39 protein-coding genes (2 of these 39 running past the window's edge) are annotated in these 57671 nt (G+C 60.2%); 18 read left to right on the top strand and 21 right to left on the bottom strand.

The window, feature by feature from the left end; genetic code table 11:
• Together M2394_RS01110 and M2394_RS01105 are read right to left on the bottom strand one after the other, a co-directional pair.
• On the bottom strand, positions 1-731 hold the 5' portion of the coding sequence (locus M2394_RS01110; protein ID WP_259171335.1) for an FAD-binding oxidoreductase. Its footprint begins 676 nt before the window's first position; the window shows 731 of its 1407 coding nt (coding positions 1-731); the start codon lies at positions 729-731; the stop codon falls past the left edge of the window.
• Positions 732-779: 48 nt separating this feature from the next.
• Positions 780-1589, bottom strand: a complete 810-nt coding sequence (locus tag M2394_RS01105) for an AraC family transcriptional regulator (protein ID WP_259171334.1) — start codon at positions 1587-1589, stop codon at positions 780-782.
• A 257-nt stretch (positions 1590-1846) separates the two neighbouring features.
• Here M2394_RS01105 and M2394_RS01100 point away from each other — a divergent pair, with 257 nt between their 5' ends.
• Positions 1847-2119: a DUF1652 domain-containing protein gene (locus tag M2394_RS01100; RefSeq protein ID WP_176998330.1), complete on the top strand. Its 273-nt coding sequence runs from the start codon at positions 1847-1849 to the stop codon at positions 2117-2119.
• Positions 2120-2200: 81 nt separating this feature from the next.
• On the opposite strand, the gene M2394_RS01095 is transcribed toward M2394_RS01100, so the two are convergent.
• Complete coding sequence (locus M2394_RS01095) at positions 2201-4648, bottom strand: UvrD-helicase domain-containing protein (protein WP_259171333.1); 2448 nt, start codon at positions 4646-4648, stop codon at positions 2201-2203.
• A gap of 219 nt (positions 4649-4867) precedes the next feature.
• Here M2394_RS01095 and M2394_RS01090 point away from each other — a divergent pair, with 219 nt between their 5' ends.
• Positions 4868-5563, top strand: a complete 696-nt coding sequence (locus M2394_RS01090; RefSeq protein ID WP_178923859.1) for a pirin family protein — start codon at positions 4868-4870, stop codon at positions 5561-5563.
• A 69-nt stretch (positions 5564-5632) separates the two neighbouring features.
• Here the strand turns inward: M2394_RS01090 and pgm are convergent, their stop codons facing one another.
• The 4 genes from pgm to M2394_RS01070 form a co-directional block, all read right to left on the bottom strand.
• Positions 5633-7276, bottom strand: coding sequence for a phosphoglucomutase (alpha-D-glucose-1,6-bisphosphate-dependent) (gene pgm / locus M2394_RS01085; protein WP_259171332.1), 1644 nt, complete (start codon positions 7274-7276; stop codon positions 5633-5635).
• Between the two features lie 105 nt (positions 7277-7381).
• On the bottom strand, positions 7382-8788 hold the full coding sequence (locus M2394_RS01080) for a PLP-dependent aminotransferase family protein (protein ID WP_259171331.1): 1407 nt from the start codon (positions 8786-8788) through the stop codon (positions 7382-7384).
• Positions 8785-10221, bottom strand: coding sequence for a hypothetical protein (locus M2394_RS01075; RefSeq protein WP_178923853.1), 1437 nt, complete (start codon positions 10219-10221; stop codon positions 8785-8787). Before M2394_RS01075 ends, M2394_RS01080 begins: the two co-directional genes overlap by 4 nt.
• Before the next feature lie 714 nt (positions 10222-10935).
• A complete protein-coding gene (locus M2394_RS01070) occupies positions 10936-11958 on the bottom strand; it encodes a zinc-dependent alcohol dehydrogenase family protein (RefSeq protein WP_071483319.1) in 1023 nt (340 codons plus the stop codon).
• Positions 11959-12226: 268 nt separating this feature from the next.
• Between M2394_RS01070 and M2394_RS01065 the strand changes: the two genes are divergently transcribed.
• The gene (locus M2394_RS01065; protein WP_105696920.1) at positions 12227-13141 is read left to right on the top strand and encodes a LysR substrate-binding domain-containing protein; all 915 of its coding nucleotides are present in this window, start codon (positions 12227-12229) and stop codon (positions 13139-13141) included.
• Between the two features lie 77 nt (positions 13142-13218).
• Here M2394_RS01065 and M2394_RS01060 read toward each other — a convergent pair whose 3' ends face one another.
• The 5 genes from M2394_RS01060 to M2394_RS01040 all read right to left on the bottom strand — a co-directional run bounded on the left by M2394_RS01060 (position 13219) and on the right by M2394_RS01040 (position 28377).
• Positions 13219-13827: a hypothetical protein gene (locus tag M2394_RS01060; RefSeq protein ID WP_178923851.1), complete on the bottom strand. Its 609-nt coding sequence runs from the start codon at positions 13825-13827 to the stop codon at positions 13219-13221.
• A 50-nt stretch (positions 13828-13877) separates the two neighbouring features.
• Positions 13878-14288, bottom strand: a complete 411-nt coding sequence (locus tag M2394_RS01055) for a hypothetical protein (RefSeq protein ID WP_178923849.1) — start codon at positions 14286-14288, stop codon at positions 13878-13880.
• Between the two features lie 2 nt (positions 14289-14290).
• The gene (locus tag M2394_RS01050) at positions 14291-26023 is read right to left on the bottom strand and encodes a filamentous hemagglutinin N-terminal domain-containing protein (protein ID WP_259171325.1); all 11733 of its coding nucleotides are present in this window, start codon (positions 26021-26023) and stop codon (positions 14291-14293) included.
• A gap of 33 nt (positions 26024-26056) precedes the next feature.
• On the bottom strand, positions 26057-27778 hold the full coding sequence (locus M2394_RS01045; RefSeq protein WP_259171323.1) for a ShlB/FhaC/HecB family hemolysin secretion/activation protein: 1722 nt from the start codon (positions 27776-27778) through the stop codon (positions 26057-26059).
• Between the two features lie 281 nt (positions 27779-28059).
• Positions 28060-28377 carry a hypothetical protein gene (locus M2394_RS01040; RefSeq protein WP_178923863.1) on the bottom strand — a complete coding sequence of 106 codons (318 nt, stop codon included), beginning with the start codon at positions 28375-28377 and terminating at the stop codon, positions 28060-28062.
• A gap of 379 nt (positions 28378-28756) precedes the next feature.
• On the opposite strand from M2394_RS01040, the gene M2394_RS01035 reads away from it, so the two are divergent.
• The 4 genes from M2394_RS01035 to M2394_RS01020 all read left to right on the top strand — a co-directional run bounded on the left by M2394_RS01035 (position 28757) and on the right by M2394_RS01020 (position 35381).
• On the top strand, positions 28757-29293 hold the full coding sequence (locus tag M2394_RS01035; protein ID WP_259171320.1) for a sterol desaturase family protein: 537 nt from the start codon (positions 28757-28759) through the stop codon (positions 29291-29293).
• A gap of 239 nt (positions 29294-29532) precedes the next feature.
• On the top strand, positions 29533-30774 hold the full coding sequence (gene mexE, locus M2394_RS01030) for a multidrug efflux RND transporter periplasmic adaptor subunit MexE (protein ID WP_178923828.1): 1242 nt from the start codon (positions 29533-29535) through the stop codon (positions 30772-30774).
• Between the two features lie 15 nt (positions 30775-30789).
• Entirely contained in the window at positions 30790-33969 is a 3180-nt protein-coding gene (locus tag M2394_RS01025) for an efflux RND transporter permease subunit (protein ID WP_178923826.1), read from the top strand.
• On the top strand, positions 33966-35381 hold the full coding sequence (locus M2394_RS01020) for an efflux transporter outer membrane subunit (protein WP_178923824.1): 1416 nt from the start codon (positions 33966-33968) through the stop codon (positions 35379-35381). The genes M2394_RS01025 and M2394_RS01020 overlap by 4 nt, the downstream gene beginning before the upstream one ends.
• 255 nt (positions 35382-35636) lie before the next feature.
• Here the strand turns inward: M2394_RS01020 and M2394_RS01015 are convergent, their stop codons facing one another.
• From M2394_RS01015 to M2394_RS01000, 4 genes are all read right to left on the bottom strand, one after another.
• On the bottom strand, positions 35637-35885 hold the full coding sequence (locus M2394_RS01015; protein ID WP_259171319.1) for a hypothetical protein: 249 nt from the start codon (positions 35883-35885) through the stop codon (positions 35637-35639).
• Positions 35886-35949: 64 nt separating this feature from the next.
• Positions 35950-38400 (bottom strand): hypothetical protein, encoded by a 2451-nt coding sequence (locus M2394_RS01010; RefSeq protein ID WP_259171318.1) that lies wholly within the window; start codon positions 38398-38400, stop codon positions 35950-35952.
• A gap of 44 nt (positions 38401-38444) precedes the next feature.
• Positions 38445-39146, bottom strand: coding sequence for a hypothetical protein (locus M2394_RS01005; protein ID WP_259171317.1), 702 nt, complete (start codon positions 39144-39146; stop codon positions 38445-38447).
• Positions 39147-39241: 95 nt separating this feature from the next.
• Positions 39242-40258: an AraC family transcriptional regulator gene (locus tag M2394_RS01000; RefSeq protein WP_178923816.1), complete on the bottom strand. Its 1017-nt coding sequence runs from the start codon at positions 40256-40258 to the stop codon at positions 39242-39244.
• Between the two features lie 220 nt (positions 40259-40478).
• Here M2394_RS01000 and efeU point away from each other — a divergent pair, with 220 nt between their 5' ends.
• From efeU to efeO (M2394_RS00980), 4 genes are read left to right on the top strand one after another with little or no spacing between them, the layout of a single operon-like run.
• Positions 40479-41324, top strand: a complete 846-nt coding sequence (efeU, locus tag M2394_RS00995; RefSeq protein WP_178923814.1) for an iron uptake transporter permease EfeU — start codon at positions 40479-40481, stop codon at positions 41322-41324.
• Positions 41325-41334: 10 nt separating this feature from the next.
• Positions 41335-42537: an iron uptake system protein EfeO gene (gene efeO / locus M2394_RS00990; protein WP_178923812.1), complete on the top strand. Its 1203-nt coding sequence runs from the start codon at positions 41335-41337 to the stop codon at positions 42535-42537.
• A 14-nt stretch (positions 42538-42551) separates the two neighbouring features.
• Positions 42552-43856 (top strand): iron uptake transporter deferrochelatase/peroxidase subunit, encoded by a 1305-nt coding sequence (efeB, locus tag M2394_RS00985; protein WP_178923810.1) that lies wholly within the window; start codon positions 42552-42554, stop codon positions 43854-43856.
• Between the two features lie 26 nt (positions 43857-43882).
• A complete protein-coding gene (gene efeO / locus M2394_RS00980; RefSeq protein ID WP_176998162.1) occupies positions 43883-44701 on the top strand; it encodes an iron uptake system protein EfeO in 819 nt (272 codons plus the stop codon).
• Positions 44702-44764: 63 nt separating this feature from the next.
• On the opposite strand, the gene pssA is transcribed toward efeO (M2394_RS00980), so the two are convergent.
• Positions 44765-46108 (bottom strand): CDP-diacylglycerol--serine O-phosphatidyltransferase, encoded by a 1344-nt coding sequence (gene pssA / locus M2394_RS00975; RefSeq protein WP_259171313.1) that lies wholly within the window; start codon positions 46106-46108, stop codon positions 44765-44767.
• 125 nt (positions 46109-46233) lie between these two features.
• Between pssA and M2394_RS00970 the strand changes: the two genes are divergently transcribed.
• Both M2394_RS00970 and M2394_RS00965 read left to right on the top strand, forming a co-directional pair.
• Positions 46234-46797: a TetR/AcrR family transcriptional regulator gene (locus tag M2394_RS00970; RefSeq protein ID WP_178923806.1), complete on the top strand. Its 564-nt coding sequence runs from the start codon at positions 46234-46236 to the stop codon at positions 46795-46797.
• Between the two features lie 54 nt (positions 46798-46851).
• On the top strand, positions 46852-47331 hold the full coding sequence (locus M2394_RS00965) for a nuclear transport factor 2 family protein (protein ID WP_259171309.1): 480 nt from the start codon (positions 46852-46854) through the stop codon (positions 47329-47331).
• A 30-nt stretch (positions 47332-47361) separates the two neighbouring features.
• Here the strand turns inward: M2394_RS00965 and M2394_RS00960 are convergent, their stop codons facing one another.
• Together M2394_RS00960 and M2394_RS00955 are read right to left on the bottom strand one after the other, a co-directional pair.
• Positions 47362-48519, bottom strand: coding sequence for a PQQ-dependent sugar dehydrogenase (locus M2394_RS00960; protein ID WP_259171308.1), 1158 nt, complete (start codon positions 48517-48519; stop codon positions 47362-47364).
• Positions 48520-48541: 22 nt separating this feature from the next.
• The gene (locus M2394_RS00955; protein ID WP_178925993.1) at positions 48542-48859 is read right to left on the bottom strand and encodes a hypothetical protein; all 318 of its coding nucleotides are present in this window, start codon (positions 48857-48859) and stop codon (positions 48542-48544) included.
• Positions 48860-49041: 182 nt separating this feature from the next.
• Here M2394_RS00955 and M2394_RS00950 point away from each other — a divergent pair, with 182 nt between their 5' ends.
• Both M2394_RS00950 and ligD read left to right on the top strand, forming a co-directional pair.
• Positions 49042-49875, top strand: coding sequence for a Ku protein (locus M2394_RS00950; RefSeq protein ID WP_259171306.1), 834 nt, complete (start codon positions 49042-49044; stop codon positions 49873-49875).
• A gap of 15 nt (positions 49876-49890) precedes the next feature.
• Positions 49891-52362: a DNA ligase D gene (gene ligD, locus M2394_RS00945; protein ID WP_259171305.1), complete on the top strand. Its 2472-nt coding sequence runs from the start codon at positions 49891-49893 to the stop codon at positions 52360-52362.
• Between the two features lie 18 nt (positions 52363-52380).
• Here the strand turns inward: ligD and lpxO are convergent, their stop codons facing one another.
• On the bottom strand, positions 52381-53280 hold the full coding sequence (lpxO, locus tag M2394_RS00940) for a lipid A hydroxylase LpxO (RefSeq protein WP_178925968.1): 900 nt from the start codon (positions 53278-53280) through the stop codon (positions 52381-52383).
• Between the two features lie 289 nt (positions 53281-53569).
• Here lpxO and M2394_RS00935 point away from each other — a divergent pair, with 289 nt between their 5' ends.
• On the top strand, positions 53570-53956 hold the full coding sequence (locus M2394_RS00935) for a TIGR03067 domain-containing protein (RefSeq protein WP_259171303.1): 387 nt from the start codon (positions 53570-53572) through the stop codon (positions 53954-53956).
• A 136-nt stretch (positions 53957-54092) separates the two neighbouring features.
• On the opposite strand, the gene M2394_RS00930 is transcribed toward M2394_RS00935, so the two are convergent.
• Positions 54093-54905, bottom strand: coding sequence for a bifunctional 2-polyprenyl-6-hydroxyphenol methylase/3-demethylubiquinol 3-O-methyltransferase UbiG (locus tag M2394_RS00930; RefSeq protein ID WP_259171302.1), 813 nt, complete (start codon positions 54903-54905; stop codon positions 54093-54095).
• A gap of 155 nt (positions 54906-55060) precedes the next feature.
• Between M2394_RS00930 and M2394_RS00925 the strand changes: the two genes are divergently transcribed.
• Entirely contained in the window at positions 55061-56299 is a 1239-nt protein-coding gene (locus M2394_RS00925) for an MFS transporter (protein WP_259171700.1), read from the top strand.
• Between the two features lie 142 nt (positions 56300-56441).
• A protein-coding gene (locus M2394_RS00920) for an ABC-F family ATPase (protein WP_259171301.1) crosses the window boundary here: on the top strand, positions 56442-57671 show its 5' portion. 357 nt of this gene lie beyond the right edge of the window; only the first 1230 of its 1587 coding nucleotides appear in the window; the start codon lies at positions 56442-56444; the stop codon falls past the right edge of the window.

The raw sequence follows: 57671 nt of genomic DNA, 5'->3' as shown, positions 1-57671 counted from the left end.
GTGTTTGCATACCCTTCGACGGCCGGCACCACCCACGCGGCGCGCACACTCGCCTTGGCGGTGCGCAGGCTGCCGGACTGCCAATGGGTCACCGGGCTGTTTTCGTAGATCGTTACGCCCAGGCGCTCCACCGCCCGCGCCAGGCCGCGCACCAGCTTGGCGGGGTGGATGGTGGCGACATGGGGTGCATAGATGCCGCCATAAGGCTTGGCGATGCGGATCTGTTCGGCCAATTGCTGCGGGCTGAGCCAGCGATAATCGTCCTCGGTGAGGCCTTGGGCGTGAAGCTTGTCCAGGTAACGGCGCAGGCTGCCTTCCTGCTCGGGGTAGCGCGCGGCGCAGTACAAGGCGCCGCCCTTGCGGTAGTCACACTCGATGCCCTCGCGGGCCAGCACCTGGGCCACCTCGTCGGGAATGCCGTGCAGCAGGTCAAACGAGGCGCGGCGCTGTTGCGGGGAAAGGCCAGCGAGCAGCCGATCCTCACCCAGCAAATTGCCCATCAGCCAGCCGCCGTTGCGCCCGGACGCGCCGAACCCGGCAGTCTGTGCCTCGATGATCGCAATCTTCAGTTCGGGAGCCTGGCGCTTCAGGTAATAGGCGGTCCACAGGCCGGTATAGCCGGCGCCGATAATGGCCACGTTGACATCCAGGTCCTGCTCAAGGGACGGCCGCGCCACCAGCGGGTCGTCCAGCTGGTCCATCCATAAACTGATATTGCGCCATGCCGGCATGCCAAGCTCCCCTACCTCGTTTCGATAGGGGGATGCTAGAGCGCGGTGTCAGGGGCTGTCTTGCGCGCGTGCACGCAAAGAAATTTGTTTGACGTAGGCCTTGGGCGACTGGCCCGTGTGCTGGCGAAAAGCACTGTAAAACGCCGACAGCGAATTGAAACCGGCTGCAAACGCCAGGTCATCGACCTTGATCGGTGGCGCGGCTTTATCCAGGGCGGCGAGCAAATGCTGGAGCCGAGCCTGGTTGACGTAGCGGTAGAAGCTCTGCCCCAGCACCTGGTTCAGCAGGTAGGAAATCTGATTGCGGCTGTAGCCACATTCCTTCGCCACCCGTTGCAGGTCCAGCTCCGGGTCCAGGTAGGGTTGCTGTTGCTGGAAATAGTGCTGCAGGTCATTGGCCATATGCCCCAATTGCTGGGGCGACAGGCCCAGGCGGCTGACCGTGGGGCGCATCGTCTGGGCGGGCTGTTCATGCACCAGGGACGCGTATTCGTTGACCCGCCAGATCAGGCCGTCGCGCACGGTGATGGCCTCGCTGGTACGAAACGACACCAGCCCCTGGCCGCCGCGCAAGGTGATGCGGTACTGGATAAACGCGGTATCGCCGTCGGCACGGATACGGTCGGTGTGCTCGATTGCTTCATCGACGCCACGGGGCATGCTGGCTTGCAGGTACTCGCGCAACTCGGCATACCCCACCACGCGGTTCTGGAAGAAATCGTGGTACTGGATGTCCGGGTGGTAATAGGACATCACCCCGTCCAGGTCACGATGGCGCCAGCAGAGGCTGTGGCGCAGCACCAGGTCGCCGGTGGCTTGGGTGTTCTGGCAATCATCGTCTGGGGCGATGTCGGGCATGGAAGGCTCGGCGGCGGGTAAACCCTGGAGATTGCCGAATTTTACCGGGGCCTTCAATGGCCAATTGGCACTTCTGACTAATGGCCTTTTGCCTAGCTTTGGGTAGGACATGACCCACGTCAATTTCATGGAAAAGAACCGCCGAACGGGGCGAAAAAAGTCACCGCAGTGTTGGGAACGAATGCTATTTTGAGGGTCTTCAACGCCACGACCAGTGAAGGTCATGGCCCCCTGCCGCGAGCTAAAGGAAGCGCTCAATGAACAAGGTGGGCAACATGAACAAAGTGACGTTTCCCAACGCCTGCCAACTGATGCGCTGGCATTTTCATCCGATGGGCTTCGAGGGGAGCATGGATGCCCCCGGCAGCATGGTTGCCCGTTTGTTCGACCGCGCCAGTGGCGAAACGCTGATCGCCATCGCCGGCATCCCCTGCGCCACCGTGATGAATGCGGCCGATGTGGAGCGCATCATCGAGGCAGTGGAGGATGAGCTGGAGTCGTTTATTCCGCCGCAGTCTCTGCGGGCGTGACTCAGACTTATCGGATGATTAATTTCTAAATGTGGGAGCGGGCTTGCTCGCTCCCACATTTTCAATCGCGTTAACAAAGCATTAGCTGCGTTGATCGTCGAAGAAGGCTTTTTTGCCGTCGACCCGCTCCGATGCACGGGGCACATTCACGCCCTGGCCTTCCGGCTTTTCTACATACCAATAGCAGTGGCTCACCGCCCGGGTAATGCCGACGTAGGCCAGGCGCAGCACTTCGTCTTTTTGCGCATTGTCGTAGGGTTCGCTGTCGCCGTCCTTGCCCAAGCCCGCCATGCGGTAGACCTGGTTCTTGTACGGCGAGCGGGTGACGTGCTGGCAATCGCCCAACAGGAACACCGCGTCCGCCTGCAGGCCCTTGGCACTGTGATAGGTCAACTGCTTGAGCCGACGAGACCCGGCCGGCAAGCTAGAATCCACATTAACTACAGCTTTAATATGATCTTCTATCAATGACTTATCGCTACTTTTCCGATACAGCATTAACACTGAATCGCCGCGCTCATAGTGCGCAAGCACCAGGCGCCCCAGCGCCGCATCATCCCGCTCAAGCACGGTAACCGGTACCAATGCCTTGGGTTCGCCACTGGCCTTGGCCTTTTTGCCGGGGATTGCCGACGCTGCCCGCACGATATGTTCGGCCGCATCGATGATGTGCTGATGGCTGCGGTAGTTTTCGCTCAACATCACGCGGGTGGTGCCTGGCGACGGGAATTCCTTGTTGAATTCCATGAAGTACTGGGGCGAGCTGCCACGCCAGCCGTAGATCGACTGCCAGTCGTCCCCCACGCACAGCAACGAAGAGCGTTGCGCCCCGCGCCCTACATGCATGGCCGGGCCCCGGCTGCGGATTTCCCGCAGGCTGGCGCGAATCCACGAGACGATCTGCGGGGACACGTCCTGGAACTCGTCGATCATCAGGTGCGACATCGGCCGCAACAGCGGATCGCTGAGCAGCTTGAGGTTTTCCGGGGTGTTCTCACCAAACAGCGAAAACATGCGGTTATAGGTCATGATCGGCGGCGACTGGTCGAGCAAGTGGTCTTCCAGGGCCTTCCAGAAAATGCTCAGGGCCTCGAAGAAGAACCGATCAGGGTCGTCCTTGGCAAAACTCATCTGGCCGACGGCGGTGGGGACGTCGAGGCCGAGGTTCTCGATAAAGCCTGCCGCCATCACAAAACTGTCCAGCAGCGGCGCCGAGGCCAGCTCGCCCTTGACCTTGTAATCAAAGCCAGGCCCCGCTGTGGCGTCACCGGCCAAGCTGTTTAATAACCGTTTTGATGACTCATAACTATCTAGCCATATCAACGGCTTACGACAGAAAGCTTGAAACAAGGTGCGTTTCACCGCCCACTCTGCACGCACCGACAGTTTCGAGTTGGGACGACTGATCTGGGCGTTTTCGCGGGGATCGAAACCCAGCACCACCCAGGCGTCCAGCTCAGGGATGTACCCGTGACAGTGGAACTGCGCGCCATTGATCTCGACGGTCTGACGATTGGGTTCAATGCCTTTGATTGGCCAGGCACCGGCCCTGAACCACAGGTCTTCGATCACATCACAGAGTTCTTCATCACGCTGGGCAGCCAGTTCGGTCACCGCCATGCGTTTTTGCACGTCGGGGTGGTCGCGCTCCAGCTCCTTGAGTTGCAAGCCATGTCGGGCCAGCGGCGCAATCAGCTCGCGAAAACGTGCATGCTGGCCATAGAGCCGGTGATAGCAGGCATTCATCTGTTGACGCTGGGCATCGCTGATACGCAGATCGAACGGATTGCTGTCGGCGTCTTCGAAACCGGCACTCAGGGTCTCGAAGGCCTGTAGCCGCTCGAAGCCCGGCAGGCTGCGCACCATGGGCAGAATCCGCGAGTGAAAGGTACGCACCACGGCCTGGGCTTCTTTCATGCCAAGGGGTTGCCCCCACAGGCTGAGAACTTCCATGAGCTTATTGATGAAATCCTTGCGTGACTCACGGGTGAAGGTCACCACGGTCATCGAACTCAGCTCAAACCCCAGGTAATGGGTCAGCAACAGGATGCGCAGCACCAGCGAGGTGGACTTGCCGGCACCCGCGCCTGCAATCACGGAGGTCGAGGGCGTGTCACTGAAGATCATCTTCCACTGCGCAGCACTGGGCTGGGCATGGGCCGGCAGCAGGCGCGCCACGTCAGCCTTGATACGTTTCTTGATCTCGGCGGTCAGGGGCAGGCGCCAGTCATCGAACAAGCTGTCGTCAACGCCGGGGGCGCGGTGCTCCTCGGGACGAAAGTCACGGATCAACAGGACCTGGCGCCCTTCCTCGATGCCATCGGCCTTGCCCTCGCGGTAACCATATTCCACGCCGGCTTCATGCCCACTGCGGAACCCATCCGCCTGCCCGTGCAGCCACGAAAAACGGTGCTGCGCCCGCAAGCGCGTCAGACCATGACCAAACAGGCGCGCGGCCAGCCGCTTGAGCAGGGGCATTTCGGCCAGTGGGCGCAGTTCAGGGGGCAGATCAGGCTGTTGTTGCGGCACGCGGACTCCTGCGATGAGCTTGGCTTTGAAGAGTGCGCCATGGTCGCCGGAAACCGCGCGCAGTTCCAGCCAATTGCTTTGCTGTCATGCAGTTAGGCGATGAAGTGAAAGTCAAAACGCCGGCAACTCATCGAGAGAACCGATAGGAACACGGAAGTTTTTACGCTTTTTATCGATCTAGGGCTGTTGGATCATAGATGCCATCAACTGGAGACGATCATGCTTGAACTTCGACCTTTCAACTCCCTGGGCGGCGCCCACCATGGCTGGCTTGACGCTCATCACCATTTTTCGTTCGCCGAATACCATGACCCCAAGCGTATGCACTGGGGCAACCTGCGGGTGTGGAACGACGACATCATCGCCCCCGGCACCGGCTTCCCGCAGCACCCGCATCGCGACATGGAAATCATCACCTACGTGCGCAAAGGCGCCATCAGCCATGCCGACAACCTGGGCAACAAAGGCCGCACCGAGGCCGGCGACGTACAGGTCATGAGCGCAGGCACCGGCATTGCCCACAGCGAATACAACCTGGAGGCCACGCCGACGGAGATCTTCCAGATCTGGATCATCCCGAATGAAGCCGGCCTGCCGCCTTCCTGGGGGGCCAAGCCGTTTCCAAAAGGTGATCGCGAAGGCTTTGTAACCTTGGCCAGTGGCAAGTCCGGGGACAGCGAAAGCCTGCGCATTCGCGCCGATGCACGCCTGGTAGCGGCCAACCTGAAGGCTGGGGAAAGTGCCGAGTATGTGCTGGATAGCGGGCGTCGGGCGTACCTGGTGCCGGCGACCGGTGTGATTGAAGTCAATGGCTTGCGTGCGCAAGCTCGAGACGGCGTGGCGATTGAGGATGAGCAGGTGTTGCGGGTGACGGCGATTGAGGACAGTGAGATCGTGCTGGTCGACTTGGCCTAACATTGTCCCAATGTGGGAGCGAGCAAGTCGAATCGTCGCACCGCCGCTCCCACAGGTTATGTTGCAGTGTTACTGGGAGATAGCACCGTCTACCAACACCTGCGCCTCTTCCACCAGTTGCTTGAGGTGGTCTTCGCCAATAAAGCTCTCGGCGTAGATCTTGTAGATGTCCTCGGTACCCGATGGCCGCGCGGCAAACCAGCCGTTTTCGGTCATCACTTTCAAGCCGCCGATCGCCTGGTTGTTGCCCGGCGCGTGGCTGAGGATCTGCTGGATGCTTTCCCCGGCCAGTTGCGTGGAGGTGACTTGCTCCGGCGACAGCTTGCCCAGCAGGGCTTTCTGCGCCGGTGTTGCCTTCGCATCGACACGAATGGCGAACGGCTCACCCAGAGCGTCGGTCAGGCCACGGTAGATCTGGCTCGGGTCCTGGCCTTTGCGCGAAGTCATCTCCGCCGCCAGCAACGCAGGAATCAGGCCGTCCTTGTCGGTGCTCCAGACGGTGCCGTCCTTGCGCAGGAACGAAGCGCCGGCGCTTTCTTCACCGCCAAAGCCCAGCGAGCCTTCAAACAGGCCATCGGCAAACCATTTGAAGCCCACCGGCACTTCATACAGGCGGCGGCCGATGCGTGCGGCCACGCGGTCGATCAGGCCGCTGCTGACCACGGTCTTGCCCACGGCGGCGTCAGCGCGCCAGTCAGGACGGTTCTGGAACAGGTAGTCGATGGACACCGCCAGGTAGTTGTTCGGTGCCAACAGGCCACCGGACGGGGTCACGATGCCATGGCGGTCGTGGTCCGGGTCGCAGGCGAAGGCCACGTCAAAGCGCTCCTTCAGGCCAATCAGGCCTTGCATGGCGTAGCTGGAGGAAGGGTCCATGCGGATCTGGCCGTCCCAGTCGACGCTCATGAAGCGAAAGGTCGAATCGACTTCAGTGTTCACCACGTCCAGGTTCAAGCGGTAATGTTCGGCAATCGCCGACCAGTAGCGCACCCCTGCTCCGCCCAGCGGGTCTACGCCCAGACGCAGGTCGGCACTGCGGATCGCGTCCATGTCGATCACGTTGACCAGGTCGGCCACGTAGCTGTTGAGGTAGTCATGGCGATGGGTGGTGTCGGCCTTGAGGGCCTGCGCGTGAGTGATGCGCTTGACGCCGGCGAGCTTGTTGGCCAGCAGTTCATTGGCTTTGGCTTCGATCCACTTGGTGACGTGGGTGTCAGCCGGCCCGCCATTGGGTGGGTTGTACTTGTAGCCGCCACTCTGCGGTGGGTTATGTGACGGCGTGATAACGATGCCGTCCGCCAGGCCAGTGGTGCGGCCGCGGTTGTAGCAGATGATGGCGTGGGAAATGGCCGGGGTCGGCGTGTACTCATCACCTTCGGCCAGCATTACGTGCACGCCGTTGGCGGCCAGCACTTCCAGGGCGCTGGCACCGGCAGGCGTAGACAGCGCGTGGGTGTCCAGGCCGACAAACAGCGGGCCGTTGATGCCCTGGGCTTCGCGGTACAGACAGATGGCCTGGCTGATGGCGAGCACATGCCATTCGTTGAAGCTCAGCTCGAACGAGCTGCCACGGTGCCCGGACGTGCCAAAGGCCACGCGTTGGGTGGAGATCGCTGCATCAGGCTGGCCCGTGTAATAGGCCGTGACCAGTCGCGGGATATCCACCAGCAACTGGGCTGGCGCCGGCTTGCCCGCAAAAGGACTGATTGTCATGCATAAACCTCAAGAAGAAGGATTCGGAAAAAGTGACAGTTTACTGAGAGTTGGACTACTGCGCGACGGTATCGATCCTACATCAACAAGAGAAATTTCACGCGCTCACCCCACCTGCGCATTCCGCAGGGCCTCGCCCAGGGCAGCCAGGGTCATGTCCAGGTTGGGATGCCCCTGGAAGGTATGGCTGATGCGCAACTGCTGGTGATGCAGGCCGCTGAGGCTGAACAGCTCGCCGGGCGCCACCACGACTTGCTGCGCGAGCATGCACTGGAACACCTGGCGCATATCCACGGCATGGGCTGCCCTCAACCAGAACGCTGCCCCGCCTGCCGGCATGCGATAGCTCACCTGCTGCCCGAGGTGCAGGTCCAAGCGCTGGCTGACCGCCTCGGCCTGTTCCTGTAACAACAGGCGCAAGCTGCGCACATGCTGGTCGATCCGCCCGCTGTGGTACAGGCGAGCGATCGCACGCTGGCGAATGGACGACAACCGGAACGCACGCAACAGGAACTGGCGTTGCAACTCGCTGCTCATGCGCCGGGACAGTACATAGCCGTAAGGCGCCTCTGGGCCGAGGACTTTCTCGAAGGATGAAAACACAACCAGCCGCTCCGGGTTGACCAGCTCACGCAGTGGCGCCTGAGCCGCTGTGAAGCTCAACTCGCCCTGCGTGTCATTCTCCAGCAACCAGCAACCGTACTGGTCCAGTAGCCGCGCGACGTCCAGCCGGTCGCGGGGATGCAGGGCCACCCCCGACGGCAGGCTGACGGCGGACGACAACAGCACCAGGTGCACCGGTTCTTCGCGCAGCAGCCCTTCCAGCAGCACCAGGTCGAGCCGCCCCTCAGCGGTCCACGGCAGCTCGATGACGCGCACCCCGGCATCCTGCAAGAGCCGCAGTATCAGCCAGTCGCACGGCGACTCGACCACCACCGTGGTGCCTCGCAAGCCCAGCACTTCGATGAGAATATCCAGCACACCGCGAAGGTCGGCGCCAATGTAGACGTCGTCGGCGTGCCAGCAGCGGGTCGGCGAGGTGGTGTAACGGGCCGCCAATGCCGCTCGCAGCTCCCATACACCACAAGGCTGGGACCAGGGCTGCAACTGGCGTGGGTACTGGCGTACCAGCTCACGTTCCAGTCGCAGCAGGGTTGCATCCAGTGATGCCAGCAGCGTGGGTTCATCGCCGCTGAGCACCACCATCCCCGGCCGACGAGTCGCCACGTACAGCCTTTCGAGCAAATCCCCCCCCGGCGATGTCGCCGGGCTGCCCGCCAGTGGCCAGGCGTAGTAACCGGACTTGGCCACGGAATAGACCCGCCCTTCCTTCTCAAGCAGCGAATACGCATATTGGATGGTGGAAATCGACACATTCAGGCGCTCGGACAACTGCCGCAGCGACGGCAGTTTCACCCGGGTATCGGTACTGACCTCATTGATCAGGTTGATCATGTAGCGATAGACCGCCTGATAGGCAAAGCCGGCCTGCCGCGTGCCGCGCGGAGTCATCGCCCGAACAGCTGGAAGGCCTGCGCTTGGCGTGGGGGCGTCGAGTGCGCCTGGCGATGGCTGCACGCGCCGTGGTCGGCGGCCAGCGGCGATGGCCGCTGGCGGTACAGGTGCTGAAGCAGCTGCAATGACAGCCCACTGGTGTCGACCACCCATTGCTGGAGCAGGTCGGCCGCGGGCTTGCCCTGGAGTATTTTGTGCAACTCAGGCAACGCCACCAGCATGCCCGGGTGACACTGGCGCAAGTAACCCTCCAGGCGCTCGCCGTGATGAATGAACGGCGAGAACAGCAGGCAGACCAGCGCCCCCTCCTCCACGCCGAAAAACTGCTGGGCATAGGCGGACGCCAACGCACGCCCCTCCCGCGTTGCAGCCTGGGCCAGCAGTTGTTCCGGAATCTGGCGATCGTGCAGGGCGTTGGCCGCTTGTATGACGAAGCTTTCAGCACCCGCTTCATAGTCCAACTCCCTCAGGCACTCCGCCTGCAGGCCCCGCAGGTGGGCCATCAACAACGGGTTGGCATACATCGGGTTACTGAAGTGAAAACCCAAGGGATCGGCCGCGTAAGCCATGAAGTCGTTGAGCAGGCTACTGTCAAGCGGCTCGATATTCTCCAGCAAGTCGGCAATACCGATGTAGGCCAGCTGACGATGCCCGCCCTTGCAGCGGTCATCACGCTCGACATAGTGCTCGCCGTACAGTTCACGGTAATAACCGTTGCTCCATTCGTCCATGCGCGCATACAGCCCATTAAGCGACGCAGGCTTGCCCTTGGGGATGACAAGGCCTGCGCTTTGCGCGGATTTTTTCAGCCAGGCCAGGAACTGGCTTTGCTTGCGTCCGGAGTCACCACTGACCACGGCGTGCACCCCGCCATTGTAGCTGGTGACACGCTGGTAGAAGTCACCCAGGGCCAGGTAGGTGTCATTGCACAGCGTGGCGCGTATGTCCCCGGACGTCAGGTGCCCTACCATCAGCCGGTTGCGCTGGCTGAGTTCAAGCCCGAGGGCGGATGCCGGGCGCTGATGGTTGAATGGCATCACTTCTTGATTGTCCACCATCAGCAGTTCGACCCTGGGATCGTCATGGAAGAACAGTCGGCCGTAGCCGCGTTGAAGTGTGTCCAGGCTGGCCTGGGTCATCCCGGCGTGGCGCAACGTGGCGACCCGCAGCTGGAACGTCCTGGGCGCGCGCCCGGCGATGGTCAATTGCGCGGCCCGCAACAAGGCCAGGGTGTAACTGCTGACTTCGCCGCCTCCATGGGCCACCAGCACCTTGTAGTCACCCACTTGTTCCATACCACCGGCAGCCACGACGATACGCTGGATCAACAGTTGAAGTGCGGTGCGTTCCGCACGGTTGAAGTGCCCGATCAAACGTTGCAGGACTTGCTGATAAACATAAGTCATGGCCTGTTCGTGAATAGCGCTCATCGTTCTAATACCTGAGTTTAAGTATAAGTTTCGAGCCACTGATAATCGTGTCTGCTCGACCTGTTACGGTTGTAAGAATGTCGCTCGACACAGGGGCCTTTCGATAAATAGACACTAGCACCCTGTAACAAGACGATCTGAACTGCATGCTTGACCCTCCAGAGGGCCTGCGCTGGCAAGGGCGCGGACACAGGGCCTCTTGGCGGCTCCTGGTAGCGCCTTAGGAGGATTCCGACAACTTCCTACACGCTCTTAACTCTGATTTAAAAGATCTATCCCACAAATAAATCACGCCAACCGTTTCTGTTTGCACGGTGACAATTTGAGATTTCACCCGAAAACACTCTTCACCCTGATGCCAGGTAAATGCAGAGCCATTAGTTGCAGGAAGTGCCTGCACTAGAATAGTTGATTCAATCATTGCTCAGTCCTTGAGATGACAGTGACAGCACAATTATCAAGGCTGGAATAATGATTAACAGACACAGAACCTGGCCAAAAACCAGTTCAGATAGACAACCGACAGCGCGCGCAAGACGCACACACAAAGACGCCGCGCTGGGATTCAGGGCGGCGTGAGGGAGAAAGGTATCGTTTACAGGACTTGGCGGCGGTCGCGCGCGTCATGCAACGCGCAGGTTACGCCTTCCCAAATGGCGTATTTGCCCCATACGCCACGGGGTTGAAAGACTCGTTTAAGAATATTCCTACGCTTCAAACAGCTTCGACTTGCAACGCAACTCGTTCGCGACATGGGCATTCGTCCATGTAGCGGTGCGCTTCCACGAACTGATTGAACGGGAACACGGTGGTCTTCAGCGGCACCAACACACGGTCTGCAGTCAGTTGGTTGATGTCACGCAAGGCCCGTTGCAAGGCAACCTGGTCCTGAATGATGCCCAACTCGGGCTTGCCCGTGAAGTTACCGATGCAGTGCACGAAGAACTGGATATTCTTCTGGAACGCCGCACACGCCGGGAAGGGTGTCTGGTTGCCGCCTTGCAATCCGTACAGCACCAAGCTGCCACGCGGGGCCAACACATCCCCCAGCAACGACATCTGCGGGCCGCCCAAGCCATCGAACACCACGTCGACACCGCGGTTGTCGGTGAACTTGTTGATCTGCATCAGCAAGTCCTGCTCCTCAGTCACGATGACTTTTTCGGCGCCCAGGGACAGCAGGTATTCACGCTCCGCACTGTCTTTGGTCGCGGCAATCACACGCACACCCAGGGCCTTGCCCAGCTGTACAAAAGACGGGCCGGCACAATGGCTGGCGTCGGTCACCAGGGCAAACTGGCCGGGCTTGACCCGCGCCAGGTCCACGTAGGCAAAGTAAGCAATCAGCAACGGCGTGTAGTGCACGCTGGCTTCAATCGGGCTCAACACATCCGGGTAACGGGTCAGGGCTGAACGCGGCAAAACAATCTGCTCGCCATACACCGGGTAATCATTGGGGCTCTCGGCCGGAAAACTGGCCACTTTATCGCCCACCGCCAAGTCATCCACGCCGTCGCCCAGGGCAACCACTACCCCGGCCATCTCATGGCCAAGCCCTGAAGGCAGGCGAGCGTGGGAGGACGCCAGGTTCTGGCGCCAGAGAATGTCGTACCAGCTGATGCCAATCGCGTCGACACGCACCTGCACTTCGCCCGGTGCGGGCTGCGCGGCTACATGCTCTTCGCACTTGAGCACCTCGGCCGGACCAAACTTGTGAAAACGGATCGTGCGGGACATCGCAAACCTCGTCAAAGTAACCTCTAATGCCATGAACTCTATCTGGGCTTTCCGGGTAAGACCACCGGTCGCCGTTAATAGTCGACATGCCTGTCATTGATTCCGCAACTGAGGAATCGACCTCAACAATCGTAGGAAAACTCAATTAGCCGGTGCAGAGTACCAGTCTTTACCCGTAAGATTCATGCCGGTCATGCTTCTAAATGGAATCTGAAGGGTTCCAGGATGGCCGCTCACGTCAAGTTTGCTGACTCTTCCAGGACACAAGATGAACCGTAACGACCTGCGTCGTGTCGACCTTAACCTCTTGATCGTATTCGAAACCTTGATGCATGAGCGCAGTGTGACCCGCGCTGCCGAGAAACTCTTCCTCGGCCAGCCGGCCATCAGCGCGGCCTTGTCACGCCTGCGCGGGCTGTTCGATGACCCGCTGTTTGTACGCACCGGCCGCAGCATGGAGCCATCGGCCCGCGCTGTGGAAATCTTCGCACTGCTCTCCCCGGCCCTGGACTCGATCTCCACCGCCGTCAGCCGCGCCGCCGAGTTCGACCCGGCCACCAGCACCGCCGTATTCCGCATCGGCCTGTCCGACGACGTCGAATTCGCCCTTCTGCCCCAACTGCTCAAACGCCTGCGTGCCGAAGCCCCGGGCATCGTGCTGGTGGTACGCCGCGTCAACTACATCCTGATGCCGGGCTTGCTCGCCTCCGGCGAAATCTCCATCGGCGTCAGCTACACCGCCGACCTGCCGGCCAACGCCAAGCGCAAAGTCCTGCGCCGCAGCCTGCCCAAACTGCTGCGCGCCGACAGCGTGCCAGGCTCCCTGAGCCTGGACGACTTCTGCGCCCGCCCTCATGCGCTGGTGTCGTTTGCCGGCGACCTGAGTGGGTTTATTGACGAAGAACTGGAGAAGCTCGAGCGCAAACGCCACGTGGTGTTGGCGGTGCCGCAGTTCAATGGATTGGGGACGTTGTTGGCGGGCACCGACATTCTGGCGACCGTGCCGGATTATGCGGCTGAGGCGTTGACGTCGGCGGGCGGGTTGCGGGCGGAAGATCCGCCGTTGCCGGTGCGCAGCTTTGAACTGCACATGGCGTGGCGTGGGTCGCAGGATAATGACCCGGGGGAGCGGTGGTTGCGGTCGCGGATTCAGATGTTTTTTGGGGATCCTGAGAGTCTTTAGGCGTTGTAGGGCAGGCTGTTTATCTGATCATTTATGCCTTTTCATAGACTATGGGGATCCATCCACCTCCAGTTACTTCAACCTTCGGGAATTCCCAAATAGGCAATAACTTTCCCGAATGGCGCACTCGCCATGCCGACCGGAACGATCATTCCGGTGTATCCCGGCACGGGGGCGTTCACAGTAAGCACCGTCGCGCCTGGCTTCTCATTATCTGCTGAGACAATCAGAAAATACCTACCGTCCGCAGGTGCGACGCCGGACCATTCAATTGACAGGGGATTCTGCCCCTCCAGATGGTCGGCAACGAGCTTACCCTGCGAATCGACTACCGTTACGCGTGGTTTCAGTATTGTTTTCGAAAAACCGAAACACATGTTATTGCACATCGAAATGACGTTGATGACGTAGGTTTGGCCCTTGCGCAGTTTGAAGTCGAACACTCGGTAGTTACCGGGCGCCTGACCAACCTCGAGTCGAGGGTCAGATGCGTCGATCTCCCAGCGTTCTGGAAATAGACCACGATCAACCGGCAACGGCGTTGCGCGAGCCAACTGGATGGCTTGCTCGAATGAATGTGCAATAGGTGTAGTGGACGAGCTGACGGTTTCTTGATTGATAGCTGAGTGGTTTGTACAGCCCATCAGAAATGAAAGGACAATGACAGGCAGCAGGGATTTCAACATTGATATTCCTTAGAGAAGTAGCCAGTTATTCGCAACCGTGTCGCCGCTATTTAGCGCATACCAATATACGGGTCTGATACGGAGTCACCAAACTCAGATAGCGCGAGTGAAATCTCATTAAAAACTTCCGGCGACACGTCTTTAGGCAAGCGTGAGGCCAGGAAAGTTTTTATCGCCTCAAGCCCTAAGCTCGCCATTATACTAATAACTTCTTCAGCCTGTTCCAGATCATGCCCATTCCATAAAGACAACAAGCAATGTTCAATTCGCTGTCTGAGGCTGTTGTCTAACACGCTATAGGTATGCCACTGCCTGTCACTCAGTTGCACCAATGACTTTATAAGCTGCGCGCTGTACTTTTTTTTTGATTCGAACTCATCCAACAACTCTGCAAACGCCGTTTCAAGCTCCTCCCTGGTCATGAAATCTGGCAGCGCCGCGTAATATTCAAGATTTTTCATGTTTAGAAATCCACAGGTATATGGGTTGTATTCGAAGGCTTCCGGTAAAGCACGCCGTCTTGGCCCAGCAGTTTATTTCCTATTTTTATTTGCGCGGTCCATCCAGCACCCGAGTTCGAACCTACATGATTTATGGCAGCGTTCGCATCTGGAGCATGCCACTTTATCTCGACCCGCTGGCCATTCAACGTGTACTGGAACTTGCTACCGTCGGTGATAGTAGCTGAAGGTTTGAATAGATCTGGCGTGCCAGGCGGAACCAATTTTTGTAAATCTGCGGCGCTAATCCTACCATTATTAATGAAACTCTTAGCTGAAGCTTGAGCATCAAAAAAGGCCGCTGGCTTAATTGGTTCCGGTTGGTTTAAGTAGCCAAAGTCACCATCGGCTTGCGACGCAGGGGAACCCGGTTTTGAGGCCGGCGGAACAGCGGGCCCACCCCTGTCAACTGTAGTACCACCGGTGCCGTTTGGACCATCCAAGCCTTTTGCGCTGCCACTACTTTTTGCCGTATTAAACGCCGCAACAGCCAATCTGACTGCAACGACAAGCGCTGCAGCACGCTCCGGAGACATACCAAGCTTGGAGGCCAAAAGCTCGGTAACGGTGCCGGATGTAACGCCTGCCAAGTCATTCTGAAAACCGTAATTTTCGGCAATCAGCCTATTAAGCATGTTCGCAACGGCAGGAGGAGCACTGGCAGCCATGTCCTTGAATTTGGCCGAGTCCACCTCCGCTTCGTTCACGAGTTTCGAGATACGTGCGCAGGCGTTTATGTCATCTGCGCAGGCGACAAAGGCGTCAGCCGTCTGCTTCGCGCTCAGGTCGTGGTATTTCGTGTAACCATCTAACGCACATGCTGTGTCGTCACCGCACCCTAAAAGCTCCTTGGATGCCCGCTCCAGATCCGAATGGCTCAGATAGTTGTACTGAGTGGCGTTGGCCGCGATGTTAGCTGCGATTTCCGGATCGCCGCCCGTCACTACAGCCGCCAGAACCCCCAGCAGCTGAGACATCGCCATCAAGTTGAGTTGAGCCTGTTGATCGCCAGGTTGATTCGGCTTGTAGTTCGCTGGCAATGCCAACTCCGCAAGGTATTGCACCAGTGCTTCGTTGGCGCCGCCTGCCAAGGCACCTGTCTGGAAGTCGCCCCCCATGGCCATCGACTTCAAGCCACCCAGCAACGCATGGGCAGCAATCTTGGTGGGGCTACCGTCAACCAGATTGGTGTTACCGATCTGTTTGGCGGCCACGGCGCCGGCAATACTGATCACCGAGCCCAAAAGGTTGTTGGCAAAGTTATCGCCCAGACTGCCGCCGTTGATTGCGGTCTGCACGACCGTTTCGGCGCCGGTCTTGAGAACGACCTGGCCCACGCTGTTCCAGTCAAAACCCAAGGTGGTCGGGTCATACCCCATTGCCCCACCAATGCCGCCCATGAAGCCCGAGACGACATAGCCTTTCATTGCGTCTTTGCTGGTGATGTCTTTGAGCGTGCCGCCGAGGTTGCCTTTGTTACTGATCACACTGTTGACGGCTTTATTCATGACCGCCGCCAGCACGGCATCGGCAAACCCACCGGCAAACGTACCGGCGCTTGCCCCTACCATGCCGGCACCCAGGCCCGCACCGCCGGTGACTACCGCCAGCGCGATCGCCAGCACCACCTGAGCGGCGGGGCCAAGCCCCGAATGGGAATACTTGAAGTGGGTGTGAATTTCTTCGACGCGGCGCCAGTCCACATCACCGCGTTTCTCCGCCTCTGCCAGCCACGCCAACTGCGGGTCGGCAGCAACCATCGCGTTGATAGCTTGGTGGACGGTCTGTTGATTGATCTGTTTGATATCGATGTTCAAGCCGTCAACGGCATTGATCACCAACTCTCCCTGAGCCGTCATTTGCGTCTGACGTACCGTCTCGTCGGTGTGCCCCTTACCCGACATTGAGGTCCAGGCCATGCTGTTCTTGGACTTCTCGTGACTCTCCTGGTGCAGGTCTTTCACCGCCTCAAAGGTGATCGAACCGCCACTGTCGATGATCAAATCTTTGCCACTGTTGAGCTTGGCTACCTGATAACGCTGATCACCACCGCTGATCAGTGTCAGATCACTCCCCGTGGTGATCTGGGTGCCGACGTTGACGGTTGAGGTCACCTCATCGCGCTTGGTCTGCTTGCGCCCCCAACTGCCCTTGTCCTTTTTGTCATACAGCGAGTAATCGGTGTCCTGGGCCGCCAGTACGTCCAGTTTTCCAGCCGCTACCAGGTACGCCTCGTTGCCGGCATTGATCCGACTCGAGATCAGCTCCATATCTTTGCCGGCATTGAACGTAACGTCTTGCCCGGCGCTGATGACACTGGAAACTTGTTTGACGTGGTCTTCCTGCGCCGTGACCTTCTTCGACTTGGAATACGAATGGCTTTCGTCGGCAGCCGAAGTCACCGTCAGGTTTGCGCCTGCGTCAAAATCGATGTTGCGGTTTGCCTCTATTTGGCTGGCAACCACCGCCAGATCACGCCCCGCCAGGACAGAGAGGTCACGCCCCACCGTTACCTCCGAGCCGTACTGGGTAACGCTGTTGCTCTTGGCGCCAGCCACCACGCTGTTGTGCTGCTCAGCAGCGCCAATAATGGCATCCCGGCCCGCGGTAATCTTAGTGTCACCGCCACTTTGCAACGTGCTGCCGGTGCTGACGAAATCCCGCGCGGCGTTGATGGTCAGGTCGTTCGCCGCCTCTATCCGAGCGCCGCTGTCGGCATACTCGTTGTGCCCGCTGTACCCTTTGTAATTGACGTCATTGCCCGCCACCGTGCGTTGGTTGATCACATCGCCGGCGACGGCGGTCATGGTGATGTCACGCCCCGCGATGACACCGCCCGCCTTATTGACAATGTCGTTACCTGCCAGCAGATCCAGGCGGTTACCAGCCTCGATCAAACCGCTGTTGACCAGATTGTTAAACGCAGTGGCAGAAAGGTTGTTGCTCGCCCGTAACGTACCGGCGTTATTCAGGTCCTTGCCGGCAATCAGCGTGACATCCGCGCCCTGAATCAGCGCCCCGTTCGGCGCCAGGCGATTGGTGGCCTGGGCCAGGTAAAGCACCGGCACCAGGACCTTCTCGCCATTGACCTCATGCTCTTCAAGCCAGACGATATCGTGGGTCAGCGCCGCGACCTGCTGGGACGTCAGGCTCACCCCCACCGACAGATCGAGCTGTTGCTTGCTCTTGATGGCGTTGTCCATCAGGTACTTGTAAAGCGCTTCGTCAGAGGTCTGGCCATCGATGAAACGTTGACCGGTACGCTCGACCACCGCCTGCTGGATCAGCTTCTGCTCATAGAAACCGTCGCCCAGGCGTTTGGCGCTTTGATCAGGGTTGTAGCCGAGGTTTGCCAGCAGGTAGTCCGAACTCATGAACTGCTTGAGGTCGGTGAGTACCGGGTTGGTTTCGATCAGGTACTTCTGCGGATTGGACCTGCCCGAGGTGTCCGGCAGGCCCTGCACGCGAGTGATGACCTGGCTGCCTACCGGCGAAATCCCGCCCACCTGACCCGGTAACTGGACACTGCCGGAATCACCCGGAGTATTGACATTGATCACGCTGCCGGACACACCGCCGCCCGTGGCCTGGCGGGTCGTTTGTTCGAGTTGAAGCGTGCTCGCGGCGATCCGCGCCGCATCGCTGAACTGCAGATTGCGCGCCTGCACGTCATCCGCGCCCTGTTGCCGCTGGGCATTGCTGACTGCCGCGCTGCCCATGCTCCAGGTCTGTGACCCGGTGCTGGCTTGGCTGGCCTGGGTCGCAGAACCACCCTGCCCGCTCAGGCGGAACAGACCGTTTTGCCCGCTGGGCAGGCTGAAACCTTGGGACGCCAGCGGATCCACCCGCTGCTGGGCCAGGTTCGGCGGCAACTGTGGGTTCAAGTAGACGACCGTCGGCTTGGCCACGTTGCCGACCTGGGTACCGGCCCCGCTTTTCGTCGTCCCGGAGAACTGGGTATTGGCATGCAGGTTGCTGTTGTCGATGGTGTTCTTGGCGTTGATCTGTATCGCCTGGCCGGCCTGGACCACCGAAGCAACACTGCCACCCCCTGCGGTAAACACCTTGTTGTCACTGTTGAGGTTGCCCGCCAGGATGCCAGCAGGAACGGCCACATCCGGTCCCTGGCCGAAATTGGCGTTCAAGGTATTGGTTTTTTGCTTGCCGTAATCGTTGAGCTCGGTGTGAGTCCCGCCTTTATCGGGTTCATGCACGGTCTTGGTGTATCGGTAGACGTACTGGGAATATCGTCGCGCGTAAGCTTCCAGCGCGTCGCTCGACATGGTTTTGTTATTGAAGACATTGCGCACGCCGGTATAGACCCGGTTACGGGTGAAGTTGCCGGCCTCCAAGCCCAGGTTCTCGAAGGTGTCCACGTTCAGGCGAATATTCTTGCCAGCGGAAATCGTCGAGGCGGTGTTGGAAAAACGGCCGACATCACCCTCAATGTTTCCGGCCACCGCCACGCTCGCTCGCGTGCCGCTGATGGTCGACTCCGAGGTGTAGTTTTCAGCGATATAAAACGTACTGCCGTTAAACGTGATGTCGCCCGACACCAGCCGCTCTATGCCAATAACCCCTTCGGTCTTGTTGTTGAAACTGTTGGCCGACAGCGAGAAATCCCCATCAACGTTGATCGAGGACGCCAGGTTGGTCACGCTGTTGGCGCGACCGCCATTGAGGCCCGAGATGTTCAGGTTGCCGATGCTGTAGACATTGCCGTTGTTGTTGGTGAAGTCATTGACCAACAAGCCCATGTTGCGGCCACTGAAGATCAGGCCGTGGTCGTTCACCAGGGTGGGCGTCTTCAGCGTCAGGTCCTGGGCCGCGCCCAGCGTGCCCGTGTTGCCGATGCCATTGGCGGTGACGGTCATCGAGCCGTTGGACGTCAGGCGCCCGGCGTTGCTCAAGCCACCGGCATTGATCGTGGTATCTGCGCCGCCGGCAATGCTCGTGGCAGCGTCCAGGTTCACCTGAGCCGCGCTCAGTCCCAGGGTGCCGACGCTGCTGTAGCGCCCGCTGCCGCCGTAGGTGCCGCCAAGGGTCAGGTTGGCCGTGCCGTCACTGGCAATCAACCCATCGTTGTTCCAGTTGCCGCCGTTGCCGGTCAGGCTCTCGGAGGCCAGCAATTGCCCGCCCGCCGTCTGGTTAAGGGTGTTGACGTTCACCGTCAGGCGTCCGGCCTGGATCACGCTGCTGTTGGTCCAGCTGTCCGCCGTGAGCGTCAGGCCACCACGGGTGACCAGGCTGCCGCCGGCGTTGGTGATATTGGCGGTGCTGATATCAAAGGTGCCGTTGCCCACGTGCAGCAGGCTGCCGCCGAGGTTCTGGAAGCTGGCGGCATTGAGGGTCAGGTCGCTGTTGGCGGTTTCCAGCTTGCCGTTGCGGTTGTCGAACAGGCCGCCGATCTGGAAGTCGGTCTTGCCGCTGGCGCCCAGTGCACGGATCTGTCCGGTCTGGTTATCGAGGCTGGCCGCGCGCACGCTCAAACTGCTGTCGCTTTCAATCACGCCCAGGCGGTTGTTCAGCGCGCCGTTGAGGCTGAGGTCGATTCGCTGGCCGGCGATCTGCCCGTCGTTATCGCCGCTGTTGTCGAAGTTGTTGCCGCGGACCTGTACCAGGCCCTTGGCGTACAGGCCGCCATTGCGGTTGTCGAAGTCGCCGGTGGTGATCAGGGCATCGCCGCTTTGCGCCGCGATCCGTCCGCCGTAGTTGTCGGTCCCGCCCAGGGCGCTGAGGGTAAGGCGCTGGGCCTGGAGGATACCGCCCTGGCGATTGTTGTTCAGGTCATAGCCGTTTTTCAGCACGCCGACGATACGGCCGTCGATGGCGCCCTGGATGCTGGCCAGGGTACCGCCACGGTTGTCGAGGTTGGCCGCGCCGACGCTCAGGTCGCCATTCTGGGAGATCAGCCTACCGCTCTGGTTGTCGATATCACCGCTGACCGTCAGGTTCAGTGCACCGTGTGCCTGCAGGGAGCCCTTGCCGTTGGCAAGGCTCGCGGCGTTGAGGCGTACGTCGCCGTTCTGGCTGTAGATCAGACCGTCACTGTTGTTCTGTACGGCGCCGGTGCTGCCGATCACCAGGTTGTCATTGGCCGCGACGGTACCGCGATTGCGGTTATCCAGGCTACCAGTGAGCAGGCTCAGTAAGCCTTGGCTGACCAGTTGGCCGCCCTGGTTGTCGACTTGGCTGCTGCGGCTGATGACCAGCGGTCCGCCGCTGGCGAGCTTGCCGTCGCTGTTGGTCAGAGCGCCGAGCAGATCGAGGCTGACCGCGCCCTTACCACTCAGGGTTCCGTTGCGGTTGTCCAGGGTGGTGCCGGTGAAATCCAGGGCCTGTTGCGCGCTGATACTGCCGCTGTTGTTCAGGGCCATGGCGCGCAGTGTCAGGGTGGCGGCGCTGTCGATGGAGCCGCCCTGGGCGTTGTTCAACACACCGCTGACTGTCAGGCGCTGAGCCGCGCCACTGGAAAGAATACCGGCGCTGTTGTCCAGGCTGGCCGCGTTGACGGTCAGGGCCTGCTGGCTGACCAGCGCACCGGCGTTGCTGTTGAGCAATGCGCCACTGAGGTTGACATCCAGGTTACCGCTGCGACTGGACAAGGTGCCGCTATTGCGGTTGTCCAGGCTCGCGCCGTTGACGGCCAGCCCTTGCCAACCGGAAACCAGGCCGCCCTGGTTGATCAGGTTGTTGCCGGTCACGCCCAACTGGTTGTTGCTGATCAGCTTGCCGCCGCTATTGTCCAGCGTGCGTGCGGTGAGGTTGAAGCTCTGGCTGCTGGAGATTTCGCCGCCCTGATTGCTCAGGTCGCGCAAACGGTTGAGGGTCAGGGGGCCCTTGGCGTTGAGCAGGCCGTTGCGGTTGTCGAGATCACCGCCCGCCAGGTCAAGGCGAATAGCCTGGTCGCCGAGCAGGCGGCCGCCGTTCTGGGCCAGCGCGCCGAGGGTCAGGTCGATATCGCCCTTGGCCGAGACTTCGCCGCCACTGCCGGAATCCAGGTTGTTGGCGTTGATCGTCAGGCCGCCCTGGCTGTTGATCAGGCCCTTGGCGCTGTTGTTCAGGGCCATGGCGTTGAGGGTCACGGCGCTGGCACCCAGCAGGCTACCGCCTTGGTTGTCGAGGTCGGCGCTGCTGACGTTCAGGGTTTGGGCAGCGTTGATCAGGCCCTGGTTGCGGTTGCTCAGTTGGCCGCTGGTGGTCAGGGCGAGGTCGCCACGGCTGGTCACGACGCCGCCGCTGTTGTCGAGGCTGGCGGCGCGGAGATCGAGCGCGGCGGCGGCGATCTGGCCTTTAAGGTTGCTCAGTGCCTGATTGATCCGCAGAGTCACGCCCTGGTTACTCAGCAGTTTGCCGTTGCTGTTATCCAGGCTGTCGGCGGCCAATGCGAAGGCCTGCGCACTGGAGATCTCACCGCCGCTGTTGTTTACGCCCTTGAGGTTGTTGAGCACCAGTGACGGCGCATTGATCAGGCCGTTCTGGTTATTCAGTTGACCGTTGTTCAGGTCCAGGGTCAGTGCCGTGTTGCTGAAGAGCTTGCCGTCCTGCTGGTCGAGGCCGGTGACGCTGGCAACCAAGGCCTTGTCGCTGCCGATGCGGCCGTTCCTGTTGCTGACCTGCCCTGCCGTCAGGGTCAGGCTGTCGCCGCTGCTCAGGCTGCCGGTGTTATTGTCATAGGCCCCGGTACTGACCGTGACCGCCCCCTTACCACTGATAACACCCAGCTGGGAATTGTCGAGGCGCTCACTGCTCAGCTTGATACCGCTGTCACTGACCAGGCGTCCGCCGCTGTTACCCAAGGCGCCGTTAGCCTTGACCTTGAGCGCCCCGGCACTCGACAGGCTGCCGGCAGTGTTGGTTAGCCCGGCACTGGTGATATCCAGTTGGCCTTCGCTGCTGATCAGGCCTGCGCTGTTGTCGAGGTCAGCGCCGAGGGTGACGCGTGCATCTTGGCCACTGAGTAGCTGGCCGCCGGTATTGTCGAGGGTCTGGCCATCCAGCGTGACACCGGTCTTGCCCTTGAGCAGTCCCAGATTGCGGTTGAGCACCTGAGCCATTTCGAGGGTCAGCGCGGTATCGGCGAGCAGCTTGCCGCTGTCGCTGTTGTCCAGGCGTTTGCCAGTCAGGCGGATATCGGCGCTGCTGGAGAGTTCGCCGCCACGGTTATCGATCGCGTCGACATCGAGTGTCAGCGCTTTTGTCGCCCCGACCAGACCGTTCAGGCGGTTATCCACGGAGGCCCCGCTCAGGGCCAGCGCACCGCTGGCGATCAGCTTGCCGTTGCGGTTGTCCAGGGCGGCGATATTCGCCGTGACATCGGCCTTGCCGGAGACGGCGCCGTTGCTGTTATCCAGGCTATTGGCGGTCAACAGGAGCGCGCCGTCGCCCACCAGGGTGCCGCCCTGGTTGATAAACGCCCCGCTCACCCCGAGGTCGACCGCACCCCGGCTGCTGATCAGGCCCTGGCTGTTGTCCAGGCTGGCGCTACGGCTGTCGAGAGACGCGGCAGCCACCAGCCCCTTGATGTTGTTAAGCGCCTGATCGATACGCAGGGTCAGGCCCTGGTTGCTCAGCAACTTGCCTGCGCTGTTGTCGAGGCTTTTAGCAGCCAGGGCAAAGGCCTGGGCGCTGGAGATTTCACCGCCCCTGTTGACCACCTCGTCGAGGTTCTTGAGCACCAGCAGCGGGCCGTTGATCAGGCCGCCGCTGTTGTCCAGGCGGCCGTTGTTCAGGTCGAGGCTCAGTTGGGTCTTGCTGAAGAGCTCGCCGCCCTGCTGGTCGAGGCCGGTGAGGCTTACGGTCAGGTCCTTGGCACTGGCAATACGGCCGGAAGCACCGTTACTGACCTGGGTGGCCGTCAGGTCCAGGCGGTCGTCGCTGGTCAGCCGGCCGCTCTGGCTATTGTCGAGGGTGCCGGTGGTGACGCGGGTCGCGCCCTGGCCGCTGATCAGGCCTGCGTGGCTGTTGTCGAGACTTGTACTGGCGAGTACCAGGCCCTGGTCTGTGAGGATCGAACCGCGCTGATTGAGCACCGCGCCACGGCTGTCGATCGACAGGTCTGCGGCGCTGCCGAGCTTACCGGCCGTGTTATCCAGGCTGCCAACCTTGAGGCCCACGGCACCTTCGCTGCTGAGAAAGCCGCTGTTGTTGAGCAGCGCGCCATCGAGGCGGATATCCAGGCCTTTGAGGGCGGCGAGAGTCCCGCCGCTGTTATCCAGTTGGGTGCCGTTGAGGTTGACGCTGCCCTTGGCGAACAGACGGCCCTGGGTCTGGTTGATCACGTGTGCCACAGCGACGCCAAGATCAGTTTCAGCCAACAGCTTGCCGCCATCGCTGTTGTCCAGGCGCTGGCCACTGACATTGACGCTGCCGTGGGTGCTGGAAAGCTCGCCGGCCCGGTTGTCGATCTGTTCGACCTGGACGGTCAGGCCCTGGGTGCTGGCGACCGTGCCGCCGTTACGGTTGTCGAGATTTTTGCCGGTCAGCAGCAGAGAGCCCTGGGCCACCAACGCCCCGCCCTGCTGGCTCAGGCTGTCGATGCGGGCTTCGAGGTCGGCCTGGCTGGCAATACGGCCCAAGGTGTTAACCACCTCCTTGGCCTTGAGATTGACCGGGCCGACCGAGCTGAGCAGGCCGCCGCTGTTGTCCAGACGGACGCCTTCAAAGCCGATGGCTGTCTTGGCAACCAGATTGCCCTTGTCGCGGTTGTCCAGTTGATCGACTCGCAGCGTGAGGTCCTTGTCGGCCTGGATCAGGCCGCCACGATTGTCCGCCGAACCGCCGCGCAAGGTCAGGTGACCCTTGCCCGCCAGGCTGCCGCCGCGATTGTCCAGGCTGCCGGTGCCCAGTTCGATGCTGTCCGTGGCGCGCAGCTTGCCCTGTTCACGGTTGTCGAATGCGCCTTGGAGGGTGGCGCTCAGTGTGCCGCCGGCTGCCAGCACCGTGCCCGCCGCGCGGTTGTCCAGGCTGGCGGCGGTCAGGGTCAGGCCCTTGCCGGAACCCAAGGTCCCCGCGTGGTTATCCAAGGCGCCACTGAGGTCGATGCTCAAGCCCAGGTCGCCGGTGATCTGCCCCCGGGTATTGTCCAGGCTGAGGCCTTTCAACGTGACCTGGGTTGAACTCGACAAGGTGCCGTCACGGTTATTGATCGCGCCGCTGGCAGTGAGACCGAATCCCTTTTCAGCCGCGATCAGGCCCGAGGTGTTATCGAGGCTGGCGACACTCAGGGTGACATCGGCCAGGCTGGAAATTTCCCCGCCGCGATTGCTCAGCTCGCCGACGTTGGCCACCAGGTCGCCGTTGCTGGCGATCAGACCGCTCTGGTCGTTCACCGCTTTGTCGGCAGTCAAGGTCAGACCGTCGGCGCTGAGCACCCGGCCCTTGTTGCTGTTGTCGAGGGTGCCGGCGGTGACAGTCGTCTGCCGCTGCCCGCTCAGGGTGCCGCCTTTGTTGTTCAGGGTCTGGGTGGTGGTGATGTCGAGGTCACGGCTGGCAAGGATGGTCTTGCCAAGGTTGCCGAGGCTTTGCGCGTGGATGCTGACATCGCCCTCGGTATTGCGGGTGTTATCGAGATTGACCCCGGCTTCGATAATGCCGTTGTTGGTCAACTGGCCGCCACTGGCGAGCGTGATGCGGTCCTTGGCGACAAGGTTGTTCTGGCTGGTCAGGTCGCCTTGGGTCTTGATGTCCAGTGTGGTGCCGGCGTAGACCGGCCCTTTGGCTTCCAGGCTGGCAGCCTTGATGTTGACGGCACCGCTCGCCGAAGTTTCCACAAGACTCAAGTGGCCATTGGCATCCAGTTGCATGTCGCCGCCACTGGCGAGCATCTTGCCGTCGAGCTTCACGCCTACGCCGGCTTCGCTGCTGACCAGCTTGATTGCGCCGGCGTACATACCGCCCAACGCCGAAGAGTCGATGGCCAGTTGAGGGGGCGTCGCCGGGTCAGCGGCACGCGCCGTGGTTTTGAGGGTCTTGGCATCGACATCGTTGGCGCCGGCGATGATCGTCAGGCTCTTGGCCTGGATCTCGGCATTGAGCTTGGCCGAGCGGGTGATGATTTCGAAGCGGTCGATATTGTTGGCGTTGAGCCCGGCGCCTTCGATGGAGACGTTGCCCTTATCCACTTGATAGCGGCTGACCTGGCCGTTCTCGATAACCGCCTTACCCGTGGTCAGCGTCGCCTGCGGAGTGTTGATAAAGCCGCAACCGTTGCAAGTGATGCCGTAGGGGTTGGCAACGATCACATGAGCCGACTGCCCCGCCACTTCGGTGTAGCCGCGTAGCTGGCTCGGACTGCCGCCGTTGACTTCATTGAGAATGGTGCTGGCGGCGCGACCGTTGAGGTTCGAGTTGCCAAGGATGATCCCGCCCAACTGCGTGGACTCGGTGCGATTCGTCGCGTTGTTGAGGATGAGGCCGTTGGCGCCGACGTTGTAGTCCTTGAACTGGTTATGCGACAGCCCGCTGGCATTCGGCGCGGCGATATTGACGATGGGCACGCCATTGCCCGCCTGCCCCAGCGTGGTCCCCGGCCCGCTTACTGCGATACCGTCCGCCTGGGCCAGCAACGGTTGCCAGAACATGGCGTTGGCCAAAACCAATGCCAGCCCACGCTTGGGCATGCCCAGGAAGGTAGTACGGTTTTTTACGGCCGCAGCAGGTTGGCGCGCGAGGAAAGCGAACTGACGAACATCCATGTCGTGTCTCGATGCCCAAAGGGCGGTAAAGATTTAAAGGAAGAAATCCAGGCGAAAATAGATCGGCGCTTCACGCTCGGTGATCGGCCCCGGTCTTTCCAAAGAGTGTGCGAAGGTGACCGTGGCGGCGACGTTCTGGCCGCGGGCAAACAGGTCGACCGAGTTGCTGCTCATGCGCCCATGCTGCTCGGCGTTGTAACGGCCGTGGCTGATCACGCCCTGGTCGTAACCGAGGCTGGTGCCGTATTCGCTGAACACCGGTTGCAGCCAGGCCCAGGTCACCGGGCGGCTCCAGCGCAGGTCGTTGCGCCAGTAACCGCCGCTGTCGCCGCTGAGGGTCTGGTCCTTGTAGCCACGAATCGACGACTGCCCGCCCAGGCTCATACGTTGCGGGCTGAAGAGCACGTCTTCGCTGCGCTGGCCGGTCATCAGGCTGCTGAAACTGAACGACTCGCCCCACAGTTTGAACGGGTACAAGTAGCTGACCGTTGCGGTGTATTTGCGGTAGCGCGCATCCGGTTGGCCCGGGCGTGGGTTGTGATTGGCCTGGGCATCGAAGGCGCCGATGCCGTCCTGCATGCCCAGGTCGATGTTGAGGAATGAGCCGCCAATGCGTCGGCCGTGGTTGACGCCGAATTGCGCTTCGCTCAAGCGGTTGCTGCTCAGGGCCAGCTTGCTGTCTTCGATGAAGTTGTTGGTGCGCAGGTAGGCCACGCCGGTACTGAGGGAGGTCTTGCTCAGCGAGTCGCGGTGGACCACCCGCTCCAGGCGCATCTGGTGGTTCTGGCTGTCGCCGGACTGCTTGAAGTTGAAGTTGCTGGCCTGGGCCAGGGAGCGGTATTCGGACTCGCTGTAGCTGTAATTGAGGTTCCACCAGCCAAAGGGCAGGTTGTAATTGAGCATCGAATTGCGCGAGGTTTTCTGGTGATCGCTGACCGCATCATGGCCGCCGCGCAGGGAGAGTTGGTCGGCCAGGCCGAGCGGGTTATCCCAGTCCAGGCTGGCGCCCCACTGCTGTTCGCCGGTGCTGCGTTGGCCACCGTTGTGGCGCGACAGGCCGACGCGCCAGGGTTTCTGCGGGACGTTCTTCACCAGCACGTCGCTGCCACCGACGGCCTTGCCGGGGGCCAACTCCATCTGCGCCTGGTTCGACGGCAGGCGGTTCAACTGGTCAACCATCTGCTCGATTTCACGCAGGTTGAGCAAGTCGCCGGATTTGCCGGGGAAGGTCATGGCCAGTTGGCGATCGGTGATACCGCTGCCCTGCTCGCCCTTCATCCCTTCGAGTCGGCCTTCGATCACCTGCACCTTCAGGTTGCCGCTGGAGAGGTCCTGTTGCGGCAGGTAGGCGCGGCTGGTGACCAGGCCTTTACCGAGGTAATGATCGGTGATGACCTTGAGCAGCTCGTTGAGCTGCGGCACGCCGAGGCATTGGCCGATGTAGGGTTTGAGCAGGCTGTCGCGCTCGCCTTCGGACAGGGCGTCGGCGCCGCTGAGTTCGATGGTGTTGATGGGGAAGCAGCGGGTGTCGGCAGGTGCTGCCGGCTTGGCTGGGGCGGCGGTTTGGCCGGGCAGGTCTTTGAGTTCTTCGAGGCGGCGTTGCTGCTCTTCGAGCAGGCGGTCCTGGCGGTCGCGGATCAGGTCAGTGACGCCTGGCGTGTTCGGTGGAGTGGCGCCTTGAGCCAAGCTGGCTGTGCCCAGGCAAAAAAAAGCGGACAGCAGGCTGAGCCTGGTCCGACGTACCGAACGCCACATCTTAGATCCCTCTAAATGGCTTTGTGCCACTATTTGTTTGCGGCGATCTTATGGTGGCGTTTTGATGGCGTCAATTAAATGTACGAAATTGTTTCAGAGCTGAAACATTCAGATTGGATGGTCGGGAATTTAATCTTTTGGCATCAAATACTTAACCAACAAACGGATGAAATCCCATTTTGGCTGAGCATTGATGCATTTAGGGTTTACAGGACAGGTAAGAGCGAATAGCGGATTAACAACTGGCTCGACCATTGCGGTTCGAGCCAGCCTGCATGCATCTACAGCAAAACCGTAGCCAGCATCCCCAACGCCCCCAGGACAAACCCGACCAGCGCTCCGCGCCCCGGCATCTCCTGGAACAGACACCACACCACCAACGGCTCAAGCAGCAACAACGACGTGACGGAAACCACAGTGACCACCCAAATGTCACCCACCGCTACATAGCCAAGCCAATACGCCCCCAGCAGGCACAACCCTGCAAAGCACATCAGCAGGACCGGCACGACAAAGGCCGACCAGGCGCCGTTATCCACTTGCGCAAGCCGGGCGGTGGCTACCTCGCTGTAGATCGCACAAAACTCACCCAATACCATCAGGCCTAGAGCAGAAACTCCGAGTAGTTCTTTGGACATGTCAAAAATTCCTTCGTATTCAGGGACAGGTTTTTCAGCTCCCAGCCCGTGATGGCGCTGCGTGTGGAGCGGATGCCGCGATACGAAGTCATCTTGAACAGCCCTGAATTATCGAAGTACTTAGCCACGTCAATCTCCTGATGTACGAGGCGGCCCCTTGCCGCCTGCCGAGAGACTGGCACGAACGCTTCAGCGACGTAAACACCAGAGTGTGATCCCGGACACCCATTGCGCTGGGAATTTTCCTACAGCATGTAGCATCATCCCCAAGGGATAGTCTTCCTGCCTGGAGAGCCGGGCACTTCACTCAACCCTTGAGCACTACAAGGATTTTCTGCCCATGGCCGCTTCAAACAAATGGCTGATGTCATCCGTCGCGTATTACCTCGACTTCTTCACCGTCCCCCTGTTTATCCTGCTGGCGCTGTACCTCGCCCCCGTTGACCCCGTTCAAATCGTCGCAGGCCTGCTGGCCTGGACGCTGGTGGAATATTCGGCGCATCGCTTCCTGTTTCACTCGCTGTATCGCCGCGAACACTGGACTCATCATGTGGATGTGCTGGCTTACATTGGCGTATCCAGCTGGAAGACCAGTTCCACCTTTGCCGTGCTGTTGCTGTGTGCGTGGTACGTCGGATTGACGTCGATGTTCGCCGGGGCGGTTGCGGGGTACTTCTTCTATATAGCGGTGCATTACGTGATGCACCGTCCCGAGCATTGGGCATACCCGCTGATTCCTCGGCTGGTGGCCAACCATGACCTGCATCACCGCAAGGGTGTGGAGAAGAACTTCGGGGTGTCCTCGCCGCTGTGGGATCATGTTTTTCGCACCTACGTTCGGACTCACGCGCTCGATGGAAATCAAGAACGCGCATGAAGCCTGGAATAGCTCAGAGCGCCGTGACCTTGCACCTTGCCCTAGGTTCCTTGCACCCTGGGCAACACTCTTTTGTCATCACGCCCATTGATAGCCCCCTAACGAAACGCCCATGCTAGAGGGCTGACCTCGCGCTTATATCATTCCGAATGATAGTTACCTTTGTTTCATTCGATTCGTGACATAGCACATCGCCGCGCATGATCCGCCCATCTCAAATACATTGGCGGATGCACCTCATGGAACAGTCACTCAAACATATGCGCTTCCCCTTGGCGATTTTGGCCGTGGTGGTGATGAGCGCATGCGGTAAAGCCCCGGAACAAGCGGCCGCCATGCCCCCCGCAAAAGTGAGCGTGGCCAAGGTGCTGGAACAACCGGTCAACGAGTGGGACGAATTCACCGGCCGTCTGGAAGCCCCGGAAACCGTGCAGATTCGTCCGCGCGTGTCGGGCCAGATCGATCAGGTGGCCTTCACCGAAGGCGCCCTGGTGAAAAAAGGCGACCTGCTGTTCCAGATCGACCCGCGTCCGTTCCAGGCTGAAGTGCGCCGCCTCGAAGCTCAGCTTGCCCAAACGAAAGCCGCCGCCACCCGTAGCGATAACGAAGCGCAACGGGGCGAACGCCTGCGTCAGAGCAACGCGATCTCCGCCGAACTCGCCGATTCGCGTACCACCGCCGCCCAAGAGGCCCGTGCAGCCGTCGCCGGTATCCAGGCGCAGTTGGACCTGGCCAAGCTGAACCTGAGCTTCACCCGAGTGACCTCGCCGATCAGCGGCCGCGTCAGCCGTGCCGAAATCACCGCCGGCAACCTGGTGACCGCCGACGTCACGGCGCTGACCAGCGTGGTCTCCACCGACAAGGTCTACGCCTACTTCGACGCCGATGAGCGCGTGTACCTCAAGTACACCGAACTGGCGCGCGAAGGCCGTCGTGGCGCAACCACCCCGGTGTACCTGGGCCTGTCCAACGAAACCGGCAACCCGCACCTGGGCCAGATGAACTTCGTCGACAACCAGGTCAACCCGGCCACCGGCACCATCCGCGGTCGCGCCGTGTTTGATAACAGCAAAGGCGAATACACCCCTGGCCTGTACGCCCGCCTCAAATTGGTTGGCAGCGGCACCTACTCCGCCGTGCTGATCAATGACGAAGCCGTGGGCACCGACCTTGGCAAGAAGTTCGTGCTGGTGATGGACGGCGACAAGCCGGCTTACCGCGCGGTGGAACTGGGGCCGAAGATCGAAGGCCTGCGCATCGTGCGCAGCGGTTTGAACAAGGACGACACCATCGTCGTGAAGGGCTTGCAGCGCATTCGCCCGGGGTCGCCGGTTGCACCGGAAACGATCCCGATGGCCAGCAAGGAAACCCTCGCCGCCTTGGCACAACAACGACAAGCGCTTGAAGCCAGCAACCTGGAGCAAGTGGCGCCGGATAAAGCCGCGCCCAAGCTCGCAGCCGTCGCGACTCCACGCGGTTAAGGGATACAACTCAAGATGAATTTTTCCAAGTTCTTCATTTCGCGGCCGATCTTCGCAGCGGTGCTCTCGCTGTTGATCCTGATCGCCGGTGCGATCTCGCTGTTCAAGCTGCCGATCAGCGAATACCCGGAAGTGGTGCCGCCGACCGTGGTGGTCCGTGCCAACTTCCCGGGCGCCAACCCCAAAGTCATCGGTGAAACCGTAGCTGCCCCTTTGGAGCAAGCCATCACCGGCGTCGAAAACATGTTGTACATGTCGTCGCAGTCGACCGCGGATGGCAAGCTGACCCTGACCATCACCTTCGCCCTGGGCACTGACCTGGACAACGCGCAGGTGCAGGTACAGAACCGTGTGACGCGGACTCAGCCAAAGCTGCCTGAGGAAGTGACGCGTATCGGTATCACCGTGGACAAGGCCTCCCCCGACCTGACCATGGTTGTGCACTTGACCTCCCCGGACAAGCGTTACGACATGCTCTACCTGTCCAACTACGCCTTGCTCAATGTCAAAGACGAGCTGGCCCGTTTGGGCGGCGTGGGTGACGTGCAACTGTTCGGCATGGGCGACTACTCCCTGCGTGTATGGCTGGACCCGAACAAGACCGCTTCGCGCAACTTGACCGCCACCGATGTAGTGACCGCGATCCGCGAGCAGAACCGCCAAGTGGCCGCTGGTGCCTTGGGTGCACAACCTGCACCGAATGCCACCAGCTTCCAGTTGTCGATCAACACTCAGGGCCGCTTGGTGACTGAGGAAGAGTTCGAGAACATCATCATTCGCTCTGGCGACAATGGTGAAATCACGCGCCTCAAGGACATCGCACGGGTAGAGCTGGGTTCCAGCCAGTACGCTTTGCGTTCGTTGCTCAACAACCAGCCGGCCGTGGCGATCCCGATCTTCCAACGCCCGGGCTCCAACGCGATCGAGATCTCCAACGAAGTGCGCGACAAGATGGCGGAGCTGAAAAAGAGCTTCCCGGAAGGCATGGACTTCAGCATTGTCTATGACCCGACCATCTTCGTGCGTGGCTCCATCGAAGCGGTGGTTCACACCCTGTTCGAAGCGCTGATCCTCGTTGTATTGGTAGTGATCCTGTTCCTGCAGACCTGGCGCGCCTCGATCATTCCGTTGGTGGCAGTGCCGGTATCGTTGATCGGTACGTTTGCGGTGATGCACCTGTTCGGCTTCTCGCTCAACGCCCTGTCGCTGTTCGGCCTGGTACTGGCGATCGGTATCGTGGTAGACGACGCCATCGTGGTGGTGGAGAACGTCGAGCGGAACATCGAACTGGGCCTGGAACCGTTCCCGGCCACTGAAAAAGCCATGAGTGAAGTGACTGGTCCGATCATTGCCACGGCCCTGGTGCTGTGCGCGGTGTTTATCCCGGCTGCGTTCATCAGCGGATTGACCGGGCAGTTCTATAAACAGTTCGCCTTGACCATTGCGATCTCGACGGTGATTTCGGCCTTCAACTCGCTGACCTTGTCCCCTGCCCTCGCGGCCGTGTTGCTCAAGGGTCACGATGCACCGAAGGACGGGTTCTCGCGGTTCCTCGACAAATTGCTGGGTGGCTGGTTGTTCCGCCCGTTCAACCGCTTCTTCGAGAAAGCCAGCCACGGTTATGTCGGCACCGTTCGCCGAGTGATTCGCGGCAGTGGTATCGCACTGTTCCTGTACGCCGGCCTGATGGTCCTGACCTGGCTGGGCTTTGCCCACACGCCCACCGGTTTCGTACCGGCCCAGGACAAGCAGTACCTGGTGGCCTTCGCTCAATTGCCGGACGCCGCGAGCCTGGACCGCACCGAAGACGTGATCAAGCGCATGTCTGACATCGCGCTGAAGCAACCGGGCGTGGAAAGTGCCGTAGCCTTCCCGGGCCTGTCGATCAACGGTTTCACCAACAGCCCGAACAGCGGCATCGTGTTCGTGACCTTGAAGCCGTTCGACGAGCGTAAAGACCCGAGCATGTCGGCCGGTGCGATTGCCGGTGCGCTGAACGGCAAATACAGCAGTATCCAGGAAGCCTACATGGCGATCTTCCCACCGCCGCCGGTACAGGGCCTGGGGACGATTGGTGGTTTCCGCCTGCAGATCGAAGACCGTGGCAACCTGGGTTATGACGAGCTGTACAAAGAAACCCAGAACATCATCACCAAGAGCCGTACCACGCCGGAGCTGTTCGGCCTGTTCACCAGCTACACGGTCAACGTGCCCCAGGTCGATGCTGCCATCGACCGCGAAAAGGCCAAGACCCACGGCGTGGCGATCAGCGACATCTTCGACACCCTGCAGATCTACCTGGGTTCGCTGTATGCCAACGACTTCAACCGCTTTGGTCGCACCTATCAGGTCAACGTGCAGGCTGAGCAGCAGTTCCGCCTGGATGAAGACCAGATCGGCCAGTTGAAAGTACGCAACAACAAAGGTGAGATGATCCCGCTGGCGACCTTCATCAAGGTCAGCGACACCTCGGGCCCGGACCGCGTGATGCACTACAACGGCTTTATCACCGCTGAAATCAACGGCAACGCCGCACCGGGCTACAGCTCCGGCCAGGCCCAGGCCGCGATTGAAAAGCTGCTCAAAGAAGAACTGCCGAATGGCATGACCTACGAGTGGACCGACCTGACCTATCAGCAAATCCTCTCGGGCAACACCGCGCTGTTCGTGTTCCCGCTCTGCGTACTGCTGGCGTTCCTGGTACTGGCCGCCCAATACGAAAGCTGGAGCCTGCCACTGGCGGTGATCCTGATCGTACCGATGACGCTGCTGTCGGCCATCACCGGGGTGATCATCTCGGGCGGCGACAACAACATCTTCACCCAGATCGGCTTGATCGTACTGGTGGGCTTGGCGTGCAAGAACGCGATTCTGATCGTCGAGTTTGCCAAGGATAAACAGCAGGAAGGCCTCGATCCGCTCGCGGCGGTACTGGAAGCCTGCCGTCTGCGTCTGCGGCCGATCCTGATGACCTCCTTCGCCTTCATCATGGGTGTGGTGCCTCTGGTGTTGTCCAGCGGTGCCGGTGCCGAGATGCGTCATGCCATGGGCGTGGCGGTGTTCTCCGGGATGATCGGTGTGACCTTCTTCGGTCTGTTGCTGACGCCAGTGTTCTACGTATTGATTCGTCGCTATGTCGAACGCGGCGAAGCGCGCAAAGCGGCCAAGGCCTTGAAGCTGGAGACACAGCAATGAGCGTAAAAGTATTCCTGCCGAGCTTGTTGGTACTGGCGCTGAGTGCCTGTGCCGTGGGCCCGGACTACAAGACCGAGAAGCTGGAGGCGGCCAACATCACGGCCGCCGCCGACACCAAGAGCTACGACCACGCCAAGTACGAAGGCATCTGGTGGCAGCAGTTCGACGACCCGACCCTCAACCAGCTGGTCACCCAGTCGTTGAGCGGTAACCGCGACCTGCGCGTGGCCTTTGCCCGCCTGCGAGCGGCACGTGCCATCCGTGACGATGTGGCTACCGACATCATGCCGGTGGTCACCACGCGCGCCAGCAGCGATGTGGGCAAGGGCCAGATCCCGGGCCAGACCACCAAACGTGTGAACAGCGAGCGTTATGACCTGGGCCTGGACATGGCCTGGGAAGTGGATCTGTTCGGCCGCATCCGCCGCAACCTGGAGGCCAGCGACGCTGACCAACAGGTCGCCGAAGCCGATCTGTACCAACTGCAAGTCACCATGATTGCCGAACTGGTGGACGCTTACGGGCAACTGCGCGGCGCTCAACTGCGCGAACGCATCGCCCTGGACAACCTGAAGAACCAGCAGGAATCCCGCGCCATCACCGTCAGCCTGCGTGACGCCGGTGTGGGTGATCAGCTGGATGTGGAACGCGCTGACGCACGCCTGGCCGCCGTCGAGGCCAGCGTGCCGCAACTGCAAGCCGAGCAAGTGCGCGAGCGTAACCGCATCGCCACCCTCCTCGGCCAGCGCCCGGACAAGCTGACCGTGGACCTGAGCCCCAAAGACCTGCCGGCGATTGCCAAGGCGTTGCCGATCGGTGACCCGGGGCAACTGCTGCAACGTCGCCCGGACATTCTCAGTGCCGAACGCAAACTGGCCGCCGCCACCGCGCGAATCGGCGTGGCCAAGGCCGACCTGTTCCCACGGGTCAGCCTCAGCGGCTTCCTCGGGTTTACCGCAGGGCGTGGTTCGCAGATCGGTTCAGCCGCCGCCAATGCCTGGTCCCTGGGCCCAAGCATCACCTGGGCAGCGTTTGACCTGGGCAGCGTGCGTGCACGTTTGCGCGGCGCAAATGCCGAGGCCGATGGCGCGTTGGCGACCTATGAGCAGCAAGTGTTGCTGGCATTGGAAGAGTCGGAAAATGCCTTCAGTGATTACGGCAAGCGCCAACAGCGTCTGGTCTCACTGATTCGTCAAAGCGAATCCAGCCGCGCCGCCGCTGACCTCGCCGCGATTCGTTATCGCGAAGGCACCGTGGACTTCCTGGTATTGCTCGACGCCCAGCGCGAACGCCTGGCCGCCGAAGACTCCCAGGCCCAGGCCGAAGTGGACCTGTACCGCGGCATCGTCGCGATCTACAAGGCCCTAGGCGGTGGCTGGCAGCCGGACACGGTGGTGGCCAGCGCCAAGTGATGTAAAGAGCTCCTTTGGTTGGTCGCATCCAGCCAATTTTTAGCCCCATGCCCCATTCGGTCGTGGGGCTTTTTTTTGTCAGGACTTCCTAAAATGTTGAAAGTAACTTCTGTAAGTCAAATTAGAAGGCCTTCGTAGGTAATATCCTAGTCCCGCGCTGTACCTCGCCGCCCGGCTTTAATGCCTCACAACCAACTCACATTTCAGACGCCACGCGCCATTAAAGCAATACGCACACGTGTCGACAACGAAGTGTCACTTATTACTAATGGAGGAAGGCGACATGGCTATCTTGTTGACTGCTGAACAGATGCGGTATGCCAAGGTTTGTTTCAACGTTATTACCTGGGGGTTCAGAGCATCTTCTCCTGCGGGTGTCAATGCCTTGAAGCGGACCGCGGCCGCAAACAGACCGTCAGCCAGTGGCAACTTACCCGAACGGGCACTTTGGGCAAGTTGCGGCAGCATTTTCTTGAGTCCCGCATGCCCGATATCCGACGACATGAACACCGGATCACTGCTGGAGCGCCAGTAGTGATATGCCTGCCCCGAGGCTGGCTTGTAGATGTCAGCCAGAGGGGTTCGTCAGCCGATCCGCAGCTGACGCTCGATTCCTGAAAAAGCGCGTGATGTCCTTCGAAGTGATCCTGCCCGGGCCACGTTCGTTAGGAGCGGCAGGTGGTGTGGCCGCAGGAGTGTTCCAGCCTTGATTGAGCGTGTATCCACCTTCAATGAACTCATTTGGCCCAGGAGTAGCCAAGGTAGAAAGTTCGGTTTCCGCCGACCTCAGGTTAGAGAAGTCCTTGTATTTGATCAGCATTTTTTCATTTGCCGTTTGATACTTTCTCATCAGTGCCGGTTCCGGCAGGATCATCGGCTCAGACAACGAAGGCATGCCTTTATTAGCGAACTGGGGCGCCGTCAGGTCAAAGGCGTACGTCTTGCCGTTGAAATCGCCGATAGGGAAAAAGTGATTTTGCACGCTGTTCGGGTTACGCGTAGGCCATATAAGCAGGGTTCGGTACCTGATGTTTGTAAAACCTTTGCGCCGCATGAATTCGGCGACAATTTCCGCGCATCTGGCGCACTCCCCTGCAGGATTCGTAAACGCCGTGGATAATTTGGGATCATTGCGGAGCATGTTCATGAAACCCTGCATTTCAGCGGGCAACTCACTGCTAGGGTTGGCTTCAATCTGTCGAAATGGCTGCACCCTGGAATCGACGACGGGCGGCGCAGTGCTTATTTGGCGCCTGTTGCTGGGGATGGGGGCCTGCACTGGCTCAGGCCGCGACAATTTCAGTTCGGTGGTTTTTGTGATCGCCTTGAACCCGTTGTTATTCGAGTCTTGAAGGTCCGCCAGGGCGTACAGCACCCTGGCCAATGGGTCATTGTTTTTTCCGAACGGTTGGTAACTCTTGGTCAGCGCAAACAACCAACTCGCGCGCGACAGCCCAGCAGGAGCATCAAGCGGCTTGAGGCGCGCCTCGAAGGCCGCATGGGCTATATCAGTGCCCAGCAGGTTGCTGGTACCTGTGGCGCGAAAATCGGTCGACGTGCCTGACAACGACCGTTGAATGTCCTCAATCACACGCATATCGGTCAAATCTGCGTGTTGAAACTGTTCAATCAGCTTGCGTACCTGTTCCTGGGGGAGCTTCACGCTGCTGGATGCTGCTACCCATGCAGCTGCCGCATTGATCGGCTGGCCCATCGCCGGAGTCATTTCCAGCGCAGGAGTATTAGTACGCAGCCCACCCAAAAACTCATCGATTGCCTTCAGACGCTTTAACTCGGTTTGCAACTTCGCTATGGCAAACTTGGTCTCGGTAGCACCGCTGTTCCAACTACGTGGCACCTGCAGATCTGAGCCGTGCGGTAGCAGGTTATTGGCGATCGACGCTCTGACCGCGTGCTTGCTGGTTTGCCCAATCAGTTGCAACCCGGTGGCTGAGGTGGTCGCTTTAAATTGCACGTGCTCGATCTTTTGAGCATCGTTCATTTTGTTCCAAGGGACATTCACGCCTCCAAAGCCGGGCCCCGCCGTTGGGGCAGGGGCAGGAGCGGGAGCAGGAGCAGGGGAAGTGCCAGGCTTGCTCTCAATCGGCAATTTCGAGTTCTGAGTGGGCTTAACTACCTGGCTGCCCACGCGTTTGCCCAAGTACTCACGAACGATACGCGGCATGTTGGCGTTAATGTACTGCTTGGCAAATCGTTGATAGCCAATTGCCGAAGCAAATTTATTCACGGTCTTTCCTGCGTCGATCGCCTTGCCACCAGCGAAAAAAAAGCCCGACAGCGTCGATTGAATGGCAGTCGTCAGCATTGAGATAAACGCCGCTCGATTGGCGCCATCTCGTACAGTGGGGTCGTCGGTGATCGCCCCCCGCAAGGCATTCACCCCGGCGTTGGCGGCACCGAGCGCAGCAAAGGTGATCGCCTTGAGCATAAACATCCCCGTTCCAGCACTGCCCAACATCGACAAATTGCTGAAGGTATTTAACATTTGTTGTATCACACTCAGAGCTTCAAGCCCGAAATCCTCCCATTTGGTATAGATCAACGAGTCAATATCCGAACCGACACGCGCGATATTCCCTTCGTATAACGCCCCGGCGAGTTTTTTTGTACTGTCTTGAGCTTCGAAGCTAAAAGGCTTCTTATTGATCTGCCCGACCGTCCTCGAAATTCCGATGTGCGCATTCGTGGAGTCTTTGTCTTTGAGGACATCGAATGCCTGCGTATCTCTCTGCGTTTTCAGCTGTTCGATAATTGGTAATTTCTGGGTGATCCATTCCTTGAATTTAGGGTCTGTTGGATACGTCGGTTCAGGTTCACTTTGGCGAGCACCAAACTTCCAATAGCGATTATTTCGCTCGCCAATATAAAAGGAAATGTCATCATCTACGCTGCACAGGACCGCTTTTTCGCCTTGGGTGACCGCAAATACGCCATTAACCACTGCTCCATGGAACTTAACCTGCGACGCCTTGAGATCGCCGTTCAGGAAGGCACTCATCAACTTGTAACCAGGGTCTGTGACGGGTGTTCTCTCTAGATAATTCAGGGCCGCGCTTTGTAGGCGGCGAAGTCGTCATCCAAGCGCTTCTGTATAGGGTTCCCTTTGCGAATGAAATCAACCAGCGCCTGCTGTTCAACTTCCACGGCCTCGAAGACTTGCCCATACTTGTCGCGCATTAATCTGATGTCGTTCAAATAGGTGCCCGTGACGATTTCCTTGAGGGTGTAGACCCTTTGCTTTCTAACGGGAGCCGTAAAATGCAGATTCGGGTTGGCCGGCTGCTTCTCCATGTAAGTCACGGTCAACTTGGTATCTGGCGTCATTCCCTGTTCGTCATCGGTCTTCTTTTCATATTCACGAATACGTTGCTTGATGACCTCATCCACCACGCTCGAAGGGTTCAGAATCGGCGCATAAATCGTATCGACCCACTTGCTCACCTGCGCGAGCACTTCGTCGATCTTGGCGACCAACTGTGATTCGTAAAGAGTTTCCTCCGGAGTCTTCTGGACCTCGGCACGCTTCACTCTCCCACTGCTCGACTGCGCGTTCAACTCCTCCTGGGTGGGCGCCGGATAGCGTGTCTTAAGTTTGGAACGCTGCACGCTTTCGTCGCTCAAACCGAAGTTGCTGCCCTCTCCAGGAGGCACTGGAGCGGATTTCGCCCTGACAGGAGCCTGTGGGGTATTGCCGGGAATTGAGGTGCCGGGGGCGCGTAGCGGGGTATATGTCGACAGCGGCATTTGACGTTCTCACACGAGGAAAGATCTCCACAGCCTGAAGTACGATTTACCAATGCTCTATCGGAAAAGTCTCTGCGAGGGGTCATACACAACGATCAATCAGCTTCACTCAAGATCAGGCTTCGATAGTGCCCTGGGTTGGAGCCAACCCATTTACGAAACGCCTTATAAAAAGAACTGATATCGGCAAACCCCAGTCGCGCCGCTATCTCGGCAAAGCTGATCTGTGGTTCCGCCAGCCACACAATCGCCAACTCTTTGCGCACGCTGTCCTTAAGGCCCTGATAAGTCTGCCCCTCCTCCGCCAGGCGGCGGCGCAGAGTGGAGGCCGAGATGCAATGGGTAGCCGCCAAGCCCTCGGTTTCAGGCCAGGTGTCGGGGGGCATCTGGCGCAGGTTGTGCTTGATGCGGGTGGCGAGGCTTTCGGGATCGCGGTATTTGACGAGGATGTTGGCGGGTGCGTGGGCAAGGAAACGTTTGAGTTCTTCAGCGTTGCGCTTGATCGGCAGGTCGAGGCAGTCGGCAGAAAAAATCATGCGGGTGCGTGGCCGATCAAACCGCAGGTTGTCAGAAAACATCACCTGGTAATCATCACAAAAATCCGGCTGAGGGCTGCGCAGCTCGATGGCCAGGATCGGAATGCGCCGTCCTGCCAGCCAGCACGCCACGCCGTGGACAATCATCCAATAGGCAAAGTAGGTAAACGCACGCTTGGGCTGTGGCTCGGGTTCAAGCAAGACAATCTCAGCCAGGCTCTGCTGACGCACCAACTGCGCCGGCAGGTGATCCAGCATCAACGACAGAAACCCCAGGCCGGCCTCGATCCCCTGCGCCAGGGTCGGTTGAGCCATGGCGGCACGGCACAGAAACTCCAGGCTGCCGGATTTGAGCTTGCGCGGGTCCATGCCGAAGAACTCATCGTCCATGCGCCGGGCCAGCAAACGCCACAGGCGCGCGTATGCCGTTGCTGGTACGCGGGCATCGGGAAGGTCGAGCCAGGCGGGGTCGATACCCACCTTGTTCAGCGCTTCGGTAGTGGCCATGCCGGGCGCACAGCTTTGCAGCAACGCCTCGCGGACAAGGTGAATGGAGATGGTGTCTTTTTCGGACATTGGCGCGTTCCGGGCCCTGTGTTGCGTGGAGTGCCGCCATCTTAGGGACTCGACTTACAAAAAAGTAGGTGTAACCCCGTCCCCCTGTGACGCAATGCCGCGCGACGGCCGTTTGGCGGGCCGTTCAGTCAAGGTTCAGTAAAGGTCAAGATTGCTTGTTTAGTAATGAGTATCATTATGTTACAAATTAGCATCCTATCCAGTCTCGACGCGGTGCCGAATGCTTGTTCCCTTTTTAATCATGCTGCGCGAAGGCATTGAAGCCGCACTGATCGTTGGCATCATCGCCAGTTACCTGCAGCAAACCGGCCGTGGCCAGTGGATGCCTGCCGTATGGATCGGCGTGTTCCTGGCCGCCGCACTGGCCCTGCTGGTGGGCGGTGGCCTGGAGTTGGTCAGTGCCGAATTCCCGCAGAAACAACAGGAGCTGTTCGAAGGTGTCGTCGGCCTGGTCGCCGTGGGCATTCTCAGTTCCATGGTGTTCTGGATGCGCAAGGTGGCCCGCTCCATCAAGCATGCCCTGCACGAATCCCTGGATCACGCATTGGCCGGCTCCAAGCACCAAGTCATCGCGCTGATTGCCATGGTGTTTTTCGCCGTGGCGCGTGAAGGGCTGGAGACGGTGTTCTTCCTGCTGGCCGTGTTCCAGCAGAGCGAAGGCCCCGGCGCACCGATTGGCGCCCTGCTCGGCCTGATCCTGGCGATTGTGGTCGGTTTCCTGATCTATTCCGGCAGCATGCGCCTGAACCTGGGTGCGTTCTTCCGCTGGACCGGTTTGTTCATCCTCGTGGTCGCCGCTGGCATCCTGGCCAATTCGGTCCAGGCCCTGCACGAAGCCGGGGTGTGGAACCACCTGCAAACCGTGCTGTTCGACTTCAGCGCTGCGCTGCCCATGGACAGCCCGCTGGGCTCGGTGCTGGCGGGCATGTTCGGCTATCAAGAGGCACCGACCGTCAGCACCCTGGGTGCTTATCTGATTTACCTGGTGGTGGCCCTGGTGATGTTTTTCCTGCCTTCGGCCCCTGCCAAGCCTGTCGCCAACTCTTCTTCCGTTTCCAGCCAGTAAGGACCGTCTCTTGTCCAACCCTACCCCTCAACCGGCCTCGCCCCCTCGCGCCCTGCGCTGGGCGGTGGCCGGCTCGGTGGTCGTGATGATCGCCGCCGGTGGCCTGTTCTACTACGCCTCACAATTGGCCGCCGCTAAACGCCAGACCAACCACAACGAAATTGCCGTGACCATCCACGGCCACGCCTGCGAGCCCAATGAGCTGACCGTGCCCGCAGGACGGGCGAGCTTCCGCATCATCAACCGCTCCGACCGGGCGGTGGAGTGGGAAATCCTCGACGGCGTACTGGTGATCGAAGAACGGGAAAACATCGCCCCGGGCCTCAGCCAGGTGATCAACGCCAACCTGTTGCCTGGCGACTACGCCATCACCTGCGGACTGTTGAGCAACCCACGGGGCACGCTGCACGTCACACCAACGGCGGAGTCCGACGCCCAGGCCAAGGCCAAACCGTCGATGGTGGCGTTCATTGGCCCGTTGTCGGAATTCCGCGTGTACCTGAGCGGCCAAGGCAGCGCATTGGTCAAGGCCGCCACGGCCCTGCAGCAAGCCATCGACGCCGGTGACCTGGCCCAGGCGCAAGCCTTGTACGTGCCGGCCCGCGAGGCCTACCAGCGCCTGGCCCCGGCGTCCCAGCGCCTGGCGGAGCTGGACAACGCGATCAACGCCCGCGCCGACTACTTTGAAAAACGCGAACAGGACCCAGCGTTCAGCGGCTTCCACCGCCTCGAATACAGCCTGTTCCAGCAGCGCAGCCTCGACGGTCTGGCGCCGGTTGCGCAGCGCCTGGTCGCCGACGTCACCAGCCTCAAACAACAACTGCTGGCCCAGTCCCTGCCACCTGAGCAACTGGTGAGCATTGTGGTGCGCAACCTCAACAGCCTCGCCGATGTACGCGCCGTCAGCGGTGAAGAGGAACGCTACAGCCATGTCGACCTGAACGGTTTTGCCGCCAATCTTGAGGCCGCCCATAAAGTGGTCGAGTTGATGCGTCCTTTGCTGACCAAATCGGCCGCCGACCTGTTGCCGAAAATCGACAGCGCTCTCAGCGCGTTCGATGGCGAACTCGCGGGTTTCAAAGTCAATAACAGTTACAGCTCGTACGACAGCGTTACCGCCGATCAGCGCAAGCAGATCGCCGACAAGGCCAAGGCTCTGGCCGTTGCACTCGATGGAATCGACCCCGCCCTTGGCCTTTCCGGCCTGCAGTGAAGACGACCGCACAGATGAGTGATTCAGAACAGTTTGACCTTCAGCGCCGCCGCGTCCTGCTGGGCATGGCCGCCACCGGTGCAGCCATTGCCGGCAGCACCCTGACCTGCCCGGCCATGGCCGCTGCCGCCGAGCAAGTCACCACCGCGCCGCGCAGTGACAAGACCCAGGACCACCATGATTTCTTCGGCAAGCACCAGAGCGGCATCGTCACCCCGCGCCCGGCTTGCGGCATGGTCGTTGCGTTCGACGTACTGGCCAGCGACCGGGAAGACCTGGAGCGTCTGTTCCGCACCCTGAACGAGCGCATCAGCTTCCTGATGACCGGCGGCACCGTGCCTCAGGTGGACCCGAAACTGCCACCGACCGATTCGGGCATCCTTGGCCCGGTGGTCACGCCGGACAACCTGACCATCACCGTGTCGGTCGGCGAATCGCTGTTCGATGAGCGCTTCGGCCTCACCGCCGTCAAACCCAAGCGCCTGAGCCGCATGGTGGGTTTCCCCAACGACGCGCTGGAGCCTTCGCAGTGCCACGGCGACCTAAGCCTGCAGTTCAGCTCCAATACCCCAGACACCAACATTCACGCCCTGCGCGACATCGTGAAGAACCTGCCGGACTTGCTGCTGGTGCGCTGGAAACAGGAAGGCAGCGTGCCACCCCAGGCCCCTGCCAAACCGGGCGAACCGGCGCAAAGTGCACGTAACTTCCTCGGTTTCCGTGACGGTTCGGCCAACCCGAACTCCACCGACGACAAGGCCATGGACCAGATTGTCTGGGTGCAACCTGGCAGTGACGAGCCCGCCTGGGCCGCAAACGGCAGCTACCAGGCCGTGCGCATCATCCGCAACTTCGTCGAGCGTTGGGACCGTACCCCGCTGCAGGAACAGGAAAGCATCATCGGCCGCGTCAAACCGACCGGCGCGCCCATGGATGGCGACAAGGAAACCCAGGTGCCGGACTACAGCAAGGACCCGGAGGGCAAGCTGACCAAGCTCGATGCCCACATCCGCCTGGCCAACCCACGTACCCCGCAGACTCAGGCCAACCTGATCCTGCGCCGGCCGTTCAACTACTCCAACGGCGTCAATAAAAACGGTCAGCTGGACATGGGGCTGTTGTTCATCTGCTACCAGGCTGACCTGGAGAAAGGCTTCATCAGCGTACAGACCCGGCTCAATGGCGAGCCCCTGGAGGAGTACCTCAAGCCGGTGGGCGGCGGGTATTTCTTCACCTTGCCGGGCGTCACGGGGCCCAAGGATTTCCTCGGGCGTACGCTGCTCGCTGCAACGCACCCTCAAACCACTGCCAACACCTAAAATAAACCCAGAGCGGAAACTGTCCCATGAAGAAGTCGACTATTGCGTTGTCGTTGTTGCTGTCCCTTTCGCCGCTGGCAGCCTTCGCCGCCACCGCACCGCTGGACCTGGTAGGCCCGGTTTCGGACTACAAGATCTACGTGACCGAAGAAATCGGCGAGCTGGTCACCCAGACCAAAGCCTTCACCGACGCGATCAACAAGGGTGACCTAGCCACCGCCAAGAAACTCTACGCACCGACCCGCGTGCACTATGAGTCCATCGAGCCGATCGCCGAACTGTTCAGCGACCTCGACGCCTCGATCGACTCCCGTGTTGACGACCATGAAAAAGGCGTGACCGCCGAAGACTTCACCGGCTTCCACCGCATCGAATACGTGCTGTTCTCGCAGAACACCACCAAAGGCCTGGAAACGCTGACCGCCAAGCTCAACACCGACGTCAACGATCTCAAGACCCGTGTCGACGGCCTGACCTTCCCGCCTGAGAAAGTCGTGGGCGGCGCCGCAGCCCTGCTCGAAGAAGTCGCCGCCACCAAGATCTCCGGCGAAGAAGACCGCTACAGCCACACCGACCTGTATGACTTCCAGGGCAATATCGACGGCGCGAAGAAAATCGTCGACCTGTTCCGTGGCCAGATCGAGAAGCAAGACAAGGCCTTCCTGGCCAAGGTCGACAAGAACTTCGCCACCGTGGACAAGATCCTGGCCAAGTACAAGACCAAGGACGGTGGTTTCGAGACCTATGACAAGGTCAAGGAAAACGATCGCAAAGCCCTGGTTGGCCCGGTCAACACCTTGGCAGAAGACCTGTCCACCTTGCGTGGCAAGCTGGGCTTGAACTAAGCAGCCGCGCAAAAAAAAGACCCGGGCCCCTCGACAGGGCCCGGGTCTTTTTTTGCCCGGTAATCAGAGTATCCGGTACAGCAAGCGCTCAATGCGTACGCGGCTGACCCGACGCAGGAACTTGCCCACCGCTTCCGGGTAGTCCAGCAGGGTTTGCAGCTGCTGGTACCTTTCGATGCGCGTGGTGTGCTGGTAAATCTGCGTCAGCTCCATACGCCGAGGTGCCAGCCACTCACCCTGCGGGTCATCGATGAGCAAGGCGTTTTCCAGGTCGAGGCGGAACGCGCGGGGGTTGAGGTTGTTGCCGGTGAGCAAGGTGTAGCGCTGGTCAACCCATATGCCCTTGAGGTGGTAGGTGTTGTCGCCGTCGCGCCACAGGTGCAGGTTCAACTGGCCGCTGTCGATCATCGGCTGATGGCGTTTGGCGAAGCGGCGCAGGCTGATTTCGTAGAGGTACGGCAGCGCCGCGATCACTTTGAACGGCTCACTCGGCGGGATATAGAAATCGTTGGCGGTCTTGTCGCCGACGATGATGTCGATCTTCACGCCTCGCGCCAACGCCCGGTTGATCTCTCGCGTCACCGGCAACGGTAGGTTGAAGTACGGCGTGCAGAGGGTGAGCTGGTGTTGGGCGCTGGCAATCAGCTCCAGCACCACACGGTTGAGTGGGTTGTTCTTGCCCACCCCCAGCAACGGGCTGACCGACAGGTGGCCATTGGGCAACTGCCCCGCCGTGGTGTCATAGGCCGCGTGCTTGAGGCGGCTGCGCAAGTCGCCGATATCGTTGCGCAAACTGCGGGTGGTGGGCGGGTTAGGCAGATCCAGGCGATTGACCGCTTTGGAGGCCACCAGGCCGTGCTCCACCAAATGCTGCATGGAGTCTGCCAGCGGTTGGCTGTGGATCAGGTGGTAACGGTCGAAGCGGTATTTTTCGAATTTGTGCAGGTACACATTGTTCAGGCTGGCGCCGCTGTACAGCACGCTGTCGTCGATCACGAAACCCTTGAGGTGCAGCACGCCAAACAGCTCGCGGGTTTGCACGGGCACGCCGTACACCGGCACCTGGCTTACGTGGGACGCAGTCATCGCTTGGTACCACGCGCTGTTGCCAGGCTGTTTGCCGGCACCGATCAGGCCGCGTTGGGCGCGCAACCAGTCGACCACCACCACGATGTCCAATTCCGGTCTTGCCGCCTTGGCCGCGTGCAGGGCGTCGTAGATCTCCTGCCCCGCTTCGTCCTGCTGCAAGTACAACGCCACGATGTAGATGCGCCGGGTGGCCTGGGGGATCTTCTCCAACAGGCAACGGCGGAACGCATCGGCGCCAGACAGCACCTCGATGGAATCGCTGGAAAGTGGGAAACCGCGCAGTTTGGGCAGCAGGGAGCGTTTGAAGAACGACGGCATAAGGCTCGCAATGGGTCGAATCCGAAGAGGCCCCGAGCTTACACCATGGGGGTGCTCAGGTCTCGCAGCAGCGCATGGAAAAAAGTTAATTGACCAAGAAGAATGATCGTTCTACTGTACGCCACATGAACGATATGACAGGCAACGAAACCCGCGACATCATCCTCGACGTCACCGAAAAGTTGATCTACCGCCATGGCATCGCCGCCACCGGCATGGACTTTCTGGTGAAAACCGCCGGTGTCTCGCGCAAAAGTATTTACCGTTACTTCGCCAATAAAGACGAGTTGGTGATTGCCGCCCTGCAGCGCCGCGACGAGCGCTGGATGCAGTGGCTGCGTGGCGAGGTGGAACGCAGCGAAGGCACGGGTGATCGCCTGTTGGCGCTGTTCAGCGCCCTCAAGGCCTGGTTCGGCTCGGCGGATTTTCGCGGCTGCGCCTTTATCAACACCAGCGGCGAAACCGGCGACCCGCACAACCCGGTGCGCCTGTTGGCCAAGGCCCACAAACAGAAACTGTTCGAGTACGCACTCGAACTGTGCCAAGCACATGGCACCCCCGACCCGGAACGGCAGGCCGCGCAACTGCTGATCCTGATCGATGGCGCCATTACCGTTGCCCTGGTGATGGGTGATTCAACAGCTGCCGATGATGCGCAATGCATGGCGCGAACGTTATTGGGACTTTGAAACCGCACGCCAAGCAACTTTCGATCATCCGTTATTGTATTCAGGAGCTGCCCGATGTCCTCTACCGCTGAAACTCGCCCGCCGCTGCCGCCGTTCACCCACGCCTCGGCCATCGAAAAAGTGCGCCTGGCCGAAGACGGCTGGAACTCCCGCGACCCACAACGGGTGTCCCTGGCCTATACGCTGGACACCCACTGGCGCAACCGCGCCGAATTCGTCACCCGCCGCGAAGAAGCCAAAGGTTTTCTGACCCGCAAATGGGCCAAGGAACTGGACTATCGGCTGATCAAGGAATTGTGGGCGTTCACCGACAACCGTATCGCCGTGCGTTATGCCTACGAATGGCACGACGACTCCGGCAATTGGTTCCGCTCCTATGGCAACGAGAACTGGGAGTTCGATGAGAACGGCCTGATGGCCAACCGCTTTGCCTGCATCAACGACCTGCCGATCAAGGAAAGCGAGCGCAAGTTCCACTGGCCGCTGGGCCGGCGCCCGGATGATCATCCGGGGCTGTCCGAGCTGGGGTTGTAACAAGAAGGGGCCGCATTGCGGCCCCTTCTTTCAATCCTGATTAAGACCGACGCGATACAGCACGCCGTTGTCTTCGTCAGTCAACACGTACAGGTAACCATCCGGCCCCTGGCGCACGTCGCGAATTCGTGCTTTCAGGCCGTCGAGCAGGCGCTCTTCATGGATCACCTTGTCACCGTCGAACTGCAACCGGATCAGTTCCTGGCTGGCCAGCGCACCGATAAACACGTTGTGCTGCCACGGTTTGAAGCGGTCGGCATCATAAAACGCCATGCCACTGATACCCGGCGACTTTTCCCACACGTGATGGGGCGGAACGGTGCCCTCCACGGCCTTGCCCTGGGCTTCGGGAATCGGCGTCAGCGAATAATTGATGCCATGGGTCGCCAACGGCCAGCCGTAGTTTTTGCCGCGCTCGATGATGTTGATTTCATCGCCACCGCGCGGCCCATGTTCGTTTTCCCAGATCGTGCCGCTCCAGGGGTTCAACGCCAGGCCCTGGGGGTTGCGCTGGCCATAGGACCAGATTTCCGGTCGCACGCCTTGCTGGCCAACAAAGGGGTTGTCTTCTGGCACGCGGCCATCCGGGAAGATCCGCACCACCTTGCCTTGCAGCTTGTCCAGGTCCTGGGCCGTGGGGCGGTCATTGTTCTCGCCAAGGGTCACGAACAGATAGCCGTCGCGGTCAAAGGCCAATCGTGAACCGAAGTGGTTGCCGGTAGACAGCTTGGGCTCCTGACGCAGGATCACTTTGAAATCCTTCAAGCCGCTCAAGTCATCCGCCAGGCGCCCGCGCCCGACAGCAGTGCCCGCCGTGCCGCCCTTGCCACCGCCTTCGGCGTAAGAGAGGTACACCATGCGGTCTTGCTTGAAGTCGGGCGACAGCACCACGTCCAGCAAACCGCCCTGCCCTTTGGCCCACACCTGCGGTACACCGGTCAGGGGCGCCGACAACTTGCCGTCCGGGCTGACAAAGCGCAGGTGGCCGGGGCGCTCCGTGACCAGGAAGCTTTGCTTGTCCGGCAGGAACGCCACGGCCCATGGGTGGTCCAGGCCCTTGGCGATTGGCGTGACCGAGAGGCTGCCTTGTTCACTGGGAAATTGTTGGGCTGGGGCGGCAAACACTGTTGTCAGGGGCAGCAACGTGCTTGCGCAGACAACGGCGAGAAGGGTTTTGCGTAGCAACATAAGGCGAAGTCCTTACCGGCACTCAAGGCCGGCGATTGCCGTTGGCATCAAAGGTGGGGGCTTTGGTTTCGGTCGCGGGACGACTGGGAGCGGCATCGCGCTTGGGATAACGGTTGCCGATACCGCCGTTTTCCACGGTGGGCCGGGGGCTGGTCGGGCCGATCTGCACACCGCGCGTGGCCGGCGCATTGGGCTGGGTGCCCTGCATGCTGTTGGGGTTGGCCCGGTGAATCGGGCTGTTGTTGGAATCGGTGCGGCCGGGCAGGCTTTGCGCCTGGGCCAGTGACGTGAGTGCCATACCCAACGCCAGCACTGCTAGATGACGCACACAGCTGTTCATGACAAAGCCTCTCTGAGGAGTAATACGTGCTTTCGATAACACGCTACGCCTTGGGTTCGGCTTTCGTAACTAAATAGTTTCTCATTAGGTGTAACACGATCTGTCCGCATATCTGCTCATCGAAACTTTTGCCAGCGCCCGCCGGTCACCTGAACACTGACTCTGTTCAAGGAACCGCAGCCATGCCACGGGCAATCTGGAAAGGCGCCATCAGTTTCGGCTTGGTCCATATACCGGTGTCGCTGGTGTCGGCAACGTCCGCTCAGGGCGTTGATTTTGACTGGCTCGACAAACGCAGTATGGACCCGGTGGGCTACAAACGCATCAACAAAACCACCGGCAAAGAGGTCACCAAAGACAACATCGTCAAAGGCGTGGCCTTCGAAAAAGGCCGCTACGTGGTGCTCAGCGAAGACGAAATTCGCTCGGCGCACCCCAAGTCGACCCAGACCATCGAGATCATCGCCTTTGTCGCCAGTGACCAGATCCCGTTGCAGAACATCGACACGCCCTACTTCCTCGCCCCGGACAAACGCGGTGGCAAGGTCTACGCCCTGCTGCGCGAAACCCTGAAGAAAACCCAAAAAGTCGCGCTGGCCAATGTGGTGCTGCACACCAAGCAGCACCTGGCCGCCTTGATGCCGCTGGATTCAGCCCTGGTGCTGGTGATGTTGCGCTGGCCCGCCGAAGTGCGCAGCCTGGATGAGTTGGAACTGGGCAGCGACGTCACCAAGCCGAAGCTGGCCAAAGGCGAGTTGGACATGGCCAAGCGCCTGGTAGAGGACATGAGTGCCGACTGGCAACCCGACGAGTACCGCGACAGCTTCCAGGAGAAGATCCTGGCGCTGGTGGCAAAAAAAGCCAAGGCCGGCAAAATCGAAGACGTGGAAACCACCCAAGGCAGTGACGAGCGCAAATCGGCCGACGTGATCGACCTGACCGAACTGCTCAAACGCAGCCTGGCCGGCAAACCGGCCAAGAAACCTGCCGCGAAGAAAGCCACCAAAGCCTCCTGAGCCACGGAACCTCCCATGCCAAAGCCCTTGAGCGAGTACAACCGCAAGCGCGACTTCGAGATCACCGCAGAACCGGCGGGCAACGCACCGAGTCGCCAGCGCAAAACGTCGGCACTGTCGTTCGTGATTCAAAAACACGATGCACGCAACCTTCACTACGACTTTCGCCTTGAACTCGATGGTGTGCTCAAAAGCTGGGCGGTGCCCAAAGGGCCGAGCCTTGACCCCAGCCAGAAACGCCTGGCAGTACACGTCGAAGACCACCCTTTGAGCTATGGCGGCTTCGAAGGCACCATTGCCCCCGGCCAATACGGCGCCGGGGATGTCATCGTCTGGGACCGTGGCGTATGGCAACCCCATGACGATCCGCACAAGGCTTACGCGGCGGGCAAACTTAAATTCACCCTGATCGGCGAAAAACTCTCCGGCGATTGGGCGTTGGTGCGCACCCGTCTCAAAGGCAGTGGCGACAAAGAGCAATGGTTGCTGATCAAGGAAAAAGACCCTCAGGCACGCCCTGCCACTGATTACGACATCGTCCAGGCCATGCCCAAAAGCGTGCTCAGCGACGCCACAGTCGGCAAATCCAAAACCCGGGCCAAACGCGAGAAAAAGCCAATCACTCTCCCCGAGCAACTCACGCCGCAGTTGGCCACTCTGGTCGATCGCGCGCCAGACGGTGACTGGCAGTACGAAATCAAATTTGACGGCTACCGCATGCTTGCGCGCATTCTTGACGACGAAGTACGCCTGTTCACCCGTAATGGCCACGACTGGACCGAGCGCCTGCCGCGTCAGGTCAAGGCGTTGCAAGCCCTCAAGCTCAAGGACAGTTGGCTCGATGGTGAAGTGGTCAGCCTCAACGGTGACGGCTTGCCGGATTTTCAGGCGTTGCAGAACGCCTTCGATATCGGCCGCAGCCTGGACATCGTGTATTACCTGTTCGATGCGCCATTCCTGGGCGGAGTGGACCAACGCAAGGCGCCCGTCGAGGAACGTCGGGCGGCGCTGAAATCCGTACTCAGCAGGAGTCGCAGCAAACTGCTGCGGTTTTCCGAAGCCTTTGTCGCCAACCAGCGCGACATCATTGAAAGCGCCTGCGACCTGGCCCTAGAAGGCGTCATCGGCAAGCGCCTGGGCAGCCCGTATGTGTCCAACCGCAACACAGACTGGATCAAGCTCAAATGCCGTTTGCGCCAGGAGTTCGTCATCGTCGGCTACACGCGCCCCAAAGGCTCGCGCACCGGGTTCGGCGCCCTGCTGCTGGCGGTGAACGACGCGACGGGCCTGGTGTATGCCGGGCGCGTCGGCACCGGGTTTGATCAGCCCTCGCTGAAAGCCATCTACGCGCAGCTCACACCGCTTGAGTGCAAGGCCTCACCGCTGGCAACACCGCTGAACAGCACTCAAGCACGCGGTGTACATTGGGTGGAACCTGCGCTGGTCGGCGAGGTGCACTTTGCCGAATGGACGCGGGAAGGCATCGTACGCCAGGCTGCATTTGTGGCACTGCGCACCGACAAGCCGGTGTCACAGATCATTCATGAGCAACCGCGTGCGGCGAAGTCGCTGAAAGCCTCCAGGCCCCAAAAAACGGAGGCTGGCGTGAACATCACTCACCCCGACCGGGTCATCGACCCGCAAAGCGGTACACAAAAGCAACAGTTGGCGGCCTTTTACGAGGGTATCAGCGAATGGCTCTTGCCCTTCCTGCGTCATCGGCCTGTGTCACTGCTGCGCGCACCGGAAGGCATCGAAGGTGAGCAGTTCTTCCAAAAACATGCCGAGCGCCTCGCCATTCCCCACATCAAGCAGCTGGACCCGGCGCTGGATCCTGGCCATGCGCGCTTGATGGAAATCGACAGCGTGAGCGCCCTGGTCGGCGCCGTGCAGATGGGCGCCATAGAGCTGCATACCTGGGGCGCCACCTCGGACAAGATCGAAACGCCAGACCTGTTTGTGCTCGACCTGGACCCTGACCCTGCGCTGCCGTGGAAAACCATGCTGGAGGCGGCGCAGCTCACGCTGTCGGTACTCGATGAGTTGGGGCTGGACGCCTTCGTCAAGACCAGCGGTGGCAAGGGCTTGCACCTGGTGATTCCGCTGGCGCGCCGGGATGGCTGGGACACGGTGAAAGCCTTCGCCAAAGCCATCGCGCAGTTCATGGCGCAGCAGTTGCCCGAGCGCTTCACCGCCACGGCCGGGCCGAAAAACCGCATCGGCAAGATCTTCATCGATTACCTGCGCAATGCGCGCGGCGCGAGCACGGTCGCGGCTTATTCCGTGCGGGCGCGGCCGGGCCTTCCCGTGTCAGTGCCGGTGAGTCGTGAGGAGTTGAAAGACGTACGCGGTGCCCAGCAGTGGACGGTCGCCAACCTGCAGGAACGCTTGAAGGGTTTGAAAGCCGACCCGTGGGCCGGGTATGCCAATCGGCAGAAGCTCAGCAAAAAAATGTGGGACAAGCTGGGCGCGCGCCCACCCGAGTGAGCGGCGCCCGATCGCGCTTCAGATCAGGATGAAGATCAGCGCCAAGCCGGCGAAAATCGCCCACTTTTCCAGGTAGTAGCGCGCACGGTTGCGTTTCTTCAGTTCCTTGCCGCGCAAGCGAATCTTGTACAGGCGGGTAAACGCGCGGTTCAAACCACCGGTCTTGTCGCCATCATCGTTCGGCGAACCGGCTGCAGCCATCACATTGCGGCTGAACCAGCGGTTGAACGCCGCCGCCCAGCGGTACTTCATCGGCCGCTCGATATCGCAGAACAGGATGATGCGGTTTTGCTGAGTGGTGTTTTCAGCGTAGTGGATGTAGGTCTCGTCGAACATCACCGGCTCGCCGTCGCGCCAATAGTAACTTTCGCCGTCCACGTTGATGTAGCAACCCGGGTCATTCGGTGTGTCCAGACCCAGGTGGTAACGGTAGGAACCGGCATACGGATCACGGTGGCGGACCAGCTTGGAGCCCGGTGGCAACTCGGCGAACATCGCGGCCTTGATCGAACCGATGCTCTGCACCAGTTCGGTGGTGCGCGGGCACAGCTTCATGGCCGACGGGTGGCTGTCGCCGTACCACTTGAGGTAGAAGCGCTTCCAGCCCGACTTGAAGAAGGAGTTGAAACCGACGTCGTTGTACTGGTCGGAGCGCTTGATCGCCCCGGCCTGCATCAGGTTCTGGCCTTCCTGGCGGATCTCTTCCCAGTGTTCCTGCAACGGTGCCAGGTCGGGAAAGTCGCTTGGCGACAGGTACGGTCGGCTGGGTTGCTTGGAGAAGAGGTAGAGAAAGCAGTTGATCGGCGCCAGGAATGTCGAGTGATCGCTAAGCTGGCGACCCAGCTTGTGTCGCACCCGGCCACGCAGGTGTACATACGCAATGGAGGCAACGTAGAGAGCAACAATGATGAGTTTCAAGGGATTCGTCACACGTCAGTAGAGAGAACAGGCTGCTCCTGCGTGCCCACGACGGCCGAGGATTGAATAAGCAGCACCTGAAATCACAATTCACATTTATGCGGCACGACCGGCTAAATGAGCACCGGTTCATCACCATTGGCAGTTATTTAGCCACAGTTTGTAACCAAAGGTTAACTAAGAATTGTGAAAACCTGTCCATTCAATGTGCTGGATCAATGCCAACGCTTGCCTTGCAACGCCGCGATGCGGCACTGTCCGCAACCCCTTACTGCAAAAAGGAATTTGTATGTCGTCCCGCACCGACGTGGATTTTCAAGCCCTTCAGGGCACCTGGGAACAGACCGCTCTCGAAGACAGTGGTGTGCTGAACCCGGTCGACGCCCATAGCGCTCCCGGCGCCGTGACGATTATCAGCGGTGACAGCTTTGAAGTGCTGACTACCGAGGGCAAAGTGTTGTTGGCCGGCCGTTTTTCCCTGGACAGCACGACAACCCCCAAGAGCATTACCTGGGTCGACACCATCGGCGAAGACGCCGGTAAACAATTGCCCGCCAGTTACCGCCTTGAAGACGACGACTTCGTGTTCATCGCCGCCGATGAAGGCATGCCCAGGCCGACCGAATTCAGCACCGGGCCGGGTCAGACCATGCGAACATTCGTACGTCGCCGGTGACCCATACACATCCGAATTTGCGACACGCTTTTCACAAGGCCTTCACTTTCCCACCTATAGGGTGAAGCCTACCTACTCCAGTGAATCCCTTGGCCCGCCACTCTCGCGGGCCTTTTTTTGCCTGCACACCAGTGGATTACACGGACCGTTTAGTGGCCGTCAGGGTGAAACACATTGGCAGTTGCGCGCTCTGGTGCTCGTACTGATCGTAGAGTTCTTCACGATTGGAATGCGGGTACTCCTGCAAGTGGCTGATCTGCAACTGCGCCGCAACCGCGCCGCTGACGATGCTCCCCAGCGTATGCACATACCAATAGGACGCCGGCCCGGCTTCGGCCTTGGTACCTTCGTAGACAATCGACTCCTGCAATACGAACGGATCGCGCTGGAAGTACGAACTGGCCGGCAACAGCGGGTTGTCGGCCCTGGGGTCGAACACCTCCAGAAACGGATGGGTTTCGTAGATCACCAGTGTGCCGCCCGGCTTTAAGGTGCTGGCCGCATGACGCATGAACAGCGCCACGTCCGGCATCCAGCCCAGCACGCCGATAGTCACCAAGGCGACATCGAACTGGCCGAGCAAATGCTCAGGCAAGTGGTGAATATCCGTCTCAATGAATTCAGGTTTGTGGGGTGAAATATGAGCCAGCTCCTGGGCCTGCTGAAGAAAAGCTCTGGACTGATCCACGCCCACCACAGAACGAGCGCCAAGCCCAAACAGCGACAGGCTCTCACGGCCGTTGTTGCAGCACAGTTGCACCACGTCCTTGCCGGCAACGCCGACGTCTTGCAGCAGTGCGGTAATGGTCGGGTCCAGGCACGAAAAACCCGGCTGGGCAACCGACGCCACCAGCGCTTTCCAAGTGGCGGTGCCTTTGTGCAGCGCGGCCGAAGCGTCCCAAGCGGCCTTGTTGCGGGTGATAGCCTGTTGGGCTGAGGGCATGTCCATTGCGACTCCAGGATTTGAATAAAGCGGGGTTCGGAAAATAAGCCAATTGCCTGTCAGATAAAACCCTCATGCATGGCGAAACTAATCCCCGGGCCTACAGGTCACTAAGCCAATGAGCGCTCAGCCCCTGAGTGCCGCCCCCTGAAGACCTCGCCGTGGCCCATCACACCGACCTGCGTACCACCTTGTCCCTCGACAGCCTGAATTTTTTCCTGGCGGATGTACGCGACGGCCTCGGGCCTTATCTGGCGATCTACCTGTTGGCGGTACACAAGTGGGACCCGGCCAGCATCGGCGTGGTCATGACCCTGGCCGGCATTGCCGCATTGATCACCCAAGGACCTGCCGGCGCGCTGATCGACCGCACCCGCAGCAAGCGCGCAGTGATCGCGATTGCCGCAATCCTGGTGACGCTCAGTTGCCTGGTGCTGCCGTTTGTCAGCGCATTCAGTTGGGTGGCGTTGACCCAGGCCGCCAGTGCGGTGGCCGCGTCGGTGTTCGCTCCGGCGATTTCCGCCATTTCCCTGGGGATCACCGGGCCGCGCGCCTTTACCCGCCGGACCGGGCGCAACGAAACTTTCAACCATGCCGGCAATGCCGTGGCCGCCTTGCTGGCTGGCGGCCTGGCGTACCTGTACGGCCCGGTCGTGGTGTTTTACCTGATGGCGTTCATGGCAGTGGCCAGTGTCGTGGCGGTCAGTTGCGTGCCGGCAGCGGCCATCGACCATGACGTTGCCCGAGGCTTTGACCCGGCCCATGCCCACGACCACGAGCAGCCCTCCGGCATCAAGGTATTGCTGGGCAACCGCCCCCTGCTGCTGTTTGCCGTGTGCTGCGCCCTCTTCCACCTGGCCAATGCGGCGATGCTGCCGCTGGTCAGTCAGAAGCTGGCGCAGATCAACCTGCAGATGGCCACGCCACTGACTTCGGCGTGCATCGTCGCCGCGCAGTTGGTGATGGTGCCGATGGCCTGGCTGGTGGGCGCCCGAGCCGATGTGTGGGGGCGCAAGCCGCTATTGATCGCCGGATTCCTGATCCTGCCGTTGCGCGGTGTGCTGTATACCTTGTCCAGCGACCCGTACTGGCTGGTGGCAGTGCAGATGCTCGACGGCATCGGCGCCGGGATCTTCGGCGCGCTGTTCCCGGTGATCGTCAAGGACCTGACCCAGGGCACCGGGCGCTTCAATGTCAGCCTGGGTGCGCTCTCGACCGTATTTGGCCTCGGCGCGGCCTTGAGCAGCAGCCTCGCGGGTTTTGTCGTGCAACTGGCGGGCTACAACGCAGCTTTCCTGACCCTGGCCGGCGTGGCCGCCCTTGCCCTGACGCTGCTCTGGCTGGCCATGCCGGAGACCTTGGCGAAACCTTCGTTCGCCTGCCATACAACTGTCGCCTGACATATGCGACAATGCGCGCCAAATTCCAACACACATCCAAAATCTTCTGCTCAGCGACCGGGTTTCGCGCCTTGATGTCGCTGTTGACGCATGCCTGAAGGCTCCTGCCGCCACGCTCGCAACCCATTGATAGGTAAAGTAATTGATCTCCACAGCTAACATCACCATGCAGTTCGGCGCCAAGCCGCTCTTCGAGAACGTCTCGGTCAAGTTCGGCGCTGGCAACCGTTATGGTTTGATCGGTGCCAACGGTTGCGGCAAGTCGACCTTCATGAAAATCCTCGGCGGCGACCTCGATCCGTCCGGCGGCCAGGTCATGCTGGAGCCCAATGTTCGCCTGGGTAAACTGCGTCAGGACCAGTTTGCCTACGAAGAATTCACCGTACTCGACACCGTGATCATGGGTCACGAAGAGCTGTGGAAGGTCAAGGCCGAACGCGACCGCATCTACTCGCTACCGGAAATGAGCGAAGAAGACGGCATGGCCGTGGCCGAGCTGGAAATCGAATTCGCCGAGATGGACGGCTACACCGCCGAATCCCGTGCCGGTGAATTGTTGCTGGGCCTGGGTATCCCGCTGGAACAGCACTTTGGCCCGATGAGCGAAGTGTCCCCAGGCTGGAAACTGCGCGTCTTGCTGGCCCAGGCGCTGTTCTCCGACCCGGAAGTGCTGTTGCTCGACGAACCGACCAACCACCTGGACATCAACACCATCCGCTGGCTGGAAAACATCCTGACCCAGCGCTCCAGCCTGATGATCATCATCTCTCACGACCGTCACTTCCTGAACAGCGTGTGCACCCACATGGCTGACCTGGACTACGGCGAGCTGCGCCTGTTCCCGGGCAACTACGACGAGTACATGACCGTGGCGACCCAGTCCCGCGAGCAACTGCTGTCGGACAACGCCAAGAAGAAGGCGCAGATCTCCGAGCTGCAATCCTTCGTCAGCCGCTTCTCGGCCAACGCCTCGAAAGCCAAGCAGGCCACTTCCCGCGCCAAGGCGATCGACAAGATCCAACTGGCCGAGGTCAAGCCTTCGAGCCGTGTGAGCCCGTTCATCCGTTTCGAGCAGAACAAAAAGCTGCACCGTCAGGCCGTCATGGTCGAAAAAATGGCCAAGGGCTTCGACGGCAAGCCACTGTTCAAGGACTTCAGCTTCCAGGTTGAAGCCGGCGAGCGCGTAGCGATCATCGGCCCGAACGGTATCGGCAAAACCACCCTGCTGCGCACCCTGGTCAACGAACTGACTCCGGATGCCGGTAGCGTCAAGTGGACCGACGCCGCGGAGCTGGGCTACTACGCCCAAGACCACGCCCATGACTTCGAAGACGACGTGACGCTGTTCGACTGGATGGGCCAGTGGACCCAA

Origin of the sequence: Pseudomonas sp. BIGb0164, assembly GCF_024810135.1 — a bacterium.
Lineage (GTDB): Bacteria > Pseudomonadota > Gammaproteobacteria > Pseudomonadales > Pseudomonadaceae > Aquipseudomonas.
This window is presented reverse-complemented; position numbering and strand designations above follow the sequence as displayed.

Excerpts from the sequence above, each read along its gene's own strand:
- M2394_RS01105 (WP_259171334.1), bottom strand. The coding sequence starts at position 1,589 with ATGCCCGACATCGCCCCAGACGATGATTGCCAGAACACCCAAGCCACC.
- M2394_RS01100 (WP_176998330.1), top strand. The coding sequence starts at position 1,847 with ATGAACAAGGTGGGCAACATGAACAAAGTGACGTTTCCCAACGCCTGC.
- M2394_RS01090 (WP_178923859.1), top strand. The coding sequence starts at position 4,868 with ATGCTTGAACTTCGACCTTTCAACTCCCTGGGCGGCGCCCACCATGGC.
- pgm (WP_259171332.1), bottom strand. The coding sequence starts at position 7,276 with ATGACAATCAGTCCTTTTGCGGGCAAGCCGGCGCCAGCCCAGTTGCTG.
- M2394_RS01080 (WP_259171331.1), bottom strand. The coding sequence starts at position 8,788 with ATGACTCCGCGCGGCACGCGGCAGGCCGGCTTTGCCTATCAGGCGGTC.
- M2394_RS01075 (WP_178923853.1), bottom strand. The coding sequence starts at position 10,221 with ATGAGCGCTATTCACGAACAGGCCATGACTTATGTTTATCAGCAAGTC.
- M2394_RS01070 (WP_071483319.1), bottom strand. The coding sequence starts at position 11,958 with ATGTCCCGCACGATCCGTTTTCACAAGTTTGGTCCGGCCGAGGTGCTC.
- M2394_RS01065 (WP_105696920.1), top strand. The coding sequence starts at position 12,227 with ATGAACCGTAACGACCTGCGTCGTGTCGACCTTAACCTCTTGATCGTA.
- M2394_RS01060 (WP_178923851.1), bottom strand. The coding sequence starts at position 13,827 with ATGTTGAAATCCCTGCTGCCTGTCATTGTCCTTTCATTTCTGATGGGC.
- M2394_RS01055 (WP_178923849.1), bottom strand. The coding sequence starts at position 14,288 with ATGAAAAATCTTGAATATTACGCGGCGCTGCCAGATTTCATGACCAGG.
- M2394_RS01050 (WP_259171325.1), bottom strand. The coding sequence starts at position 26,023 with ATGGATGTTCGTCAGTTCGCTTTCCTCGCGCGCCAACCTGCTGCGGCC.
- M2394_RS01045 (WP_259171323.1), bottom strand. The coding sequence starts at position 27,778 with ATGTGGCGTTCGGTACGTCGGACCAGGCTCAGCCTGCTGTCCGCTTTT.
- M2394_RS01040 (WP_178923863.1), bottom strand. The coding sequence starts at position 28,377 with ATGGTATTGGGTGAGTTTTGTGCGATCTACAGCGAGGTAGCCACCGCC.
- M2394_RS01035 (WP_259171320.1), top strand. The coding sequence starts at position 28,757 with ATGGCCGCTTCAAACAAATGGCTGATGTCATCCGTCGCGTATTACCTC.
- mexE (WP_178923828.1), top strand. The coding sequence starts at position 29,533 with ATGGAACAGTCACTCAAACATATGCGCTTCCCCTTGGCGATTTTGGCC.
- M2394_RS01025 (WP_178923826.1), top strand. The coding sequence starts at position 30,790 with ATGAATTTTTCCAAGTTCTTCATTTCGCGGCCGATCTTCGCAGCGGTG.
- M2394_RS01020 (WP_178923824.1), top strand. The coding sequence starts at position 33,966 with ATGAGCGTAAAAGTATTCCTGCCGAGCTTGTTGGTACTGGCGCTGAGT.
- M2394_RS01015 (WP_259171319.1), bottom strand. The coding sequence starts at position 35,885 with ATGTCGTCGGATATCGGGCATGCGGGACTCAAGAAAATGCTGCCGCAA.
- M2394_RS01010 (WP_259171318.1), bottom strand. The coding sequence starts at position 38,400 with ATGAGTGCCTTCCTGAACGGCGATCTCAAGGCGTCGCAGGTTAAGTTC.
- M2394_RS01005 (WP_259171317.1), bottom strand. The coding sequence starts at position 39,146 with ATGCCGCTGTCGACATATACCCCGCTACGCGCCCCCGGCACCTCAATT.
- M2394_RS01000 (WP_178923816.1), bottom strand. The coding sequence starts at position 40,258 with ATGTCCGAAAAAGACACCATCTCCATTCACCTTGTCCGCGAGGCGTTG.
- efeU (WP_178923814.1), top strand. The coding sequence starts at position 40,479 with ATGCTTGTTCCCTTTTTAATCATGCTGCGCGAAGGCATTGAAGCCGCA.
- efeB (WP_178923810.1), top strand. The coding sequence starts at position 42,552 with ATGAGTGATTCAGAACAGTTTGACCTTCAGCGCCGCCGCGTCCTGCTG.
- efeO (WP_176998162.1), top strand. The coding sequence starts at position 43,883 with ATGAAGAAGTCGACTATTGCGTTGTCGTTGTTGCTGTCCCTTTCGCCG.
- pssA (WP_259171313.1), bottom strand. The coding sequence starts at position 46,108 with ATGCCGTCGTTCTTCAAACGCTCCCTGCTGCCCAAACTGCGCGGTTTC.
- M2394_RS00970 (WP_178923806.1), top strand. The coding sequence starts at position 46,234 with ATGAACGATATGACAGGCAACGAAACCCGCGACATCATCCTCGACGTC.
- M2394_RS00965 (WP_259171309.1), top strand. The coding sequence starts at position 46,852 with ATGTCCTCTACCGCTGAAACTCGCCCGCCGCTGCCGCCGTTCACCCAC.
- M2394_RS00960 (WP_259171308.1), bottom strand. The coding sequence starts at position 48,519 with ATGTTGCTACGCAAAACCCTTCTCGCCGTTGTCTGCGCAAGCACGTTG.
- M2394_RS00955 (WP_178925993.1), bottom strand. The coding sequence starts at position 48,859 with ATGAACAGCTGTGTGCGTCATCTAGCAGTGCTGGCGTTGGGTATGGCA.
- M2394_RS00950 (WP_259171306.1), top strand. The coding sequence starts at position 49,042 with ATGCCACGGGCAATCTGGAAAGGCGCCATCAGTTTCGGCTTGGTCCAT.
- ligD (WP_259171305.1), top strand. The coding sequence starts at position 49,891 with ATGCCAAAGCCCTTGAGCGAGTACAACCGCAAGCGCGACTTCGAGATC.
- M2394_RS00935 (WP_259171303.1), top strand. The coding sequence starts at position 53,570 with ATGTCGTCCCGCACCGACGTGGATTTTCAAGCCCTTCAGGGCACCTGG.
- M2394_RS00930 (WP_259171302.1), bottom strand. The coding sequence starts at position 54,905 with ATGGACATGCCCTCAGCCCAACAGGCTATCACCCGCAACAAGGCCGCT.